The sequence below is a fragment of the Streptomyces sp. NEAU-W12 genome (genome assembly GCF_026242095.1).
Classification (GTDB): Bacteria; Actinomycetota; Actinomycetes; order Streptomycetales; family Streptomycetaceae; genus Streptomyces.
This window is the reverse complement of sequence record NZ_JAPJDM010000026.1, coordinates 34,693-90,627: the sequence shown is the minus strand read 5'-3', so window position 1 is coordinate 90,627 and position 55,935 is coordinate 34,693. Positions and strand designations below refer to the sequence as shown.

Annotated in this window: 52 protein-coding genes and 5 pseudogenes (1 of these 57 only partly in view); 28 read left to right on the top strand and 29 right to left on the bottom strand. The window is 72.5% G+C overall.

Annotated elements, in window-relative coordinates; all coding sequences use genetic code 11:
• Positions 1–61, top strand: partial view of a hypothetical protein gene (locus tag ORI94_RS28315; RefSeq protein WP_266080890.1) — the 3' end only. It extends 887 nt beyond the left edge of the window; only the last 61 of its 948 coding nucleotides appear in the window; its start codon lies beyond the left edge, outside the window; the stop codon is at positions 59–61.
• Between the two features lie 11 nt (positions 62–72).
• Here the strand turns inward: ORI94_RS28315 and ORI94_RS28310 are convergent, their stop codons facing one another.
• Positions 73–2,076, bottom strand: a complete 2,004-nt coding sequence (locus ORI94_RS28310) for an AMP-dependent synthetase/ligase (RefSeq protein WP_416237913.1) — start codon at positions 2,074–2,076, stop codon at positions 73–75.
• A 246-nt stretch (positions 2,077–2,322) separates the two neighbouring features.
• On the bottom strand, positions 2,323–3,609 hold the full coding sequence (locus tag ORI94_RS28305) for an acetyl-CoA C-acetyltransferase (protein ID WP_266080888.1): 1,287 nt from the start codon (positions 3,607–3,609) through the stop codon (positions 2,323–2,325).
• A 107-nt stretch (positions 3,610–3,716) separates the two neighbouring features.
• Here ORI94_RS28305 and ORI94_RS28300 point away from each other — a divergent pair, with 107 nt between their 5' ends.
• Both ORI94_RS28300 and ORI94_RS28295 read left to right on the top strand, forming a co-directional pair.
• Positions 3,717–5,051, top strand: coding sequence for a 3-oxoacyl-ACP reductase (locus ORI94_RS28300; RefSeq protein ID WP_266080886.1), 1,335 nt, complete (start codon positions 3,717–3,719; stop codon positions 5,049–5,051).
• A gap of 5 nt (positions 5,052–5,056) precedes the next feature.
• Positions 5,057–5,953 (top strand): MaoC family dehydratase, encoded by an 897-nt coding sequence (locus ORI94_RS28295; RefSeq protein WP_266080970.1) that lies wholly within the window; start codon positions 5,057–5,059, stop codon positions 5,951–5,953.
• Here the strand turns inward: ORI94_RS28295 and ORI94_RS28290 are convergent.
• From ORI94_RS28290 to ORI94_RS28265, 6 genes are all read right to left on the bottom strand, one after another.
• A complete protein-coding gene (locus tag ORI94_RS28290; protein ID WP_266080884.1) occupies positions 5,923–6,708 on the bottom strand; it encodes a TetR/AcrR family transcriptional regulator in 786 nt (261 codons plus the stop codon). The genes ORI94_RS28295 and ORI94_RS28290 overlap by 31 nt on opposite strands.
• Positions 6,709–6,976: 268 nt before the next feature.
• A complete protein-coding gene (locus ORI94_RS28285) occupies positions 6,977–7,303 on the bottom strand; it encodes a DUF4229 domain-containing protein (RefSeq protein WP_266080882.1) in 327 nt (108 codons plus the stop codon).
• A 123-nt stretch (positions 7,304–7,426) separates the two neighbouring features.
• Complete coding sequence (locus ORI94_RS28280; protein WP_266080880.1) at positions 7,427–7,972, bottom strand: GNAT family N-acetyltransferase; 546 nt, start codon at positions 7,970–7,972, stop codon at positions 7,427–7,429.
• Positions 7,973–8,052: 80 nt separating this feature from the next.
• The gene (gene mqnE / locus ORI94_RS28275; RefSeq protein ID WP_042176532.1) at positions 8,053–9,216 is read right to left on the bottom strand and encodes an aminofutalosine synthase MqnE; all 1,164 of its coding nucleotides are present in this window, start codon (positions 9,214–9,216) and stop codon (positions 8,053–8,055) included.
• Positions 9,217–9,264: 48 nt separating this feature from the next.
• The gene (locus ORI94_RS28270; RefSeq protein ID WP_266080876.1) at positions 9,265–9,723 is read right to left on the bottom strand and encodes an Lrp/AsnC family transcriptional regulator; all 459 of its coding nucleotides are present in this window, start codon (positions 9,721–9,723) and stop codon (positions 9,265–9,267) included.
• 106 nt (positions 9,724–9,829) lie between these two features.
• Positions 9,830–10,522 (bottom strand): UbiX family flavin prenyltransferase, encoded by a 693-nt coding sequence (locus tag ORI94_RS28265; RefSeq protein ID WP_266080874.1) that lies wholly within the window; start codon positions 10,520–10,522, stop codon positions 9,830–9,832.
• Positions 10,523–10,731: 209 nt separating this feature from the next.
• Here ORI94_RS28265 and ORI94_RS28260 point away from each other — a divergent pair, with 209 nt between their 5' ends.
• Positions 10,732–11,277 (top strand): rhomboid family intramembrane serine protease, encoded by a 546-nt coding sequence (locus ORI94_RS28260; RefSeq protein ID WP_416237917.1) that lies wholly within the window; start codon positions 10,732–10,734, stop codon positions 11,275–11,277.
• Between the two features lie 86 nt (positions 11,278–11,363).
• On the opposite strand, the gene ORI94_RS28255 is transcribed toward ORI94_RS28260, so the two are convergent.
• From ORI94_RS28255 to ORI94_RS28250, 3 genes and pseudogenes are all read right to left on the bottom strand, one after another.
• A complete protein-coding gene (locus ORI94_RS28255) occupies positions 11,364–11,798 on the bottom strand; it encodes a DUF2690 domain-containing protein (protein WP_266080870.1) in 435 nt (144 codons plus the stop codon).
• Between the two features lie 390 nt (positions 11,799–12,188).
• Positions 12,189–12,383, bottom strand: a pseudogene (locus tag ORI94_RS35630) (helix-turn-helix domain-containing protein); the annotation flags it as partial.
• A complete protein-coding gene (locus ORI94_RS28250; protein WP_266080868.1) occupies positions 12,380–13,168 on the bottom strand; it encodes a helix-turn-helix domain-containing protein in 789 nt (262 codons plus the stop codon). The pseudogene ORI94_RS35630 and the gene ORI94_RS28250, both read right to left, overlap by 4 nt.
• A gap of 283 nt (positions 13,169–13,451) precedes the next feature.
• Here ORI94_RS28250 and ORI94_RS28245 point away from each other — a divergent pair, with 283 nt between their 5' ends.
• Positions 13,452–13,856, top strand: a complete 405-nt coding sequence (locus tag ORI94_RS28245; protein WP_266080866.1) for a peptidoglycan-binding domain-containing protein — start codon at positions 13,452–13,454, stop codon at positions 13,854–13,856.
• A 73-nt stretch (positions 13,857–13,929) separates the two neighbouring features.
• Here the strand turns inward: ORI94_RS28245 and mqnP are convergent, their stop codons facing one another.
• From mqnP to ORI94_RS28230, 3 genes are read right to left on the bottom strand one after another with little or no spacing between them, the layout of a single operon-like run.
• Positions 13,930–14,853, bottom strand: a complete 924-nt coding sequence (mqnP, locus tag ORI94_RS28240) for a menaquinone biosynthesis prenyltransferase MqnP (RefSeq protein WP_266080865.1) — start codon at positions 14,851–14,853, stop codon at positions 13,930–13,932.
• Positions 14,850–15,362 carry a hypothetical protein gene (locus tag ORI94_RS28235; RefSeq protein ID WP_266080864.1) on the bottom strand — a complete coding sequence of 171 codons (513 nt, stop codon included), beginning with the start codon at positions 15,360–15,362 and terminating at the stop codon, positions 14,850–14,852. Before ORI94_RS28235 ends, mqnP begins: the two co-directional genes overlap by 4 nt.
• A complete protein-coding gene (locus tag ORI94_RS28230; protein WP_266080863.1) occupies positions 15,359–16,810 on the bottom strand; it encodes a menaquinone biosynthesis decarboxylase in 1,452 nt (483 codons plus the stop codon). Before ORI94_RS28230 ends, ORI94_RS28235 begins: the two co-directional genes overlap by 4 nt.
• Positions 16,811–16,903: 93 nt before the next feature.
• On the opposite strand from ORI94_RS28230, the gene ORI94_RS28225 reads away from it, so the two are divergent.
• On the top strand, positions 16,904–17,281 hold the full coding sequence (locus tag ORI94_RS28225) for a PLD nuclease N-terminal domain-containing protein (RefSeq protein WP_266080861.1): 378 nt from the start codon (positions 16,904–16,906) through the stop codon (positions 17,279–17,281).
• A 147-nt stretch (positions 17,282–17,428) separates the two neighbouring features.
• Here the strand turns inward: ORI94_RS28225 and ORI94_RS28220 are convergent, their stop codons facing one another.
• From ORI94_RS28220 to hemL, 8 genes are all read right to left on the bottom strand, one after another.
• Positions 17,429–17,692, bottom strand: coding sequence for a hypothetical protein (locus ORI94_RS28220; RefSeq protein ID WP_266080859.1), 264 nt, complete (start codon positions 17,690–17,692; stop codon positions 17,429–17,431).
• A gap of 311 nt (positions 17,693–18,003) precedes the next feature.
• Positions 18,004–19,155, bottom strand: a complete 1,152-nt coding sequence (gene ccsB, locus ORI94_RS28210) for a c-type cytochrome biogenesis protein CcsB (RefSeq protein ID WP_266080857.1) — start codon at positions 19,153–19,155, stop codon at positions 18,004–18,006.
• Positions 19,152–20,966 (bottom strand): cytochrome c biogenesis protein ResB, encoded by a 1,815-nt coding sequence (gene resB / locus ORI94_RS28205; RefSeq protein ID WP_266080855.1) that lies wholly within the window; start codon positions 20,964–20,966, stop codon positions 19,152–19,154. Before resB ends, ccsB begins: the two co-directional genes overlap by 4 nt.
• Before the next feature lie 5 nt (positions 20,967–20,971).
• Entirely contained in the window at positions 20,972–21,787 is an 816-nt protein-coding gene (locus ORI94_RS28200) for a cytochrome c biogenesis CcdA family protein (protein WP_416237912.1), read from the bottom strand.
• 1 nt (position 21,788) lies between these two features.
• Complete coding sequence (locus tag ORI94_RS28195; protein ID WP_266080853.1) at positions 21,789–22,478, bottom strand: TlpA family protein disulfide reductase; 690 nt, start codon at positions 22,476–22,478, stop codon at positions 21,789–21,791.
• 66 nt (positions 22,479–22,544) lie between these two features.
• Complete coding sequence (locus tag ORI94_RS28190; RefSeq protein ID WP_266080851.1) at positions 22,545–23,975, bottom strand: hypothetical protein; 1,431 nt, start codon at positions 23,973–23,975, stop codon at positions 22,545–22,547.
• Between the two features lie 529 nt (positions 23,976–24,504).
• The gene (locus ORI94_RS28185; protein WP_266080849.1) at positions 24,505–25,224 is read right to left on the bottom strand and encodes a histidine phosphatase family protein; all 720 of its coding nucleotides are present in this window, start codon (positions 25,222–25,224) and stop codon (positions 24,505–24,507) included.
• Positions 25,221–26,537, bottom strand: a complete 1,317-nt coding sequence (gene hemL / locus ORI94_RS28180; RefSeq protein ID WP_266080847.1) for a glutamate-1-semialdehyde 2,1-aminomutase — start codon at positions 26,535–26,537, stop codon at positions 25,221–25,223. The genes ORI94_RS28185 and hemL overlap by 4 nt, the downstream gene beginning before the upstream one ends.
• A 635-nt stretch (positions 26,538–27,172) precedes the next feature.
• Between hemL and ORI94_RS28175 the strand changes: the two genes are divergently transcribed.
• Positions 27,173–27,610, top strand: a complete 438-nt coding sequence (locus ORI94_RS28175; RefSeq protein ID WP_003992141.1) for a hypothetical protein — start codon at positions 27,173–27,175, stop codon at positions 27,608–27,610.
• Positions 27,611–27,677: 67 nt separating this feature from the next.
• On the opposite strand, the pseudogene ORI94_RS28170 reads toward ORI94_RS28175, so the two are convergent.
• Positions 27,678–28,061, bottom strand: a pseudogene (locus ORI94_RS28170) (site-specific integrase); the annotation flags it as partial.
• Positions 28,062–28,188: 127 nt separating this feature from the next.
• On the opposite strand from ORI94_RS28170, the pseudogene ORI94_RS28165 reads away from it, so the two are divergent.
• From ORI94_RS28165 to ORI94_RS28090, 16 genes and pseudogenes are all read left to right on the top strand, one after another.
• Positions 28,189–28,602 (top strand): annotated as a pseudogene (locus ORI94_RS28165) (DUF2637 domain-containing protein); the annotation flags it as partial.
• A 418-nt stretch (positions 28,603–29,020) separates the two neighbouring features.
• The gene (locus ORI94_RS28160) at positions 29,021–29,683 is read left to right on the top strand and encodes an urease subunit gamma (RefSeq protein ID WP_266080840.1); all 663 of its coding nucleotides are present in this window, start codon (positions 29,021–29,023) and stop codon (positions 29,681–29,683) included.
• A complete protein-coding gene (locus ORI94_RS28155; RefSeq protein ID WP_266080838.1) occupies positions 29,667–31,505 on the top strand; it encodes an urease subunit alpha in 1,839 nt (612 codons plus the stop codon). Before ORI94_RS28160 ends, ORI94_RS28155 begins: the two co-directional genes overlap by 17 nt.
• 75 nt (positions 31,506–31,580) lie before the next feature.
• Complete coding sequence (locus ORI94_RS28150; RefSeq protein WP_266080836.1) at positions 31,581–32,255, top strand: urease accessory protein UreF; 675 nt, start codon at positions 31,581–31,583, stop codon at positions 32,253–32,255.
• 30 nt (positions 32,256–32,285) lie between these two features.
• The gene (ureG, locus tag ORI94_RS28145; protein WP_266080834.1) at positions 32,286–32,984 is read left to right on the top strand and encodes an urease accessory protein UreG; all 699 of its coding nucleotides are present in this window, start codon (positions 32,286–32,288) and stop codon (positions 32,982–32,984) included.
• Between the two features lie 29 nt (positions 32,985–33,013).
• Positions 33,014–33,889 carry an urease accessory protein UreD gene (locus tag ORI94_RS28140; RefSeq protein WP_416237916.1) on the top strand — a complete coding sequence of 292 codons (876 nt, stop codon included), beginning with the start codon at positions 33,014–33,016 and terminating at the stop codon, positions 33,887–33,889.
• Between the two features lie 40 nt (positions 33,890–33,929).
• Positions 33,930–34,574 (top strand): annotated as a pseudogene (locus ORI94_RS28135) (isochorismatase family protein).
• A gap of 431 nt (positions 34,575–35,005) precedes the next feature.
• Positions 35,006–35,989 carry a Rieske (2Fe-2S) protein gene (locus ORI94_RS28130; protein WP_266080830.1) on the top strand — a complete coding sequence of 328 codons (984 nt, stop codon included), beginning with the start codon at positions 35,006–35,008 and terminating at the stop codon, positions 35,987–35,989.
• Between the two features lie 146 nt (positions 35,990–36,135).
• Positions 36,136–36,396 (top strand): annotated as a pseudogene (locus tag ORI94_RS28125) (DUF1360 domain-containing protein); the annotation flags it as partial.
• A gap of 128 nt (positions 36,397–36,524) precedes the next feature.
• Positions 36,525–36,785: a hypothetical protein gene (locus ORI94_RS28120; RefSeq protein WP_266080828.1), complete on the top strand. Its 261-nt coding sequence runs from the start codon at positions 36,525–36,527 to the stop codon at positions 36,783–36,785.
• Positions 36,786–36,862: 77 nt separating this feature from the next.
• The gene (locus ORI94_RS28115) at positions 36,863–37,531 is read left to right on the top strand and encodes a phosphodiesterase (protein WP_266080827.1); all 669 of its coding nucleotides are present in this window, start codon (positions 36,863–36,865) and stop codon (positions 37,529–37,531) included.
• Positions 37,532–38,003: 472 nt separating this feature from the next.
• A complete protein-coding gene (locus ORI94_RS28110; RefSeq protein ID WP_266080825.1) occupies positions 38,004–39,203 on the top strand; it encodes a hypothetical protein in 1,200 nt (399 codons plus the stop codon).
• Between the two features lie 12 nt (positions 39,204–39,215).
• Positions 39,216–39,806 carry a hemerythrin domain-containing protein gene (locus ORI94_RS28105; protein WP_266080823.1) on the top strand — a complete coding sequence of 197 codons (591 nt, stop codon included), beginning with the start codon at positions 39,216–39,218 and terminating at the stop codon, positions 39,804–39,806.
• A gap of 275 nt (positions 39,807–40,081) precedes the next feature.
• Positions 40,082–40,474, top strand: a complete 393-nt coding sequence (locus tag ORI94_RS28100; RefSeq protein WP_416237915.1) for a DUF2243 domain-containing protein — start codon at positions 40,082–40,084, stop codon at positions 40,472–40,474.
• The gene (locus ORI94_RS28095) at positions 40,471–41,298 is read left to right on the top strand and encodes a cytochrome c oxidase assembly protein (RefSeq protein ID WP_266080819.1); all 828 of its coding nucleotides are present in this window, start codon (positions 40,471–40,473) and stop codon (positions 41,296–41,298) included. Before ORI94_RS28100 ends, ORI94_RS28095 begins: the two co-directional genes overlap by 4 nt.
• Before the next feature lie 511 nt (positions 41,299–41,809).
• On the top strand, positions 41,810–42,907 hold the full coding sequence (locus ORI94_RS28090) for a carboxylate-amine ligase (RefSeq protein ID WP_266080817.1): 1,098 nt from the start codon (positions 41,810–41,812) through the stop codon (positions 42,905–42,907).
• Positions 42,908–42,940: 33 nt separating this feature from the next.
• On the opposite strand, the gene ORI94_RS28085 is transcribed toward ORI94_RS28090, so the two are convergent.
• From ORI94_RS28085 to ORI94_RS28065, 5 genes are all read right to left on the bottom strand, one after another.
• Positions 42,941–44,677 carry a sigma-70 family RNA polymerase sigma factor gene (locus ORI94_RS28085; protein WP_266080966.1) on the bottom strand — a complete coding sequence of 579 codons (1,737 nt, stop codon included), beginning with the start codon at positions 44,675–44,677 and terminating at the stop codon, positions 42,941–42,943.
• A 294-nt stretch (positions 44,678–44,971) separates the two neighbouring features.
• Complete coding sequence (locus ORI94_RS28080) at positions 44,972–46,411, bottom strand: HAMP domain-containing sensor histidine kinase (protein WP_266080964.1); 1,440 nt, start codon at positions 46,409–46,411, stop codon at positions 44,972–44,974.
• Between the two features lie 63 nt (positions 46,412–46,474).
• Positions 46,475–47,278 carry a response regulator transcription factor gene (locus tag ORI94_RS28075; protein WP_266080789.1) on the bottom strand — a complete coding sequence of 268 codons (804 nt, stop codon included), beginning with the start codon at positions 47,276–47,278 and terminating at the stop codon, positions 46,475–46,477.
• Between the two features lie 139 nt (positions 47,279–47,417).
• Positions 47,418–48,092 (bottom strand): CE1759 family FMN reductase, encoded by a 675-nt coding sequence (locus tag ORI94_RS28070; protein ID WP_266080786.1) that lies wholly within the window; start codon positions 48,090–48,092, stop codon positions 47,418–47,420.
• Entirely contained in the window at positions 48,089–49,174 is a 1,086-nt protein-coding gene (locus ORI94_RS28065) for an LLM class flavin-dependent oxidoreductase (protein ID WP_266080784.1), read from the bottom strand. Before ORI94_RS28065 ends, ORI94_RS28070 begins: the two co-directional genes overlap by 4 nt.
• 95 nt (positions 49,175–49,269) lie before the next feature.
• Here ORI94_RS28065 and ORI94_RS28060 point away from each other — a divergent pair, with 95 nt between their 5' ends.
• Together ORI94_RS28060 and ORI94_RS28055 are read left to right on the top strand one after the other, a co-directional pair.
• Positions 49,270–49,605, top strand: a complete 336-nt coding sequence (locus tag ORI94_RS28060; RefSeq protein WP_266080782.1) for a YnfA family protein — start codon at positions 49,270–49,272, stop codon at positions 49,603–49,605.
• Between the two features lie 443 nt (positions 49,606–50,048).
• Positions 50,049–50,825, top strand: coding sequence for an SDR family NAD(P)-dependent oxidoreductase (locus ORI94_RS28055; RefSeq protein ID WP_266080780.1), 777 nt, complete (start codon positions 50,049–50,051; stop codon positions 50,823–50,825).
• A gap of 33 nt (positions 50,826–50,858) precedes the next feature.
• On the opposite strand, the gene ORI94_RS28050 is transcribed toward ORI94_RS28055, so the two are convergent.
• Positions 50,859–52,052, bottom strand: a complete 1,194-nt coding sequence (locus tag ORI94_RS28050) for an RtcB family protein (protein ID WP_266080778.1) — start codon at positions 52,050–52,052, stop codon at positions 50,859–50,861.
• 214 nt (positions 52,053–52,266) lie between these two features.
• Between ORI94_RS28050 and ORI94_RS28045 the strand changes: the two genes are divergently transcribed.
• The 3 genes from ORI94_RS28045 to ORI94_RS28035 all read left to right on the top strand — a co-directional run bounded on the left by ORI94_RS28045 (position 52,267) and on the right by ORI94_RS28035 (position 55,843).
• Positions 52,267–53,205, top strand: a complete 939-nt coding sequence (locus ORI94_RS28045; RefSeq protein WP_266080776.1) for a DUF3558 domain-containing protein — start codon at positions 52,267–52,269, stop codon at positions 53,203–53,205.
• A gap of 119 nt (positions 53,206–53,324) precedes the next feature.
• The gene (locus ORI94_RS28040; RefSeq protein WP_266080774.1) at positions 53,325–54,185 is read left to right on the top strand and encodes a DUF3558 family protein; all 861 of its coding nucleotides are present in this window, start codon (positions 53,325–53,327) and stop codon (positions 54,183–54,185) included.
• Between the two features lie 128 nt (positions 54,186–54,313).
• Positions 54,314–55,843, top strand: coding sequence for a DUF2637 domain-containing protein (locus ORI94_RS28035; protein ID WP_266080772.1), 1,530 nt, complete (start codon positions 54,314–54,316; stop codon positions 55,841–55,843).
• The last annotated feature ends 92 nt before the right edge of the window (positions 55,844–55,935 follow it).

The following is a 55,935-nucleotide window of genomic DNA, read 5'->3' as shown; positions in this document are numbered from 1 at the left end:
ACAGCTGCGCGCCATGAAACGCCGGGCCGTGACAAAGACGCATGCGAAGACGGCCGGCTGAAGCAGCCTGCCCTACTCGTACAGCCCCTCCACCTCCTCCGCGAAGTCGCGCAGGATCGCGTCGCGGCGCAGCTTCATGGACGGGGTCAGGTGGCCCGTGTCCTCCCTGAAGCCGAAGGGGAGGACGGTGAAGCGGCGGATGGACTCGGGGCGGGAGAGCATCTTGTTGGCCTCGTCGATCGCGCGTTGCAGGACCGCGCGCAGTTCCTCGTCGTCGACCAGGAGTTCGGCCGGGACCGGGTGTCTGCCGTTCATCCGGCGCCAGTGGGTGATGCCGTCGGGGTCGAGGGTGATCAGGGCGGAGACGTAGGGGCGGCGGTCGCCCAGGATCATGCACTGGGAGATCAGGGGGTGCGAGCGGAGCCAGTTCTCCAACGGGGCGGGGGCGACGCTCTTGCCGCCCGCCGTGATCAGCATCTCCTTCTTGCGGCCGGTGATGGTCAGGTAGCCCTCGTCGTCCAGTTCGCCGATGTCGCCGGTCGCGAGCCAGCCGTCGCGTGCCGCGGGGACGACCCCGCCGGCCCGGGGGTCCCAGTAGCCGCGCAGGACGTGCTCGCCCGCGACGAGGATCTCGCCGTCCGCCGCGATACGGATCCTGGTGCCGGGCAGCGGCCAGCCCACCGTGCCGAGCCGGGGCCTGAGCGGGGGCGTCACCGTCGACGCGGCGGTGGTCTCGGTGAGGCCGTAGCCCTCGAAGATCTCGATGCCCACGCCGGTGTAGAACGCGCTCAGGTCGCGGCCGAGCGGGGAACCGCCGCAGATGGCGTAGCGGACCCTGCCGCCCATGGCGTTGCGGATACGGCGGTAGACCAGGGGGTCGTAGAAGGCGCGGGCGACCTTCTGGGACCCGCTCGGGCCGGGGCCCGTACCGGTGTGGCGGGCGTCGACGGCCTCGCCGTAGCGGCGGGCCACCGAGGCCGCGCGGTCGAAGGCGGCCGCCCGTCCGCCCGACTCCGCCCTGGCGCGGGCGGTGTTGTAGATCTTCTCCAGCATGTACGGGATGGCCAGCAGGCAGGTGGGCCGGAAGCCCGCCAGGTCCGGGAGCAGTTCCTCGGGTTTCAGGCTCGGCGCGTGGCCGAGCCGCACCCGGGCCCGGACGCAGGCGACGGCGACCATGCGGCCGAAGACGTGCGACATGGGCAGGAAGAGGAGGACGGAGGCCTCCTCGCTGGTCCGGGCCTTGAAGATCGGATAGAGCAGTTCGACGGCGTTGTCCACCTCGGCGAAGAAGTTGCCGTGGGTGAGGGCACAGCCCTTGGGGCGGCCGGTGGTGCCGGACGTGTAGACGAGGGTGGCGAGGGTGTCCGGGCCGAGGACGCCGCGGCGTACCTCCACCTCCTGGTCCGGGAGGCGGGTGCCGGCCTCCGCGAGCCGTTCCACGTGGCCCTTCTCGACGACCCAGACGTGCCGGAGGTCGGGGAGGTGCGCCAGTTCGGGGCCGAGGGCGGCGGCCTGGGCGACCGTTTCCGTGACGAGGGCGACCGCGCCCGAGTCCTGCAGGATCCAGCGGGCCTGGTAGACGGAGGAGGTCGGGTAGACGGGGACGGTGACCAGTCCGGCCGCCCAGGCGGCGAAGTCGAGGACCGTCCACTCGTAGACGGTGCGGGCCATGACGGCGATCCGGTCGCCCGGGGTCAGGCCCTCGGCGATGAGGCCCTTCGCCACGGCCAGCACCTGGGCGGCGAACTCGGCGGCCGTCACATCCGTCCAACCGCCGCTCCCGCGGTCCCTGCCGCTCCCGCCGCCTCCGGGACGGCGGCTCAGGACCACCGTGTGCGGGGCCGCGTTCGCGTTGTCGAAGGGCAGGTCGGCGAGCGATCCGTGCCGCACCGGCTTCGCGAGCGGCGGGACGGCCGCCTCCCGTACGACCCCGTCCAGCCGCCGTGTCTCGGGTTCGACCAGGGCCGGCTCGGCGAAGGCGTCACCCCTGGCGGTGGTGGAGTGGACGGCGGACGGGGCGAAAGGGCCGGAGGGGACGGACGAGGGCGGGACGGCTGAGGGCGGGACGGCGGACACGGGCGGCTCCTGGGGCGTGCAGCGGACCTGCTTGCTGCGATGACGTACGTACCTCGCACGCCGTGGCGCTCACCGGCGCCCTCCGCCGTTCTCCGGCGCCCTCCGGCGTCACGGGAAGGGCGGGAGTCACGGAGTCGCCGCCGGTTCGGTCTCGGGATCGTACGGGTCCGACGTGGTGGGTTCGTGCGGGTTCGGGGAGGATCCGGGGCCGGGGATGTGCAGCGTCGGGGATTGCCCGGGGGCGCTTCACGTTCGCTCCAGAACGGCCGTCACGCCCTGCCCGCCCGCCGTGCAGACGGAGATCAGGCCGCGGGCGGGGGCGTCCCGTTCGGCCAGGAGTTTCGCGAGGGTCGCCACGATGCGGGCGCCGGTGGCGGCGAAGGGGTGACCGGTCGCCAGGGAGGAGCCGGCCACGTTCATCCGGGTGCGGTCGACCGGGCTCAGGCCCTGCTCCTCCCAGGCGGCCAGGGTGGCCAGCACCTGGGAGGCGAAGGCCTCGTGGACCTCGATCAGGTCGAAGTCCGCGATGTCCAGACCGGCGCGTTCCAGCATGCGCGGGACCGCGTACGCGGGGGCCATCAGCAGGCCGTCCTCACCGTCCGCCACATCGCCGTGCGCGAAGTCCACGGCGGCCGTCTCGTACGCGGCCAGGTAGGCCAGCGGCTCCAGGCCCCGCGCCCGGGCCCACTCCTCGCTCGCCAACAGGACCACCGCCGCACCGTCGGTGAGCGGGGTCGAATTGCCCGCGGTCATCGTCGGGTCGGGTCCTTCGGTGCCGAACACTGGCTTCAGCGTGGCGAGTCCGCCGACGGTCGAGCCCGGCCGGAGGTTCTGGTCACGGGCCAGCCCGCGGTGGGGCACCACCAGGTCCTGGAAGAAGCCGCGTTCGTACGCCGCCGCCAGCCGCTGGTGGCTGGTCGCCGCCAGTTCGTCCTGGGCCTCGCGGGTGATGCCCCGGGCGCGGGCGGTGACCGCGGCGTGTTCGCCCATGGACAGGCCGGTGCGCGGTTCGGCGTTGCGCGGGATGTCGGGGACCAGGTGTCCGGGGCGCACCTTCGACAACGCCCTGAGGCGGGCACCGAGCGACTTCGCCCGCCGTGCCTCCAACAGCACTTGTCGCAGGCCGTCGTTGACGCCGAGGGGCACGTCGCTCGCCGTGTCGGCGCCGCCCGCGATCGCGGACTCCGTCTGGCCGAGGGCGATCTTGTTGGCGGCGGCGATGACGGCCTGGAGGCCGGTGCCGCAGGCCTGCTGGATGTCGTAGGCGGGGGTACGGGCGTCCAGCGCGGAGCCGAGGACGGTCTCGCGGGCGAGGTTGAAGTCACGGCTGTGCTTGAGCACCGCACCGGCGACGAACTCCCCGACCGCGCCCGGCGCCTGGAGCCCGTACCGCTCGACGAGGCCGTCCAGGGCGGTGGTCAGCATCTCCTGGTTGGAGGCGGTGGCGTAGGGGCCGTCGGAGCGGGCGAACGGGATCCGGGTGCCGCCGATGACCGCGACGCGCCGGACGACAACCGGTTTCAGGGGGCTCATTTCGACCTGCTCCTCACCGCGACATAGGCTTACCTCCGGTAACCTTACTCTAGAGTAAGCACAGTGTTCGTAGTGAGTGAGCACGCACACCCCGCTGGGAGTCGCACATGGCCGACCGCTATCTGAGCTTCACCGGTACCACACCGGGCCGCTTCCTGAGCCGCCGGCTGGGGCTCCCCCGACCCGTGGCGCTGAAGCGCTGGTCACCGGCGCGGCCGGACCTGGAAGGCGGCCTGCTCCACCTCACCGCGGGCACGTCCGGTCTCGCCCCGGCGCCCGTCCTCGCCCGCGCCGGGCTGGGCGCGGACGACACCGGCCGGCCCGCAGCCGTCGTCCTGGACGCCACCGGGGTGCGGGACGTGGAGAGCCTCGCCGAGGTGCACGCGGCCCTGCATCCCGTCGTACGGTCGGTCGCCGCGAACAGCAGGATCGTCCTGCTCGGCGCCCCGCTCGACACCGCCGACCACCACCAGGCCGCCGCCCAGCAGGCGTTGGAGGGCTTCACCCGCTCCCTGGGCAAGGAGATCGGCCGGGGCAGCACGGTGAACCTGGTCCGCCTCACCGACGCGGACGCCGCCGAGTCCACCCTGCGCTTCCTGCTCTCGCCCAGGTCGGCGTACGTCAGCGGCCAGGTGATCGAGGTCGGCGCCGACGCCACCGCCACCACGGCCGCCGGTGCCGGGGGGACACCCACCGCCGGCCAGGAGGCCCTCCCCCTCGCCGGACGCACCGCCCTGGTCACCGGCGGTGCCCGCGGAATCGGCGAGGCGGTCGCCAGAACGCTGGCGCGGGACGGCGCCAAGGTCGTGGTGCTCGACGTGCCGCAGGCCGAGGGGGACGCCCGGCGCGTCGCCGAACGGCTCGGCGGCCTCGCCCTCCCCCTCGACATCACGGCCGCCGACGCGGGCGCCCGGATCGCCGAGGCACTGCCCGACGGCCTGGACGTCCTCGTCCACAACGCGGGCATCACCCGTGACCGGCGGCTGGCCAACATGCCCGCCGAGCGCTGGGCCCCGGTGCTGGAGGTGAACCTGGCGAGCGTGCTGCGCACCACCGACGCCCTGCTCGGCGCCGGCGCCCTGAAGCGGGGCGGGCGGATCGTGGCGACGGCATCCATCGCCGGGATCGCCGGCAACACGGGCCAGACGAACTACGGGGCCTCCAAGGCCGGCGTCATCGGCCTGGTCCGCGCCCTCGCCCCGCGCGCGGCGGCCGAGCACGGGGTGACGGTGAACGCGGTCGCCCCCGGGTTCATCGAGACGCAGATGACGGCGGCGGTCCCGCTGTTCCTCCGCGAGGCGGGCCGGCGCATGAACTCCCTGTCCCAGGGCGGCCTTCCCGTCGACGTCGCCGAGACCACCGCCTGGCTCGCCCACCCGGCCTCGGGCGCGGTCAACGGGCAGGTCGTACGGGTCTGCGGCCAGAGCCTGCTGGGGGCGTGACCACGATGGCCTCCGCACCTCCGCCTCCCTCCGTACCTCCCACCGCGTCTCCGGCCCCGGTGACCCTCGCCCGCGCCCCCGCCCTCGCACCCCTGCTGGCACGCGGCGCGCTGCTGTCGCCGTTCAAACGGCCCCGCCCCGACGCCGCGTTCCCCCGCACCCGGCTGGTGCTGCCCGGACTGCGGGTGGATCTCGCGCGGTTGGCGGCGTACGAAAAGGTCTGCGGCTTCCCGACCGGGGAGGACGCGCTGCCGCTGACCTATCCCCATGTGCTGGGCTTCCCGGCGGCCATGCGGCTGATGAGCGGCCGGGACTTCCCGCTGCCGCTGCCGGGGCTCGTCCACACGTCGGTCGAGATCACCCGGAGCCGGACCGTGTCCGCCACCGGAACACACGAACTGAGCGTGCACATCGAGGGGTTGGCGCCGCACCGGCGCGGCACGGAGGCCTTTGTGGTCACCGGGCTGCGGACGCCCGGCGGTGACCTCGTATGGGAGTCCCGGAGCACCTACCTGGCCCGGCACCGCACCTTCGGGCACACCGCCCCGCCCGGGGAGAGGACGTCGGGGACCACCCGGCCCCTGCCCGTCGTCGACGCGTGGCTGCTGGCCGGGGACACGGGGCGGCGGTACGGCGCCGCGTCCGGCGACCGCAACCCGATCCATCTGCACCCGCTCACCGCGCGGCTCTTCGGTTTTCCGCGCGCCGTCGCGCACGGCATGTGGACCGCGGCCCGGTGTCTCGCCGCGCACGGCGTCCCGGAAGCGGTGACGGTCCGGGCCGACTTCAGAGCACCGGTCCTGCTGCCGGCCACGGTGACGTACGGGGCGCGGGACGGGCGCTTCGAGCTGCGCGGCCCCGGTGACCGCCTTCACCTCACCGGGGACGTCCGCCCGGCGTGACCGACCGCACCGGCTCCGGCGTCTTCGGCATCCGCGTCCGCATCGGCATCGGCATCGGCATCGGCATCGGCATCGGCATGGACATCGGCATGGACATCGGCGTCCGGGGCCTCGTCCTCGGGCGGTGACCAGGGGCGGCCCGCCATCAGGTCGCCCAGCCCCGCCCAGGCGAAGTTCATCAGGGTGGCCGACGCCTGCCGGGCGGTGACGCCCGGGGTGCTGTTGGCCCAGTCCGCGAGGGCCTCGGCGGCACCGACCAGGGCCTCCGCGAGCCCGGCGACCTCGCCGCCGGGAAGGTGGGGGTCACGGTGCGCCTCGCGGGCGGCGGCGAGGATCAGCCCGGCCACGAACGCCACGATGTCCGCGCGCATCGCGGCGACCTCGGCGGCGAAGACCTCCCCGTGCGTGCGGGCCTGGAGGTGCAGGACGGCCCAGCCGTCCGGGTGCCGCGCGGTGTGGGTGAAGAACGCCGTCAGGCCCGACCAGAGCTGGCGGTCCGCGGGCAGTACGGGCCGGGCGCCGGCGCGCACCGCCTCGACGAGAGCCTTCGCCTCGCGGCGGATGCACGCGAGGAAGAGGTCTTCCTTGGAGTTCAGGTACAGGTAGACCAACGGCTTGGAAACACCCGCCAGTTCGGCGATCTCGTCCATCGACGCGGCCATGTACCCGCGCTGGCCGAAGGTCCGCACGGCGGCGTCCAGCATCTGCTGTTCGCGGACCGCACGCGGCATCCGCTTGCTCTTCACGGCACCCATACGGATCAGCCTACGGGGCGGGGGCACCCCGCCCGCCCGCGCACGGCGAAGCCACCCCGTCCGGGCCGGACGGGGGCGGCCCGGGGCCCTCGGGCGTGTTTCGAAAGGAGCGTCGTCTGCCCGAAGCACAGGCCCGGCGGCGTCTGGTGCGTGCGGTCCCGACAACGCGGCGAGCGTGCGTGCCGGGCGTTGCCGGGCAGACGGGACTTTCGCAACACGCCCTAGCTTGACTCTGTCGGGGATCTTGAGGATCCCCGACAGAGTCAAGCTAGGAGGCCTGCGCCTGTTCCTGCCCCTGCACCTTCCCCTGCGTGCCGCGGGCGGCGTCGTCGGCGCCGTCCTCCTGGTTGCGGTTGGCCTCCAGGTGGGCCTTCGCCCGGTCGACGCGGCGCACGATGGTCTCGGAGGCCGCGTCCCGCTGCTTGCGCAGGACGACGAAGCTGATCGGTGCCGAGAACACCAGGGCGAGCAGGACGATCCACAGCCCGTTGGAGTCGCCCAGGCCGCGCGGGGCGAGGCCGGAGGAGACCAGGCCCCAGACGACCAGGAGACAGCCCACGAAGATCCCGAAGCGCATCAACGTGTAGCGGAGCATCTTCTTCCACTCTCCCGGACGAACGGCCAGAACATATCCCAAGGGGTTCCCAATGGGACACCCTCCAGTGAAGCACGCCCGCACCCGGACGACCGCAGCGGGGTCGCGGGCGGGTGCGTACGGTCAGGTCAGCGGCAGCAGCATGACGACGTCGTCCCGCTCGTCGCCCGGGGCCACCCGGATCGCGCCGGGGACCCGGCCGACCTCCTTGTAGCCGCAGGAGCCGTAGAAGCGCTCCAGACCGAGGCCGCCACGGCAGGTGAGCCGGATCGCCTCGATGCCGGGAAGGGTGCGGGCGGCCCGTTCGGCGGCGGCGAGCAGGGCACGGCCGTGCCCCCTGCCGTGGTGGCGGGGGTGGACCATCACCGTGTACAGCCAGATCCAGTGCGTCATCAGGCGGTGGGTGTTGAGGGTGAGCAACGCCGTCGCGGCGACCCTCCCCTCCTCGTCGAACCCCACGAGCAGCCGGGACCGTCGCTCCTCCATCGCCACGAACTGCCGTACCAGCTCAGGGCGGACGTCCTCCCGCGTCACCGGCGGTACGAAGCCGACGGCTCCGCCCGCGTTGGTGACGTCCACCCACAACTCCAGGATGCCGTCGCGGAGTCCGGGAGTGACGGGCGGATCCAGCGTGAAGGCGAGCGGCGTGGAGCGGGGATCGTCCGGCACGGGACGGGGACTCTCCGGCACGGGACGGGGACTCTCCGGCATGGAACGGGGGCTCTCCGGCATGGAGCGGGGACTCCTCCTCAGACCCGCATCGGCTGCGGGGACTCGCGGCGGGCGGGGTCGGCGGCGTCGTACTCGCGGATGATCTCGTACCGCGTGTTGCGCTCCACCGGGCGGAAACCGGCGTCGCGGATCAGGTCCAGCAGGTCCTCGCGGGTGAGCTTGGCCGGCGTGCCGAAGTCGTCCGCGTCATGCGTGATCTTGTACTCGACGACCGAGCCGTCCATGTCGTCCGCGCCGTGCTGGAGGGCGAGCTGGGCGGTGTTGACGCCGTGCATCACCCAGAAGACCTTGACGTGCGGGACGTTGTCGAAGAGGAGACGGGAGACGGCGAACGTCTTCAGCGCCTCGGCGCCGGTCGCCATCTGCGTCCGGGCCTGGAGGCGGTTGCGCACCTTCCCGTCCTTCATGTCCACGAAGTCGTGCTGGTAGCGCAGCGGGATGAAGACCTGGAAGCCGCCGGTCTCGTCCTGGAGCTCACGCAGCCGCAGCACGTGGTCGACACGGTGGCGCGGCTCCTCGATGTGGCCGTAGAGCATGGTGCAGGGGGTCTTCAGCCCCTTCTCGTGGGCCAGCCGGTGGATCCGCGACCAGTCCTCCCAGTGGGTGCGGTGGTCGACGATGTGCTGCCGGACCTCCCAGTCGAAGATCTCCGCGCCGCCGCCGGTGAGGGACTCGAGCCCGGCGTCGATCAGCTCGTCGAGGATCTCGGACGCGGACATCCCGGAGATGGTCTCGAAGTGGTGGATCTCGGTGGCGGTGAACGCCTTCAGCGACACCTCCGGCAGCGCGGCCTTCAGCTCGCGCAGGGAGCGCGGGTAGTAGCGCCAGGGCAGGTTGGGGTGGAGCCCGTTGACGATGTGCAGCTCGGTGAGGTTCTCCCCCTCCATCGCCTTCGCGAGCTTCACCGCCTCCTCGATCCGCATCGTGTACGCGTCCTTCTCCCCCGGCTTGCGCTGGAAGGAGCAGTACGCGCAGGAGGCGGTGCACACGTTCGTCATGTTGAGGTGGCGGTTGACGTTGAAGTGGACGACGTCGCCGTTCTTCCGCGTCCGCACCTCGTGCGCCAGCCCGCCCAGCCAGGCCAGGTCGTCCGACTCGTACAGCGCGATGCCGTCCTCGCGGGACAGCCGCTCACCGGAGCGGACCTTCTCCTCCAGCTCGCGCTTGAGCCCGACGTCCATGCGGATACCCCTTTTCTGAGAAAGACTCCGTCAACCGTAACGCCCCGGCTACAGGACCTCTTCGGGCAGCTCACCGACGCGGTTCTCCCACTTCGTGGAGAGCACGATGGTGGTGCGCGTCCGGGAGACGCCCTTGGTGCCGGACAGCCGGCGGATCATCCGCTCCAGCCCGTCCACGTCGGCCGCCCGCACCTTGAGCATGAAGGAGTCGTCGCCGGCGATGAACCAGCAGTCCTCGATCTCCCGCAGGTCCTTCAGCCGCTGCGCCACGTCCTCGTGGTCGGCGGCGTCGGAGAGCGAGATGCCGACCAGGGCGGTCACCCCGAGGCCGAGCGAGGCGGCGTCCACGGTGGCACGGTAGCCGGTGATGACACCGGCCGCCTCCAGCCGGTTGATCCGGTCGGTGACGCTGGGTCCCGACAGGCCGACGAGGCGCCCCAGCTCGGCGTAGGAGGCCCGGCCGTTCTCTCTCAGAGCCTGGATGAGCTGTCTGTCCACCGCGTCCATGCGATCGAAGCCTTCCGCTGATGAGGTCTGAACGTGACTGAGAATCGGTGAGTGGTACTGCGGGGTGCGCCGGTGCGCCCGGGGAGCGCACCGGCGCGGGTGCCGCTCAGGCGGTACGGGACGGTGGTGATCCACCCCCGAGTTCGCCCTTCCAGCGGCGGTACAGCCGGTGCTCGACGCCCGCCGCGTCGAGCACGCGTCCGGCGACGAAGTCCACCAGGTCCTGGATGTGCGTCGCTCCCGCGTAGAACGCCGGTGAGGCGGGCACCACGGTGGCGCCCGCGTCGTCGAGGGAGACCAGGTGCCGCAGGGTCTGGCCGTTCAGCGGGGTCTCTCGTACGGCCACGGCCAGGGTGCGCCCCTCCTTGAGGGTCACGCTCGCCGCCCGTTGCAGCAGGTCCTTGGACAGTCCGAGCGCCACCCCGGCCACACAGGCCGTGGAGGCGGGCACGATCAGCATGCCCTTGCTCGGATACGAACCGGAGGAGGGGCCCGCGGCGAGGTCGCCGGCGGCCCAGTACCGCACGCCGTCGAGGTCCACGGTGAAGGTGTCCGGCTTGCCGTCCGCTCCACGGGACAGCCATTGCCGCAGGTCGTCCTGCCAGTGGGCGTCCCGGAAGGAGATGCCGGTCTCGTCCAGCAGGGTGAGCCGCGAGGCACGGCTGACGACGAGGTCGACGCTCTCCCCCGCGTGGAGGAGCGCACGGAGGACGGCTGCCGCATATGGCGTGCCGGAAGCGCCGGAGACCCCCAGGATCCAAGGCGTTCGCGTCGTCTCTCCTGGCTTGAGATGGTTCACGACACCGAGCCTATCCGGCATCGTGAAAGGGGAACCCGCCAAGGGGTCCGGTCCGTTTCCCCAGCGGACGGTCGGTCCGCCTCCCGGGCGGACGCCGGGCAGACGGTCGGCCCGTTTCCCGGGGGACGGTCAAGGCGAGGGGGTGTGCCGTGTCCGGTACCGATACGCGGTGGTCGGGGCGTGGGCGGGCGAAGACCGCGGCCGTGGTGATGGTGGCCTGGGTGGCGCTGCTGTGGCTGCTGGAAGTGGCCGACACGGCCTCGGGCCACGCGCTGGACGACTTCGGCGTCGTGCCGCGCACGACCTCGGAACTGGTCGACGTCGTCCCCTCCGCCTTCGTCCACTTCGGCTTCGCCCATGTCGCGGCGAACAGTGTGCCGCTGCTGGTGCTCGGTTTCCTCGCAGCCCTCGGCGGGCTGCGCCGGTTCGCCGCCGTGTGCGCGCTGGTCATCGTCTGCGACGGCCTGGGGGTGTGGCTCGTAGCCCCGGCGCACACCAACACGGCGGGCGCCTCCGGCCTGGTCTTCGGTCTGTTCGGCTTCCTGCTGTGCAGCGGCTTCGTGGAGCGCCGGCCGACGGGCGTCGTGGTCGCCGTGCTGGTCGGCGCGGTCTGGGGCGGATCGATCCTCGCGGGCGTCGCGCCCGGTCAGGCCGGCGTGAGCTGGCAGGGCCACCTCATCGGCCTGCTGGCCGGCGTGGCCTCGGCCTTCCTGTTCCGGCGCCGGCCGGGCCGCCGGGGCGCGCCGGCCTTCTGAGGCCGCGCCCGGCACGGGAGGAGGTGCGAAGGGCGCGCGGAGGACCGTGCGGACCGCGCGCAGGACCGTGCGGACCGCGCGGGGGGTCAGAGGCCGAAGCACTGCTCCGGGCGGCCGTCCGCGGGCAGGAGGCAGGCTTCGGCGTTCGCCGGGTCGCCGCCCGTCATGGGGGTGTAGACGTACCCTTCGGCGTCGTACCGGTCCCGTACGGTGGCCTGCCGGGTCAGCCGGCCCGGCACCCTCAGCTCGATCCGGTCACCGCTCCGGGTCAGCCATGCCCGTGCCCAGAGAGCCCCGCAGTGGTCACTGTGCCGGATGTCCATGCGGGCACCGCCGGGGAACGCCGCCTCCGCCACGATGCCGAACTCGGAACCCGGTGCGGTGCAGCCCATGGACTCGGGATCCTCACCGTCGCACTCCCTGCCGCGGCAGCCCGGAGGGGTCGGCTCCGGTTCGGCGGACGCCATGATGTGCGGGGTCGTGCAGAAGGCGGTCACGGACAGCAGGACGGAGACCCCCACGGGCCACCACCGGCCCGCGGCCCGACGCCAGGTCCGGCGCGGTCCCGCAGCCGGTGCTCCCCGGTCCGCACCCGCGCCCCCCGCCTTCGCCCCCGTGCCCGTACCCGCGCCCGTGTCCGTTCCGGGTTCCGGAACCGGTGCGCCCCGCATCGGCGGCCCAGCGGGAACCGGGTCCGTGCCACCCGCGCCGTCCTCGTCACCCGCGCCACCACCCGCGTCGCTCGCGCCCTCCGCGCGATCACCCGCGGTCCGGCGGGCAACGCCGGGGCTTCGTGCGCCTCCGGCGGGTCTCGGCGCTCCGCCGCCCTGTCGCTGCCGGCGCTCCTGCCTGTCGCCACCGTTCACCTCCACGGCCCTGGCGGCCTCCCACAGGGCCAGCGTGCGTCCTGGTAACACGTTGGTGAGGGAGCAGAACTCGACGACCGCTTCCCTGGGCGGCAGGTTGTTCCCCGTGAGGTAGCGGTGCCAGGTCGACTTGCTGATGGAGCTCCGGCCGGCCAGAGCCTCCAGGCTCAGCCCGGACCGTTCCCTCAGTACCGCCAGCTCCTCGGCAAGTCGGTGCAGTTCCGTGCTCTGCCCCTTCATCGCCGCAGAGCCTCCCAGGTGTGCTCGCCGATCACGCCGTCGACGACCAGGTGGTCGCGGTCCTCCTGGAAGCGCTTGACGGCCCGCTCGGTCATCATGTCGTAGGCGCCGTCCACGACGGCCACCGGATAACCGTGGTACTCCAGCAGGCACTGGGCCTCCACCACGTCCCAGCTGATCACCAACTGGTGCAGATAGGCACGCCGGGTGTCGCTGTGGCCGGCGGTGAGGGAGGCCCCCTCCCGCTCGACCGGGCAGTCGTAGGTGGTGCCGGGACGGAACTCGAAGCCGTCCGCCCCCTGCCCGGACGCGCCGCCCGCCTTCTGAGAGGTCGCGGCGATGGTGACGGCCGTGCCGGCCAGGATCAGCAGGGACACCAGGTACGGAGCCCGGCGCCGCACCCATGAGGCCCGCGCCGCCGCCGCTCCCCCGGACCGGTACGTTCCACCGCCCGGCGCCCCGGCGCCCTCCGTGTCCGGGCCGGAGACATCCGGCTGCTCCGCCACCGGCCGGGCGGCGCCGTTCCAGTCGTCGCCGGCCAGCTCGCGGAGCGCGACCCACTGGCCGGCGTCCTCGCCCGCCAGCCGGGCCAGATCGACGATCGCCTCGGGCGGTGGCAGGTTCTTGCCGTTGAGATAGCGCTCCCACGAGGAACGGCTGTACGCGGTACGCCTCTCCAGCGCGGACAGGCTCAGGCCGGTGCGGTCCTTCAGTTCACGCAGACCGGTCACCAGGCGTCGGGCGTACGGGCCGAGTCCTTCGGGCAGAGGCCTCCACCGTGCCATGGCAGGCGATCCTTTCCTTCGGGGCGTGGCCCCAGGGTCGTCTTCCTCTTGGTACCGGGTCCTGTGCCGAGCTCGTCCCTGCGAAGCGTCCCAGGACGTGCCCCGGAACGTCCCTGCGGGCCACATCCCCGCAGGCCAGCGACGGAGATGTCCCGGAGACTCCCGGGACATCCTGGATCATAGCGCCACCGGGAAATCGACGGGCAGGCTGAAAGCGGAATCGCGCCGCACCGGCGTTCCGACCGGACGGCCCGTCAACTACGTTCCCCCGGAGGGGAGAAGAATGAACGTCCGCCAGAAGGTGGCTCTGCTCACCGCGTCCACGGCCCTGCTCGGCGGCGTGGCCATGACCGCCGCACCGGCCACCGCCGCAGCGCCGCCAGCCGCCGCGTCCGACACCTGCTACACGCAGAGCACGATCGGCCTCACCTGTCACTACCACTACGGCAACAAGTGGGCCGAGCGCGGCAGCTACGGCGCGCACGTCGCCGAGATCCAGGCGCTGATCAACGGGACGACGAACTACCGCGACACCTCGGGTGGTTCCCGGCTCACCGTGGACGGCGACTTCGGGCCGGCCACCGAGCGGGCCGTGCGCTGGTTCCAGCGCACGTACATCGGCGCCTCGGCGGTCGACGGCATCGTCGGCCCCAACACCTGGCACGCACTGCGCGGCTACCGGAACTGAGCTGTCCGGTGCGAGGCCCTGTCGCGCGTGGGGACGACAGGGCCTCGCGCCGGCGGTCTGCGGACCGCGCCGGTCAGACCGTCAGCCCCCGCACCAGGAGGTCCAGCAGCGCGCAGACGAACAGCGCGATGCCGATGAAGCCGTTGACGCTGAAGAAGGCGCGGTTCAGGCGGGTCAGGTCGTCGGGGCGGACGATGGTGTGCTCGTAGACGAAGGCCGCCGCGACGATCAGGAGACCGAGCCAGAAGAACGCGCCGGCGCCGGTGAGGACCGCGTACCAGACGAACAGGGCCGTCGTCACGGCGTGGCAGGCGCGGGCGCCCCATACGGCGGCCGGGATGCCGAAGCGGGCCGGGACCGACTTCACGCCGACCTCGCGGTCGGTCTCCACGTCCTGGCAGGCGTAGATGAGGTCGAAGCCGCCGATCCAGACGCCGACCGCGAGGCCGAGGACGACCGCGTCCCAGGACCAGGAACCGGTGACGGCCAGCCATCCGCCGACCGGGCCCATGGCCTGGGCGAGTCCGAGGACGGCCTGCGGGAAGTCGGTGAACCGCTTGCCGTACGGATAGACCACCATCGGGATCACCGCGACCGGCGCGAGGGCCAGGCAGAGCGGGTTGAGCAGGGCGGCCGCGCCCAGGAACACCACCAGGGCGATGATCGCGCCGGTCCACGCGTGCCGGACCGACATCGCGCCGGTGACCAGTTCGCGGTGGGCGGTGCGCGGGTTACGGGCGTCGATCTCGCGGTCGATGATCCGGTTGGCGGCCATCGCGAAGGTGCGCAGGCCGACCATGGCGATCGTGACCAGGAGCAGCCGGCCCCAGTGGATGTTCCGGTCCCACTCGTACATCGCGGTGAGAGCGGCGATGTAGGCGAAGGGCAGCGCGAACACGGAGTGCTCGATCATCACCAGGCGCAGGAAGGCCTTCACCCTGCCGGCCTGCTGCGGTGCCGCGCCCGGGTTCACGATCCCGTCGGCGGTGGTCATCATGCGAGGCTCCCGAGGAACGCGTCGAGGTCGGCCAGCAGTGCGGCGACGGGCAGCGGGCCCGTCTCCACGGTCAGCGGCGTCGCGGCGTCGTCGCCGGACGGGTCCTCGGGCGGGGTGACGTGCGCGGTGAAGACGTACGCGTCCGTGCCGGTGCTCCCGCCCGCGCCCGGGACGGCCGGGCGGGCGTCCAGGCGCAGCAGCGAGCCGCCGTCGACCGTGAACGGCCCGCCCGCCGCGGCGGTGAGCCCGGCGCGCAGCCGTTCGGCGAAGTCGGCGGGTTCCGCGTCGCGCACCCCGGGCAGCTCGAAGCCGCCGCCCTCGCCGTCGTGCTCGACCAGGACCGCCCAGGTGTCACCGGCGCCGGCGAACTCCTCCGGCGTGACGCCCGCCTGCTCGGCGGCCTGCCGGACGCCGGGGTCGGCCGGGTCCAGCTCGGGGCGTACGAGGGCCACGTAGTCGGTGTCGGTGCCGACGAAGAGGGCCGGGCCCCCCACGGGGACGGGGCTCACAGTCCGTACTCCTTCCAGCGGCGGTCGACCAGCGCGGCCGTGTCCGGGTCGGACTCGACCATGTCGGGCCAGCCGCCGTCGCGCGTGTACCCCTCCTCGGGCCACTTCTTGGTCGCGTCGATGCCCGCCTTGCCGCCCCAGAACTGCTGGTAGGACGAGTGGTCGAGATGGTCGACCGGGCCTTCGACGACGCTGAGGTCACGGGCGTAGTCGGTGTTGCCGAGGGCCCGCCAGGCGACCTCGTGCAGGTCGTGGACGTCGCAGTCGGAGTCGACGACCACGATCAGCTTGGTCAGCGACATCATGTGGGCGCCCCAGACGGCGTGCATCACCTTCTGCGCGTGCTTGGGGTACTTCTTGTCGATCGAGATGATCGCGCAGTTGTGGAAGCCGCCGGCCTCGGGGAGGTGGTAGTCCACGATGTCCGGGATGATGATCTTGAGGAGGGGGAGGAAGAAACGCTCGGTGGCGCGGCCCAGCGGCCCGTCCTCGGTCGGCGGGCGGCCGACGACGATCGACTGGAGCAGCGGGCGCCTGCGCATCGTGACGCAGTCGATCGTCAGGGCGGGGAACGGTTCCTGCGGGGTGTAGAACCCGGTGTGGTCGCCGAACGGGCCCTCGGGAAGCGTCTCGCCCGGCTCCAGCCAGCCCTCGACGACGACCTCGGCGTGCGCCGGGACCTGGAGCGGGACCGTCCTGCAGTCGACCATCTCGATCCGCTTGCCCTGCAGGAACCCGGCGAAGAGGTACTCGTCGATGTCTCCGGGGAGCGGCGCGGTGGAGGCGTACGTCACGGCGGGCGGGCAGCCGAAGGCGATGGCGACCGGGAGCCGCTCACCGCGGCGGGCCGCCACCTGGTAGTGGTTCCGGCTGTCCTTGTGGATCTGCCAGTGCATGCCGATGGTGCGCTTGTCGTGGCGCTGGAGCCGGTACAGGCCGAGGTTGCGGATGCCCGTTTCGGGGTCCTTGGTGTGGGTGAGGCCCAGGTTGAAGAAGGAGCCGCCGTCCTTGGGCCAGGTGAACAGGGCGGGCAGCAGGTCGAGGTCCACGTCGTCGCCCTGCAGGACGACCTCCTGCACCGGGGCGTCCTTCACCTTCTTCGGCGGTACGTGGGTCATCGCGCCGAGCTTGCCGAACGCCTCGCGCACGCCCACGAAGCCGTTGGGCAGCTCGGGCTTGAGGAGGCCGCCGATCTTCTCGCTGATCTCGGCGTACGACTTCAGGCCGAGCGCCTTCAGCAGGCGGCGGTCGGTGCCGTACACGTTCATCGCGAGGGGCATGGCCGAGCCGCGCACGTTCTCGAAGAGCAGCGCGGGGCCGCCGGCCTTCTGCACCCGGTCGACGATCTCACCGACCTCGAGGTGCGGGTCGACCTCGGCCTTGACACGCTTGAGGTCTCCCTCGCGGTCCAGGGCCCTCAGCAGGGAGCGAAGATCGTCGTAAGCCATGGGGCCAAGTATCCCCGAGCGGCTACCCTTGCCGGGTACCTGGGGGCTGTGGCTGTGCCGACGTCCCCGACGCCCCCTTCCCTGGAGAGGCCCATGCTCAGGGTGCTGATGTTCCTCGTCCCCCTCGCCCTGAGCGTCTACGCGTTCATCGACTGCATCGGCACGAAGGACGAGGACATTCGTCACATGCCCAAGCCGCTGTGGGCGATCCTGGTGCTGGTGTTCCCGCTCGTCGGTTCGATCTCGTGGATCATCGCCGGCAAGAAGCGGCGGCCCGCGGGCGGCGGCGCCGGTTCCGCGTGGAGCCGGGGCGGCAGCCGGCAGCAGTGGGTGGCGCCGGACGACAACCCCGACTTCCTGAGGTCCCTCGGCGAGGACCGGGACGGGCCCGGGGAGAAGAACACCGACCCGGACCCGGGCAGGGGCAAGGGCAAGGGCAAGGAGCGCGACGAGAAGCCCGAGACCGACTGAGGGACCGCGCGGGGCGGGTCCCGCCGGTTCGGGGCGTCCTCGTCCGGCCGCGCGCACACCGCACCGGCCGCTGCCCGCCCGGTCCCCTGCCGGCCGGACGATCGCGCGGCGCGGGGGCGGGCCGGTTCCCACCCCGAAGGGCTCGGATCACTCGCCCGCGAAGGTCTCCTCCGCCTCGGACACAGCGAGGGCCCGGGTGAGCCAGGCACGGAGAACCTCGTGGCCGGGGCAGCTCGTCCCGCGCGTGCGCACGGCGTCGGAGACCTCGAGACCGCGCTGTTCGAGAACGAGCAGGACGTCCTCGGCACGGTCCTGTGCACGGCCTTTCTCGAGCCCCTGCTCACGCTCCCGCTCACGCCCTTCGTCCCTGACTCCTTCGGAGAGGGAGGACCTGCGGGGGGAGAGGTCCACGGCCACCAGATTCCTCGGGCCTCGACGGCCGGCGGGAACGCGCCCTGCGCCTCGGTCTCGAGCCGCAGCAGGGTGTCCACCCCGCGTTCGACGGGACCGGCCTCGGTGCGGCGGGCACGACTGGCCGACCGGACGCGGCGTACGGATCACGCTGTTGGACGGTCCCGGGTGCACCGCGATGATGCGGGAGTTCGTCGTACGGTGCCCGGAGGTGTGGAACGGGGACACCGGGGCGTGACGAAGGCCGGCTCCCGTGCCCGGCGGACGGGTGACGGAGGCCGGCCTTCGCGGGTGGTGCCCCGGGACGCCGCTCAGAAGCCGATGGCGGTGAGGGCGCCCAGGCCGACGTCGGCGTAGGAGTGCTTGCCGGAGACGAAGATGTTCACGCCGTAGTAGTTGAAGAGCCAGCAACCGAAGGCGAGCAGGGCCAGGTAGGCGGCCTTGCGGCCCTTCCAGCCGGCGGTGGCGCGGGCGTGCAGGTAGCCGGCGTAGGCGACCCAGGTGATGAAGGACCAGGTCTCCTTGGGGTCCCAGCCCCAGTAGCGGCCCCAGGCGTCGCCGGCCCAGATGGCGCCCGCGATGATCGTGAACGTCCACAGCGGGAAGACGGCCGCGTTGACGCGGTAGGAGAACTTGTCGAGCGAGGCGGAGGCGGGCAGCCGCTCCATGACGGAGGTGGCGAAGCTGCCGGGCCTGCCGCCCCGCGCGAGCTTGCTCTCGTAGGAGTCCTTGAAGAGGTACAGGACCGTGCCGACCGCACCGACGTAGAAGACCGCGCCGCACAGGATCGCGGTGGAGACGTGGATGTAGAGCCAGTACGAGTCGAGCGCGGGGACCAGCTGGTCGCTCGCGGTGTACAGGACGGTGACGGCCAGGCCGAGGTCGAGGAGGACCGTCGTGGTCAGGAACAGGCCGAGCCAGCGCACGTTCTTCTTCAGCGCCAGCAGCAGGACGTACACGCCGACGGCGACCGTGGTGAAGGTGATGTTGAACTCGTACATGTTGCCCCACGGCGCCCGCTGCACGGACAGCGCCCGGGCGAGCACACCGCCGAACTCGACCAGGAAGGCGAGCACGGTGAGGGAGACGGCGATCCGCCCGTAGAGGTCGCCCTGCGCGTCCCCGCCGTGCGCCCCCGGCCCGTCGGGCACGTCCCGCGCGCCGGCCGCGGCCCGCACGACGACCTTGGGCCGCTCCAGTACGGCGGTGCCGCCCTCCTGCTTCACGGTGACGGCGGGGGCGGTCTTCTTCGCCGCCTGCGCGCGGGGGGTGAGCGCGGCGGCGGTGCGGGCGACCTTGCTGCGACTGCCGAAGATCCATTCGGCGATGTACGCGAAGAAGGCCAGGGTGTAGACCGCCATCGCGGAGTAGATCAGGAGGTTGCTGATCTCCGCGAGGTTCTCGTTCTTCGCGGCGGCCAGGCTCGTGGCGGTGACCAGATCGGTTGCGGCGGCGAGAGTCACGGCTTCTCAGCCCCTTCGGCAGGTACGGCTTGAGGGTCGGGGGTGTCGGGCGAGTCAGGTGCGTCAGGTGCGTCAGGTGATTCGGCGGACGGCTGCGGGTCGCGGGCACCCGGGGCCTGGTCGTAGAGGATTCCGGCGAGGTCGCCGAGTTCCTCGGGCACGGTGGCGGACTCGCTGCGGCCGAGCCCGGCCATCTCGACGACGGTGACGCCGTCGGGGCCCTCGACCGCGCGCACCCACACCCGGCGCCGCTGGATGAACAGGGAGCCGGCCAGACCGGCGATCGCGACGAGGGCACCGCCGAGGGCCCAGCCGCCGCCCGGCTCCTGGACCATCTGGAAGCCGGCCCATTCCCTGATGTCGTTCTCGAAGGTGACCGTGCCCGCACCGTCCGGGAGGGTCATGGTCTCGCCGGGCGTCAGCATCTTCTTGAACAGTTCGCCGTCGGAGTCCTTGAACTCCTTCATCTTGCTCTTGTCCATCTGGTACACGCTCTGCGGAATGCCGGAATCGGCCTTCAGATCGCCGTGGTAGGCGGACAGCGCGAGCACCGGATAGTCGAGGGCCGGGAACTGGGAGAGCATCGTGCCGCTCCGGGAACCGCCGAAGGTGGGCACGAAGAAGGCGTTGAAACCGAGCTGCTCCTTCTTCCCCTCGGCGTTGCGGTAGCCGTCGAGGACCTTGACCACCCCGGAGGAGGTGACGTTGGAGTCGAGCGGCAGCAGGGGCACCGCGTCCTTGAAGACGACCTTGCCCTCGCCGTCGCGGACGGTGACCACGGGCGCGTAGCCGTGGCTGACGAGGTAGACCTTGGAGTCGCCGATCCGCAGCGGCTCGTTGACCCTGACGGTGGTCGTCCTCTCCTCGCCGTAGGCGCCCTCGCTGTAGACGAGCTCGGTCTCGTAGGTGCGCGGCGTTCCCTTGTTGGGGCCGCTGCGCTCGTAGGTTCCGGTGAAGGACTTCACGTCGAAGCTGAACGGCTCCAGGTCGGCGACGTCGAAGAGGTTGCCGGACCTGAAGTCGTCGTACTGCGAGAGCGTGTTGGCGAAGCCGTTGCCCTCGACGATCAGCTTGTTGCCCTCGGACTTGAACAACTGACCCCAGGCGAAGGCGATCAGCATCACGATCAGGGCGAGGTGGAAGGCGAGGTTGCCGGCCTCCCGCAGATAGCCCTTCTCGGCGGCGACGGCGTCACCGGCGAGGTGGGCGCGGAAGCGGCGCTTGCGCAGCAGGGCGAGCGCGGCCTCGCGGACCTGCCCGGGGCCGGCCTCGGTGCGCCAGGTGGTGTACGCGGGCAGCCGGGTCAGGCGCTTGGGCGCGCCCGGCGGGCGGCCGCGCAGCTGGCCCACGAACTGCCAGGTGCGGGGCACGATGCAGCCGATGAGGGAGACGAACAGCAGGATGTAGATCGCCGAGAACCACACCGAGCTGTAGACGTTGAACAGGCCGACCTTGTCGTAGACCTGCGCGAGGAACTCGTGCCGCTCGCGGAAGTCGGCGACCCGGGTCTCGTCGACACCGGTCTGCGGGACGAGCGAGCCGGGGATCGCGGCGAGCGACAGCAGCAGGAGCAGCAGCAGCGCCACCCGCATGGAGGTGAGCTGCCGCCAGAACCAGCGGGCCCAGCCGATGACGCCCAGCGCGGGCAGGTTCGGCAGGTCCTCCCTGGGCGCGGTGGACAGCTGGGAGCCGGCCTCGCCGAGATCCTGGTCCTGGTCGCGGGCGGCCCGGTCCCGGGCCGCGGCGTCGGCCGCGGCGCCCCCGGGGTCGCCCGGGGTGTGTTCCCGCCCGGTCTTGGAAGTCGTGCTCATCGCCGTCAGATCCCCACAGTGAAGCCGTTGGACCAGGTCTGCATCTCCACCACGAGGCTGTCCCACACGCCGGTGAGCAGCAGCACTCCGGTGAGGATCATCATCGTGCCGCCGGCCCGCATGACCCAGACGTAGTGCCGCTTGACCCATCCGAAGGCGCCGAGCGCCCTGCGGAAGGCCACGGCCGCCAGGACGAAGGGCAGGCCCAGTCCCAGACAGTACGCGACGGTCAGTACGGCGCCGCGTCCGGCGCTCTCCTGCTGTGCGGAGAGCGTCAGGACGGAGGCGAGGGTGGGGCCGATGCAGGGCGTCCAGCCGATGCCGAACAGGGCGCCGAGGACGGGCGCGCCGGCCAGCCCGGCCGCCGGCCGCTGGTGGAAGCGGAACTCGCGCTGGGTCAGCCAGGGCATCATCCCCATGAAGAAGACGCCCATGAGGATCATGAGGACGCCGAGCACCTTGGTGAGGACGTCCGACTGTTCCTGCAGCGTCTGCCCGAAGAAGCCGAAGAAGGCGCCGCCCGAGACGAACACGACGGTGAAGCCGAGGACGAACAGCGAGGCGCCGGCGACCATCCGGCCGCGCCGGGCCTCGGCCAGGTCGGTGCCGGACACGCCGGTGACGTAGGAGAGGTAGCCGGGGACCAGCGGCAGGACGCAGGGCGAGAAGAAGGAGACGAGCCCGCCGAGCAGGGCGATGGGCAGCGCCACCAGCAGGGCGCCGTTGAGCACCGTGCCGTTGTAGCCCGTCTCGGCGGCGAGGTGCCCCGTCCCGGCGGCGAGGGAGCCCGCGTCGGCCGCGAGCGTGGTGAGGACGGTCACGTCACTTCTCCGCGACGACCGGCTCGAGCATCTTCAGCAGCCGTTCCTCGCTGAGCGCGGTGAGCGATCGGGCGGCCACCTTCCCGTCCCGGTCCAGGATCAGGGTGGAGGGGATCGCCTGCGGGTTGAGGGTGCCCTTCTCGAAGCGGAGCATCAGCTTGCCCGTGGGGTCGTACAGGCTCGGGTAGGTGATGCCGAAGTCCTTCTCGAAGGCGCGCGCCGACCCGGTGCTGGTGTCGCGGGTGTTGATGCCGACGAACTGCACGTCCTGGTCGGCGTAGTCCTCGGAGACCTTGGCGAAGTACTTGGCCTCCGCGCGGCACGGGTTGCACCAGGAGCCCCACACGTTGAGGACGACGACCTTGCCCTGGAAGTCGGCGACGTCGAGGTGCTCTCCCTCGATCGTCCTGCCGGACAGGTCGGGCGCGGCGACGCGCTCACTCCTGGCGACGGTGGAGATGCCGTCGGTGCCGGTGACGAAGTTGGTGTTGCCGCCCCCGCCGGAGGTTCCGCCGGAACCGCACGCGGAGAGCAGCAGGGCCGTCACCACGGCTCCGGTGGCCAGGACGGCACGGCGGCGCGCACGGACGCGCGGGGCGCGCGGGGCGCGCACGTGGGCGGCGTGAACTCGGGTGGCACGGACACCGGTGGCGCGGTCCGAGCGCTGGGGGGCGCGGCTGGCGGCACTCATGTGAAAAGTTTCGCATGCCCGTCCCGGGGCTCTCGGGCACCCCCCTTGCGGACGGAAACCCGCATATCAGGCACCGCTCGCGGCCCCCTCCCCCGAGCCCGTCCCAGCACCCGGCCCCGCGGCGGCACCCGGTCCGCCGGAGCCTCCCGAGCCTCCGGAACCACCCGACCCGCCCGAGCCTCCCGAACCACCTGATCCGCCCGACCCGCCCGAGCCTCCCGGGCCTCCGGAGCCGCCCGGGCCTCCGGAACCGCCCAGGAAGCCCTTCCAGCCACCGGTCGGCTCCTGTCCGACCTCCAGCGTGCGTAACCGCTCCAGCACCTCGGGCTTCTGCACGTCCAGCCAGTCGGTGAACTGCCGGAAGGAGACCATGCGGACGTCGCCGCCCTTGTCCTTCTCCCGTGCGATGTGCTCGATGACACCCTCGACGGCGTCCATGTAGATGCCGCCGTTCCACTGCTCGAAGTGGTTGCCCACGAAGAAGGGTGCCCGGTTCGTCTCGTACGCCCGCTTGAATCCCGATATGTACGCCCGGGTCGCCTGTTCCCGCCAGGCGGGGTGGTTGCTCGCGGGCGCGTTGGTGGAGTTGACGGACTGGTTGGCGAGGATGTTGTAGTCCATCGACAGGACCTCGAAGGACCGGCCGGGGAACGGAATCTGCTGCAGGGGCAGGTCCCACATCCCCCGGCGCTTCGACGGCCAGACCTGGAGGCCGCCGGGCGAGGATGCGTCGTAGCGCCAGCCCAGGTCGCGGGCGGTGGTGAGCAGGTTGTCCCGGCCGAGCAGGCAGGGCGTACGGCCGCCGACGAGTTCCTTGTCGTAGTCGAACGGCAGGGACGGCAGGTCCGTCCAGCCGGAGTTGGTCCGCCACTCCTTGACGAAGGACTTCGCCTGGTCGATCTCACTGCGCCACTGCTGCGGGGTCCAGGTGCCGACGCTGCCGGAGCCGGCGCAGAAGTGGCCGTTGAAGTGGGTTCCGATCTCGTGGCCCTCGAGCCAGGCGCGGCGGACGTTCTTCAGCGTGTCCTTGATGTGGTCGTCGGTCAGGTAGCCGATGTCGGAGGCGCCGCGCGGATTGTTGGGCGGGTCGTACAGCCGCTTCTTCGACTCGGGCAGCAGATAGATGCCGGAGAGGAAGAACGTCATGTGGGCCTCGTGCCGCTCGGCGAGGTCCAGGAAGCGCGGGAAGAGCCCGTTGCCGACCTCGCCGGCCCCGTCCCAGGAGAAGACGACGAACTGCGGCGGCGCCTGACCCGGCTCCAGCGGCACCGGCCGGGAGGGCTGGTGGGGCTGCTTTCCGGTGAAGGCGGTGGAGCCGTCGCCGATCGGCCGGGCGGTCTTCGTCGGCCTGGGCTTCCCCGGACGGCCGCCGTCCTTCGGTCCGCCCGTACGGCTCGAGCCGCCCGAGCCCGTGCCGCTGCCGCAGCCGGTCAGCGAGACCGCCGCGGCGGCTCCTGCCCCGAGTCCGAGCATCCCCCTGCGGGTGAGCGCGCGCATGACATCCCCGATCGTCGCGTCCTCTGGTGGTCACTCACTCAGAGGACGCGACGGGAACAGAAGTTCCCCGCCCCGTGCGAAGGTTCGGCAACGAACGTCACGAGGGTGTGCCGGGCCGCCGGACGCGCCGCACACCACAGCGGGCCGGGCACTCCGCGTCGCGCGGATCGGGACGGCCCGCACGGCGAACCGGGACAGCCCGCCCAGCAGACCGAAACGGAACCGCCCGGCGGAACGGGACGGAACCGACGGGCGGCATCCGTCCGGCCGGGTCGAGCGGGAGTCGGCCCGGTCTAGCGGGAGCCGGCCCGGTCGGCCGCAGGGCGGGGGAGGGCGTCGGTGTGACGAGGCCCCGTGTGCAGGGCCCCTCTCGTGGAGGGTCTCCCGTACGCGAGGGATTCGCTCGGACGGAGCCGGGAACCGGGGCCGATCCCGCCGGGGCGCCCCCTGTCCGAAGAACCCGGGCAGGGGGCGTCGGCCCCGCCCCTTCGGCCCGCCCCGCCCCTTCGGCCTGCTCCGCCGGTCGGGCCTACGCGCCGAAGGCCTTGCCCTGCGGGGTGCCGTCCTTCCCCTTCACCGGTTTGGCACCGGCGAGGAGATGGGCGGGGACCAGATCGCGGGCCGGCTCGCTGTAGCCGACGGAAACGATCCTGTCCCCCATGTAGGTGAAGGTGGTCAGCGAGGCGAGCGTGCACTGCCGCTTGCGCGGGTCGTGCCACAGCCGCCGCTTCTCGATGTGGGAGCGCACGATCCAGATCGGCAGCTGATGGCTGACCAGCACCGCCTCGTGACCGCGCGCCGCGTCCCTGGCCGCGTCGAGCGCGTCCCTCATGCGGACGACCTGCGCGGCGTACGGTTCGCCCCAGGAGGGCTTGAACGGGTTGACGAGGTGCTTCCAGTTCCCGGGCCGTCGCAGGGCGCCGTCGCCGACGCCGAAGGTCTTGCCCTGGAAGACGTTCTCGGCCTCGAGGAGCCGGTCGTCGGTGGCGACGTCCAGGCCGTGCGCCTTGGCGATCGGCTGTGCCGTCTCCTGGGCCCGCTCCAGCGGGGAGGCGCCGACGTGGACGATGTCGCGGGAGGCGAGGTGCTCGCCGACCCGGTCGGCCATGCGTCGGCCCAGTTCGGAGAGCTGGTAGCCGGGGAGCCGACCGTAGAGGACACCCTCCGGGTTGTGGACCTCGCCGTGCCGCATGAGATGGACGACGGTGACGTCCCCGCTCTTCCTCCCCGCGCCCGTGCCGTCGCTCATGCCGTCGCCTCCGCTGCCGCCCGGGCCGCCGCGGGGAGGGCGTCGGCGATCCGCTGGAGGGCCCGGTCGTCGTGCGCGGTGGACACGAACCAGGACTCGAAGGAGGAGGGCGGCAGATAGACGCCGTCCCCGAGGAGGGAGTGGAAGAAGGCGGTGAAGCGGAACGACTCCTGCGCCTTGGCGTCCTCGTAGTTCTCGACCGGCCGGTCGGTGAAGAAGACGGAGAACATGTTGGAGGCGTTCTGCAGCGTGTGCGCGACGCCCTCCTTGGTCAGCGCCTCGGTGACGAGGGACTGGATCCGCGCGGAGACGGCGTCCACCGTGTCGTACGCGGCGTCGTCGAGCAGCCGCAGCTGGGCGAGCCCGGCGGCGGTGGCGACGGGGTTCCCGGAGAGGGTGCCGGCCTGGTAGACGGGCCCGGCGGGGGCGAGGTGCGCCATGACGTCGGCCCGCCCGCCGAAGGCCGCGGCCGGGAAGCCGCCGCCCATCACCTTGCCGAAGGTCATCAGGTCGGGCCGCACGCCGTCGACGCCGTACCACCCGGCGCGGCTGGTACGGAACCCCGTCATGACCTCGTCGGAGATGTACAGCGCGCCGTTCGCGGCGCAGGCGTCCTTGAGCCCCTGGTTGAACCCGGGCAGCGGCGGCACGACACCCATGTTGCCCGGGGACGCCTCGGTGATCACGCAGGCGATCTCACCGGGGTGCGCGGCGAAGGCCGCGCGCACGGCCTCGAGGTCGTTGTAGGGCAGGACGATCGTGTCGCCGGCCTGCGCGCCGGTGACACCGGGGGTGTCCGGCAGGGCGAAGGTGGCGACGCCCGACCCGGCGGCGGCGAGCAGCGCGTCGACGTGCCCGTGGTAGCAGCCGGCGAACTTGACCACCTTGGCGCGCCGCGTGAAGCCGCGGGCGAGCCGGATGGCCGACATGGTGGCCTCGGTGCCGCTGGACACGAGCCGGACCTGCTCCAGCGGCTCGATCCGGGCGACCATCTCCTCGGCGAGCGCGACCTCGCCCTCACCGGGCGTCCCGAAGGAGGTACCGCGCGCGACGGCGTCCTGCACGGCGGCGATCACCTCGGGGTGCGCGTGCCCGAGGATCATCGGCCCCCAGGAGCAGACGAGGTCGACGTACTCCCGCCCGTCGGCGTCGGTCAGGTACGGGCCGGTGCCGGACACCATGAACCGGGGCGTGCCGCCGACGGCCCGGAAGGCACGCACCGGCGAATTCACGCCACCGGGGGTGACGGCCGCGGCACGGTCGAACAGCGCCTGCGAGGCTTGGGCTTCGTATGGGTATGGCAGTTCGCTCATGACCTGCGACTTCTCCGACCTCTCCGACATCTCGGACTCGGGCTGCGAGTGACCTGTTCAGGGTAGGCCAGGCGCGGGCGGGGCACCGGGGGCCGGGGCCCACCGGGGTCCGCCGAGGTCCGCCGGGGCCCCGGTGAGTAATCCGGCCCCGCCTGCCCGTACCACCTGTCCGTACGGCCCTCTCGCACGCCTGCTCAGCACGGTCGCCCCGCGCGGCCGTTCACGGGCTCGGATATCCGGCCACCCGCAGCGGCATCCGGTCCCGAATCGCCCGTGATCTGCGAAACTGGCGTCGGAGTGCACACAGCTCACCGGCCGGGGCGGCCGGACGCTGGGAAGGACCCGCGGGCAGATGCGACACCGTACGTTTCGGCGGACGGCCGTGGGGGAGGTCACTGACACGATGATCGGGTTGCGCGGCGGGGCCACGCGGCCTAGAAAAGCAGTCGGGTGGAGATATGCATCGCGGTGGCGGACTGGGCGAGGGCACTGACGGCCTCGGCCCTCGGCGTTCCCGGCGGGGAAAGCACCGGCGCGAGGCGGAAGAGGTGGACGAGGCCCGTCGGGCACACGGTGCTCCGGGCGAGGCCGAGTCGATCGACCCGTCGAGTGCGGGGAGCAGGAATGGTGGGCGAGTGGGGGTGACCTACAAGTATTTCGGCGCGCCGGACGGCGCCACCGCAGCCCGCGTCCCGATCTCGATGCGCCCCGAGGAACTCGGCGGCGACGAGCTCGGCATGAACGGCATGTTCACCAAGATCAAGCCGGAGACGATGGCCGCCATGGTCCTCACCGGCATCGAAGGTGTCCCCCTGCACAAGGTGCCGCCGCTGGAACTGGTCGTCCTGCACCCCGACTACGCGGTCGTGAAACTCCCGATGACCGTCGTCGACCCCCTCCGCGGCATAGGCGAGGAAGCGGTGGGCGCGGCCGCCTTCATCTGGTCCACGGTCCCGGACCGCGGCGGCCCCCGCGACGCCTTCAACGTCTACCAACTGCTGCACGAGTGGCAGGACTTCAGCCACCGGCTGCACGAGGCGGGGCATCAGGCGTACTGCCTGGTGTGGCCCTGAGCCGGGGTTTCGTGGAGGTCGGGCGAGGGCTTCGGGCCTCGCCCTTTTCCGTGCCGGAGAGGGGCCGTCAGGCGGCCAGGGCACATTGAGGGCACATCGGTTTTGCTGGGGGTGCTGATGTGTCCTTCCCCTCTCCCTCGCCTTGCGGCTCCGCGTCCGTGAAGGCGTCGTCGATCGCCTCGCGGGTGCGGGACTCGCTGGACGGCAGCAGGTGCGTGGACATCCGCGGCGTGAAGCCCGGGTCCGAGTGGCCGAGGTACTCGGAGAGCGCCTTGACGCTCTCCCCCGCGTCCAGGAGCACGGAGGCGTACGCGTGCCGGAGGGCGTGCACGCCCTCCTCCGGGGCCGCCCGGAGGGACCTCGCCCCGCGCTCGCGGGGAGGGATCACGCCGGCGGCGGCCAGAGCCCGCCTCCAGGCGCCCATGTTGAAGACGCTGCGGTTGTACGCCCGGCGGTGGTCGGGCCGGCGAAGAGGTGCGGCACGTCCCGCCTGCTGGACGTGATCACAAAGACGGCACACGATCCGCTGCTCTCCCGCTCGGAGGGCCCACTTGCCTGTACGCACCACCGCAACCCCGGTGCCGGTGAGGACCGCCGCGATCCGCACGGGGGCCGCTTCGGTCGGCACGACCGGCTTCGCCCTCTCTTGCGACGCCCTCCGGCAGATGGCCGTCCCCCTTCACGTCCGCGGAGTGTTGACCTACGCCTTCCCACTCGTGATCGACGGCTTCACAGCCCTCGGCGCCGCGGCCCTGCTCGTCCTGCGTGCCGCTCCATGGCGCTCTCGCCTGTACGTCTGGGCGCTCGTCGGCACCGCCACCATCACGAGCATCTGGGCGAACGCCCTGCACGCCGTGCGTCTCAGCCAGGAGAGCAACGCCACCGGGCTCCACCTCGACGACGTCACCGTCGGCGCGCCGTCAGCCATCGTCCCGCTCGCGCTCGCCGGAGCCGTCCACCTGGATCCCGTCGTCCGGCGCCACCCCACCCGACAGCATCCGTGTGCACCGGTCATCGCCCTGGTACACGAAGCCGTACCGGATCACGCCCGGCAAGTCCTCGACGACCAGGCTCGGGCCGCCCCGGCCACCACCCTCTCCGAGGCGCATGAGGCCGGGCACGACCCCGCCGCGCTCCTGAAACGAGCAGCCCACCGGCGGACAGCGAGGGACACCCGCTCCCCAGCACGCACTCCGACCTGGCGCATTCGACGGCTCGCCGAAAGCCCTGTACCCGGCAGTGGAGCACGACCCGCTCCGCGCGCGGGCACGCCACACGGTCCGCCCACGCGCCCCGCACGCACCCTGTGATTCCGGTTCATCCCATCAGGGTCGAACACACCGTTTTCTCCGCCTGTCGACCCCGCCCTCTCTCATGATCGGTCCCGACGACCAGGAGAGGGGGACCAGCATGCATCTGACTCCGCATGAGCAGGAGCGCTTGTTGATCCACGTGGCGGCCGACGTCGCCCAGCGACGCCGTGAACGCGGCCTGCTGTTGAACTACCCCGAAGTCATGGCGCTGTTGACGGCGCATGTCTTCGAGGAGGCGCGGGCCGGGGCGACGGTCGACGCGGTGATGGAGTCAGGGCGCCATGTGCTGCAGCGCAGCGAGGTCATGGACGGCGTGCCGGAGATGGTCGACAACGTCCAGGTCGAGGCGACGTTTCCGGACGGCACGAAGCTGGTGACCATCAGCAAGCCGTTCGACGAGGCGTCCACCAAGGTGGACGTCCATCCCGGCAAGCCGGAACTGCTGCCGGACGAGGACGAACACCGGGTGGCCTTCAACGAGGGCGCGACGCCCGTGCCGCTGGTTGTGCGCAACCCCAAGGACCGCCCGGTCCAGGTGGGGTCCCACTTCCACTTCGCCGAGGCCAACGAGGGACTCAAGTTCCGTCGCGAGGCGGCCCACGGAATGCGGCTGCACATCCCGTCCGGCACCTCCGAACGGTTCGAGCCCGGCGACAAGCGCACCGTGATGCTCGTGCCGATCGCCGGTGAGCGGATCGTCCACGGGCTCCAGGCCGACAAGAGCGAAGAGGAGAAGCACCTCGATGCCGGACAGGACTGAGAGGGACAAGCCCTGGGACCCGCTGCTGCGTTCCCGGTACGCCGACCTGTACGGGCCGACCGCCGGCGACCGGGTCCGGCTCGCCGACACCGATCTCGTCCTGCGCATCGACGCGGACTGGTGCGGTGGCCCGGGACGCAGCGGCGACGAGATGGTCTTCGGCGGCGGCAAGGTGATCCGTGAGTCGATGGGCCAGTCGCACATCCCCCGCGACGACCCCCACGAACCGGTGGACACCGTGATCACCGGTGCGCTGGTCCTGGATCACTGGGGCGTCGTCAAGGCCGACGTCGGGCTGCGCGACGGCCGCATCCGGGCCATCGGCAAGGCGTACAACCCGGAGACCATGACGCCCCGTCCCCACGACGACCCGCGCGCCTCGGACTTCGTCGTGGGCCCCGAGACGGAGGTGATCTCCGGCAAGGGCCGCATCCTGACCGCGGGCGGTGTCGACACCCACGTGCACTTCCTGTGCCCGGAGCAGATCCACGAGGCGGTGGCGTCGGGCGTGACGACGCTGATCGGCGGCGGCACCGGCCCGGCCGAGGGCAGCACGGCCACCACCGTGACGCCGGGCAAGTGGCACATCCAGCGGACCTTCGAGGCGCTGGACGCCTTCCCGGTGAACATCGGCCTGCTCGCCAAGGGCAGCACCGTCTCGAAGAAGGCACTGCACGACCAGGTCGCGGCCGGCGCCCTCGGCTTGAAGATCCACGAGGACTGGGGCGCCACCCCGGCGGTGATCGACGCCGCGCTGACGGTGTGCGAGGAGACCGGTGTCCAGGTCGCGCTGCACGCCGACTCGCTGAACGAGGCCGGCTTCGTACAGAGCACCTTCGCCGCGACCAGGAAGGACCGCAAGGCCAAGAAGGCCAAGTACCGCAGCCTGCACATCTTCCACATCGAGGGCGCCGGCGGTGGCCACGCCCCCGACATGATCAGTCTCGCCGGCAAACCCAACGTGCTCCCCGCGTCGACGAACCCGACCCGGCCCTTCACGGTCAACACCGTCAAGGAGCACGTCGACATGATGATCGTGTGCCATCACCTCAATCCGGAGGTCGAGGCGGACATGGCGTTCGCCGACTCCCGGATCCGGCCCTCCACCATGGCCGCGGAGGACCTGCTGCACGACATGGGCGCCATCTCAATGATGTCCTCCGACGCCCAGGCCATGGGCCGCATCGGCGAGATGATCATGCGGACCTGGCAGACGGCGCACGTCATGAAGTCCCGTTACGGCCACCTGCGCGAGGACGACGCGCACGCGGACAACTTCCGTGCCCGCCGCTACGTCGCCAAGTACACGATCAACCCGGCCATCACCCACGGCATCGACCACGAGGTCGGCTCCGTCGAGACCGGCAAACTCGCCGACCTGGTGCTGTGGGAGCCGAAGTTTTTCGGCGTCAAGCCGCACATGGTCATCAAGGGCGGCCAGATCTCCTACGCCCAGATCGGCGACGCCAACGCCTCCATCCCCACCCCACAGCCCTACCTCCCGCGCCCCGTCTGGGGCTTCCAGGGCCGAGCCCCGGCGGCGAACTCCCTCAACTTCGTGGCCGAGGCCGCCCTCGGCGGCGAACTCTCCCGGACCGGGCTGCTCAAGCCTCTGCGCGCGATCCGCTCCACCCGGGAGGTCACCAAGGCCGACATGATCCACAACAACGGCGTCCCGAAGATCGGCATCGACCCCGACACCTTCGACGTCACCATCGGCGGCGCCACCACCTCCGACGTCCGCACCACGGTCGACGGGCAGGACGTCGGACGGAACTACGCCACCGAGCTGCCCCTGGCACAGCGGTACTTCCTCTTCTGACCACCACGGCCGGCCCCGGTGACACCCGCGCGGCCGGCCCTGGCACCTCCTCGCGAAAGGCGGTCCCGCCACCCCATGAGCCGCACTGCCCTGCTCGTCCTGGCCGACGGCCGCTTCCCCGCCGGCGGGCACGCCCATTCCGGCGGAATGGAGGCCGCCGTCGCCTCCGGCCGGGTCCACGACACCGCGAGCCTGGAGGCGTTCTGCCGGGGGCGGCTGCACACCGCAGGACTGGTCGCGGCCGGCCTCGCCGCAGCCGCCGCCGACGGCTACGACGCCCTCGCCCTGGACGAAGCCGCCGACACCCGCACCCCCGTACCGGCGCTGCGCCACATCGCACGCCGCCTGGGCCGGCAGCTGATGCGCGCGGCCCGGGCCACCTGGCCCAGCGCCGGCCTCGACCACCTCGCCCGCCACCGGCCCCGGGGTGCCCACCAGCCGGTCGTGCTCGGCGTCACCGCCCGCGCCGCCGGACTCACTCCACTCGACGCCGCCCAAGCCGCCACCTACGAGAGCGTGGGCGGTCCGGCGACCGCCGCGGTGCGCCTGCTGAGCCTGGACCCGTTCGACGCCACCGCCGTCCTGGCGCGGCTCGCCGACGATCTCGACACCGTCGCCGACGCGGCGGCCGACGCGGCGGGGCGGGCGGCGACGGAGGGGGTCGCCGCCCTGCCCGCCGCGTCCGCTCCCCTGCTGGACATCACCGGTGAGCAGCACGCCGCCTGGACCGTCCGGCTCTTCGCCTCCTGACCAGCCCCGACCGTTGCCTGGAGCATCCCTGTGCATCTCGACCCCCCCGTGACCATGCCGCACCGCCACACCCACAGCGCCGAACCGCTGCTCGCCGACGGCAGCCGCCGCGCCCTGCGCATCGGCTTCGGCGGACCCGTCGGCTCGGGCAAGACCGCGACCGTGGCCGCACTGTGCCGCACCCTGCGCGACCGGCTCTCCATCGCCGTGGTCACCAACGACATCTACACCCAGGAGGACGCCGCCTTCCTGCGCCGCGAGGCCGTCCTGCCGCCCGAGCGGATCACCGCCGTGGAGACCGGAGCCTGCCCGCACACCGCCATCCGCGACGACATCTCCGCCAACCTCGAAGCGGTCGAGGAACTCGAGCAGACCCTGCACCCGCTCGACCTGATCCTCATCGAGTCCGGCGGAGACAACCTCACCGCGACCTTCTCCCGCGGACTCGTCGACACCCAGGTCTTCGTCATCGACGTGGCCAGCGGCGACGACATCCCCCGCAAGGGCGGCCCCGGCATCACCACCGCCGACCTCCTCGTCGTCAACAAGACCGACCTGGCCCCCTACGTCGGCGTCGACCTGGACACCATGAGGGCCGACACCCGCAAGCAGCGCAAGGACCTGCCGTACGCCTTCACCAGTCTCACCGCCCCCGACGGCGTCCAGCCGGTCGCCGACTGGGTCACCGGCTGCCTCGCCGCCTGGCACGCCGCCGGATCCGCCCGGTGAACGTCACCGCCGCGCAGACGCCGACCGCGATCCCGGCGCCGGCCGACGAGCCCTTCCGAGCCGCCGGTGGCCCACACGGCCGGCGCTCCGCCGGACCCGCCCCGGCGCACCCGTCCGGAGTCACCGCGACCGCCCGGATCCGGGCCACCCACAACGGCCGCACCACGACGGTCCCTCTCCTGCACAGCGACGGCCCCTTCCACCTGCGCCGGCTACGGGGCCGCGGAGAGCAGGCGCGTGTCTGCGTACTCGGCGCGATGAGCGCGCCGCTCGGCGGGGACCGGCTCGCCCTCGACATCACCGCCGAGACACGCGCCCGGCTGGAGGTGACCAGCGCAGCCGCCACCATCGCCCTGCGCGGCCCCACCACCGCCCCAGCCACGTACGGCGTACGGGTCAGGGTGGGCGACGACGCGTCCCTGCACTGGCTGCCCGAGCCCCTGATCAGTACCCGGGACAGCACCCTGCACCAAATGTTCGCCGTAGACCTCGCCCCCACCGCCCACCTGCTCATGCGGGAGGAACAGCTCCTGGGCCGCTCGGGCGAACCGCCGGGCCACCTCACCACCCGCCTGACCGTACGCCGCGGCGGACGACCGCTCCTCGACCAGCACACCGCCTACGGCTACCCGGCGCCGGCGTGGGACGGCCCCGCCGTCCTCGGGGCCCACCGGGCGACCGGGCAGCTCCTCCTGGTCGATCCAGGACTGGACACGCCCCAGAAGCCGCACGTCATCGGCGACGACCCGGCAGAGGGACACGCGGTACTGACCCCTCTCGCCGACCCCCAGGCCCTCGTCGCCACCGCCGTCGCCCCGACACCTGCCCGGCTGCGCCACCTCCTGGACACCGCCCTCACATACGTCCACGAGACGCCGCGGCCGGCTGCCGGAGGCGAGCAGTAGATCCGTGAACGACGTGGACGCCGAACCGGAGGACAGGAACATGGGACGAGCACTGACCGTGGTGGACGCGCAGAGCGACTTCTGCGAGGGCGGCGGTGTCGCTGTGGCAGGCGGAGTGGGAATCGCCGTAAAGGTGCGACCTGGTCGGACGCGCGGCGGAGGCCGGGTGCCGGCACGTCGTGGCCACCCGCGACCACCACATCGGCCCCGGGGACCGTTTCTCCGGGACCCCGACTTCACGGCCTCCTGACCGGTGCCCTGCGTGGCCGGCGCACAAGGCTCCGACTTCCACCGGGAGTTCCTCCCCGCCGTACGTGCCGGAGCCCTCGACGCCGTCTTCTGCAAGGGCGCCTACGAGGCTGCCTACAGCGGTTTCGAAGGCGCCGCCGAAGACGGGACGGGGATGACCGCGTGGCTGCGGGAGCGGGGCGTCACCGCCGTGGACGTCGTCGGTGCCGCAACCGGTCACCGCGTGGAGGCCGCCGCCCTGGACGCCGCCGTAGCGGGATCCACCACACGAGTCCTGCTGGACCCGACCGCCGGCGTGAACCACGACACGGTCCGGCAGGCCCGCGACGAACTCCGGCGAGCGGGGGGCGAACTGTCCGGCACGCCGGTGGTCGCGGAGGTTCGGCGCCCCCGCGAGGGCACGTCCAGGGCACACGAGCCTGGAAAGCCGCGTTGACCGGTGAGCGCTACGGAGACATGTTTCCGCAGGTCGTTTCGTTCTTCGTTGACGTTCCCCGGGTCAGCGCCCCGCCTCCTCCCCTCGCTCCACGAGGGGCCGGACCTCAGCCACCGGCTGCACGAGGCGGGGCGTCAGGCGTACTGCCTGGTGTGCTCCTGACCCGGGGTTTCACCGGGAGCGGGCGGGGTCTTCGGGCCTCGCCCTTCTCGGTGTCGGAGAGGGGCCGTCGGGCGGCCGGGGCGCAAGGACGCCGATGCCGTCGCGTTGCCGATGTCGCCGGCGGAGAAGGCCGCGACGCCTTCCGTCGCCTGGTGCGCCTGCCGGCCGTGCCCGCGACCGCCGAGACCATGGGCGGGGACTGGCTCCGCGACCGGGCAGGGGAACGGGAGCGGCTGTTTGTCCCTCGTCCGTGGGGGGACCCTGCGCCTATGGACAAAAAGCCAGGTCGCCGCCGTACGGGGCAGAACCGGATGCTGTGGCTGCTGGACGCCCTGGAGCGTGATCCCAGGGCGGATGCGGTGATCGACGTGCTGACCAGGAGAGTGCGGGCCCTGCCGCTCGGCCGCGCCCGGGACGGGCTGCACGGCAGGTGGCTCGGCCATCCCGTGCATCCCTTGATGGTCCAGGTGCCGGTCGGCACCTGGACGTCCGCCGCGGTACTCGACCTGCGGCCCGGCCGTTCCCGGGAGGCCGGCCTCCTGGTAGGCGTCGGACTGGCGGCGGCCGGTCCCGCCTTGTTGACGGGCGCGGTCGACTGGTCCGAGCTGCATCGTCAGCAGAGGCGGGTGGGGCTGGTGCACGCCGTGGCCAACGCGGCGGCCGTGGGTCTGTACGGCGCCTCCCTCCTCTGCCGCCTCACCGGGCATGCCAAAGCGGGCCGGGCGTACGGCTTCCTCGGGCTGACCGCGGTCGGGGTGGGAGGCATGCTGGGCGGCCACATGGCCTACCGGCAGGCTTCCGGTGCCAACCACGCCGAGGAGGTCCCGCACGTCGTCAGGGAGGGCTGGCACCGGATCGGTACCGTGGACGAGTTCCCCGCCGGCCGGCCCGTGCGGCGCACCGTGGACGACGTGCCGATCCTGGTGGTGCGCGAACCCGGCGGAACCCTCCACGCGCTGGCCGAGCGGTGCAGTCATCTGGCGGGGCCGCTGTCCGAGGGCACGGTCGCCGACGGGTGCGTCCGGTGTCCCTGGCACGGCAGCGTCTTCCGGCTCTCGGACGGCTGGAACGTCCGCGGCCCCGCGACCGCGCCCCAGCCCGCCTTCGACACCCGGGTCGTCGACGGGCACGTGGAGGTCGGCCTGCGCCGGGAGGCCGGGACGGAGAGGCCGGCCGGCCGCGGAGCGGACGGGACGTCGACGGGGACGGGGGCGGGGGCAGGAGAGGACAGGGGCCATGGGCACAGCAGCTGACGGTCGCTTCGCAGCCCGTCCGGGGCGGCGGCTGCGACGTACCGAACGCGTCCACGCCGCGAGGGGAAGAGCGTCCGCTGCGCGGCTGTCCGGCGGCCAGGGCGGCTTTCGGCGCGTGCACGGCAGCCTGGGGGACGGTGGTGAGGATGCGCGGGCGTCCGCTGCAGGACCGGCCCGTGCCCTGGGACGTGGCTCTGACCGCGGTGGCGGCGTCCCGGCTGAGCAGGCGGCTGAGCAAGGCGTCGGTGGCCAGTCCGCTGGGAGTTCCCTTCACTGCGTTCCACGGCCCACAAGGGCCGGCCGCACTGCACGAGGAAGCGCGGTCCGAGGGTGGCAGGGCCACGGTCGGCGAGCTGGGGACCTGCCCGTACCGCATGAGCGTCTGGGTGGCCTCGGCCCCCGCCGCCGGGCAGCTGCTCCGGCCGCGCGCCACCCGCACCACCACGGGGGCGCCCTCCGCTCCGGCCGGAGCGGAGGGCGTTTTACGAAGAAGCTGTGGTGGACGGTCCCGGTCGTCGCGGCCGGGGCAGTGGCCGTGCGACGGTCCCGGCCGGGGAACCGGGCCGACGACCGGGCGGGTGATCGCTGGCTCACCGTGCGCGGCGCCCAGACGCACGGGCAGCGCTCCATCCCGATGCTCCCGGAGCGGATGGCCGCAGGCGAGATCGAGGCGGCCCACCTCGCGCCCCCCTCGCTCCCGCCCGACCGGGCGCCCACGGCGTACGACCTGTGCAGGCACAGGGCCGGCCGCTGCGTCCGTGCCGTCATCCGCCCGGAGTCCCGAGGCGCCGCATGACCGTCAGCCGGGCCGCTCACCGAGTGGCCGCCCGTCTGGCCCGGTGGCGCTCGGCACCGGCCCTCCACCCTCACGGGGTGCTGTGCTCGGGAACGCTGGCCGTGCCCGGCCGCGCGGACGCCGGATGGGGTGTGCCGTGGCTGGACCGGCCCGGCTCCTACCGGGTGACGGTGCGCTGGTCCCGTGCGCTCGGCCTGCCCCGACGGCTGCCGGACGGCCTGGGCCTGGCCGTCCGGGTCGAGGATGCCGACGGCCCGGGCAACGTCCTCGACATGCTGTTCACGTCCAGCCGTTCCGGCCGGCTCGGCCGCCATCTGCCCCTTCTGCGCCCTGACGCCCTGGCCGGGCCGTACTCCACCCTGCTGTCCTACCGGGTGGGTGGTCGCGAACGGGTACTGGCGGCCTTCCCCGTCCCCGGCCCGGGCGGCACCATGCCGGCACTGTGGCAGGAGGTCGCCCGCCGGCCCGTCCGCTTCGACCTGCGCGCGGCCGCCCCCGACGAACCCTGGCGCACGTTCGCCTCACTGTCCCTGGAAGCGGTGCGCACCGCTCCGGCCACCAGCACCGTGTCCTACGACCCCTACGCCCACAGCCTGCCCGGACTGCGTCCCACCGGACGACTGCGCCGGCTCCGCGACGCCGCGTACGCCGGCTCCCGCCACGGACGAACCGCCGGTGAGCGCGACGGGCGGCCGGCGGGTCCCCCGGCGGCGGACGCGGGCCGGTCCCGTCCCAGCTCGACGTAGGTGTGCTCGGGGGGGCCACGCCCGGGGTTCGCCCCCGGCTGCACCACTGGCCGCCGTCAGGGCGCCCTGGGCTCGGGAGCCCGCGGCGGACACCTGTCCCGAGGGCGCGTTCAGGACAACATGAGCCCGGAGAACGGTGTAGACCAGTGAGCGTCACGGAGGAAAGCTCTCCCCGGTCAGCACAGGTCCGCCGAGAAACCCAAGGTCAGCGAGATGCCGCCGCCAGCCGCTCCACGACACGAGTGGCGGGACTTCGGTCACCGTCCGTGCGGGGCGGGGACACGCTACGCCGACGAGTACGGCATCCGCCTGCTTGGTTGACCCGTCAGGAGGAACCACCCGGCCTGCGGGTGTGAGCGGTGGCCCGAAAGCGCCCGTGGTGAACAGACTGGGGAGCAGGTCCGCGCCGGTCGCCCGAAGCGGGGTACCCCGACGACGCGCGACTCCCCCCTCGCCCCCAGGAGGCACCCCCATGACGTTCAATCCGCTGGAGCAGCGGGGTATCCCGCTCGACCGCCAACTGCGCAGTTGGCGTGAGTTGGACGTGGAGCCGATCGATCCGGACCACTGCGACCCGTACACCCGCTGCCGGATCATCACGATGAACGGCATCGAGGTGGAGGCGATCATGTTCAGCCACCACCTCGCCCGCCACACGGTCGACCCGGAGATCAAGCGGCAGCTGGCGCGGGTGCGCTACGTCGAGGCGCAGCAGCAGCGGGTGGTGAACTGGCTCCTTCCGGGCGTCTCGTCGGTGCTGGAGACGACGATCGCCTACGAGCAGGTCGCGGTGGACCTGACGGCGTGGGTGGCGCGGATGGAGCCGGATCCGTATCTGAAGCAGGCGTACCAGTTCGGTGTGCTGGAGGACTTCGACCACCTGTACCGGTACGCGAACCTGTACGAGATGATCGAGCACCGCAAGGCGGAGTCGATCGTCGACGGCCTGACCGAGGTCATGCCCGGCCGGCCCACCAGGTTCCAGCACCGCGACCCGGTCGACAACGTCCGCGACCCGTACGCCAAGGACCGGACGGACCCGCTGTCGAAGCTGCACGCGCTGACGATCATGTCGACGGAGCAGCAGACCATGAACTTCTACATGAACACCGGCCCCACCTACATGGAGCCGATCGCCCGCCAGCTGTACCAGGAGATCGGGCTGATCGAGGAGGAGCACGTCACCCACTACGAGTCTCTCGTGGACCCCGGTGAGACGTGGTGGGAGCAGCTCGTCAACCACGAGTACAACGAGTGCTACCTGTACTACTCCTTCATGGAGCAGGAGAGCGACCCGAAGGTGAAGGCCATCTGGGAGCTGCATCTGAACATGGAGCTGGAGCACCTGCACGCCGCCTGTGACCTGATGCGCCGGCACGACGGCCGTGACCCCGCCTCGGTGCTGGCCCCGGAGCTGCCCAACGTGCTGACCTTCGAGCCGAACAAGGACTACGTGCGGGAGCTGCTGGCCACCCAGATCGACCTGACCACGCTCGGGGCCGGCTACGTGCGCGAGGCGCACGAGCGGTTCGAGCGGATGCAGGAGCAGATCCACGGCGGGGAGGCGCCGCCGAGCGACCGGGTCGTCACGGAGCACGGTGAGATGTTCGGCCGCGAGTACCGGGTCCAGTCCGAGGGCGAGCACCCCGACCCCGCGCAGCGCGAGAAGTAGGGGGGAGCCGAGATGCCCGAGCTGCACACCCCGCACGCGGGGGACGACAGGGCCGAGGACGACGACGTGGTCGCGTTGCTGATGCGTCAGCACGGCGACATCCGCAACCTCTTCGACGAGGTCGAGGCCACCACCGGTGAGGAACGCCGCGACGCCTTCCGCCGCCTGGTGCGCCTGCTGGCCGTGCACGAGACCGCCGAGGAGGAGGTCGTCCACCCCTTCGCCCGGCGCGGCTTCCCCGGCGGCGAGCAGGTCGTCGAGGACCGCCTCGCCGAGGAACAGGCGGCCAAGGAGACCCTCGCGACGCTCGACGGGATGGACACCGACGACCCCACGTTCATGCCCCGGCTCCTGTCGCTGCGCCAGGACGTCCAGGAACACGCGCGGGCCGAGGAACGTTACGAGTTCACCCACATCCGCCGCAGCACCGACACCGCCGGCCTCGCCTCGATGGCCAAGGCCATCAAGGCCGCCGAGGCCATGGCACCCACCCGGCCCCACCCGGGCGTCGAATCAGGCGCTGCCAACCTGGCCCTCGGGCCCGTCGCCGCCCTCATGGACCGCACCAAGGACGCCGTGCGCAAAGCCATGGACAAGGACTGAACCCACGGGACCCCGTCCCGTGTGCGGGCCGGCCGTCGCCGGCACGGGGCGAGGGCACCGGGCGACGACGTCCCGTTCCCGGAGTCAGGCCGCCGGCCCTCGTGCGGGCCGGCGCCCGGCACTCCGCGGGGGTGGACGGCGAGCGGCGGCCGCCCCGTTCGGAAAGGCGGACGCACACCGTGAGGACCCGTGACCACCGGGCGGACGCAGGAAGCACGGGACGGCCCGAGCCCCGGCGATCGCTGCTCGTGTGCGCGCTGATCGGCGCGGCCGTCATGGCGGCCGTGGACGAGATCGTCTTCCATCAGATCCTGCACTGGCATCACTTCTACGACCGCTCCACCTCCGGCGTGGGGCTGGTCTCCGACGGTCTGCTGCACACCGCGGAGTTGCTGGCGCTGGTCGCCGGCTTCTTCCTCTTCGCGGACCTGCGGCGCCGCCGGGCCCTGTCGCCCGCACACGCCCGGGGCGGGTTCTTCCTGGGACTCGGTGCCTTCCAGGTCTTCGACGGCGTCGTCGACCACAAACTGCTGCGCCTGCACCAGATCCGTTACGGCGTCGACCTCACCCCGTACGACTGGGCGTGGAACCTGGCGGGCCTCGCCCTGCTCCTGGTCGGCCTGGGTGTCGTCGTCCGTGCCGGGCGGCGGGGACGCCGGTCGTCGTGACGGCCGGTCCGCTTCCGGCCGTCGTGACGGTGGCCGTCCTCGTGTGCGGCCCGGTCTGCGCGGGGTACGTCCTGGCCGCCGTCGCGCTGAGGCGTCGTGGCGACGCCTGGCCGTGGCGACGGGACTGCGCCTTCGTCGCCGGGGGCGTGGCGCTGGTCTGGGGGCTGTGCGGGTGGCTCCCGGGCGGGCCGTTCACCGCCCACGCGGCCCGTCACCTGCTGGTGGCCATGGCGGGCCCCGTCCTGTTCGTGGTCGCACGCCCCCTCACCCTCGCCCTGCGCGTGCTGCCGCCGGGCGGCCTCCGCCGAGGGCTGGTGCGCGCGGCGCACTCGGCCTTCGCCACGTGGTTGCTGTTTCCTCCGGTGGCCGCGGCCGTCGACATCGGCGGGCTGTGGGTGCTCCACCGCACCGATCTGCTGTCCGCCGCGCACCACCGCCCCGACCTGAGCGGCGTCCTCGATCTGCACACGCTGGTCGCGGGCCTGCTCTTCTCCTTCGCCGTCTGCCAGCGCGACCCCGTCCGCCGTCGGTGGAGCCTGTCGCTGCGGGCGACGACGCTGCTCTTGGCGGGGACGGCCCACGCCGTCCTCGCCAAGAGTCTCCATGCCACCGGACCGCCGGGCACCTCCTTCGAGACGCACGACCTGCGCCTCGGCGCACAGGTCATGTACTACGGCGGGGACGCGGTCGAAGTCGTCCTCGCGCTGGCCCTCGCCACCGAGTGGTACGCGGCCACCGGCCGCCGCCGGGCCCGGCGTGCGGCCCGGTCCGGGCTCGGCCGTGTGCCGACCGGAAGCGCCGGGCGGGCGGGGCCGGCTTCCTGACCCGCCGGCGCCCGCACACGGTGTTCACCGCACCCGGGACCGGGGCCGGGGCCGGGGCCGAACCCGAGGCCGAGGCCAAGTCCGGGGCCAAACCCGAGACCGGGGCCGAACCCGAGACCGGGGCCGAACCCGAGGCCGAGGCCGAACCCGAACCCGAACCCGAGCCCGAGCCCGAGGCCGAACCCAGGGGCCGAGGCCAAGTCCGAGGCCAAACCCGAGACCGGGGCCGAACCCGAGGCCGAGGCCGAACCCGAACCCGAGCCCGAGCCCGAGCCCGAGGCCAAGCCCGGGGGCCGAGGCCGGGGCCGAACCCGAGCCCGAGCCCGGGGCCGAGCCCGGGGCGCCGGTGGCGGGCGCGGTCCGGTCGCACCAGGTTTGAACAGGCCCGCCAGTGGCATTTCACGAGCATCGCTGGGCAGACGGCGATAGGTCCGGGTGCGAGCGGTGACGTTCGGTCCGGAACGCGTCCACGACCGTGGAGGCGCCGCGCGGCAGTGACGAAAGGCCGGTCATGACCACAACCATCGGTGTGGAAGAGGAGTACATGCTGGTGGAGCCGGTCACCGGCCGGCCGGCGCCACGCGCGGAGAAGGTGCGGGCCGCGGCCGGCGTGAAGCCGTTCGTCACCGCTCGGGAGATCCAGTCGGAGCTGCTGCAGGCGCAGATCGAAGTGGCCACCCCGGTGTGCAGCACGCTGGAGGAGGTCGGCGGGCATCTGCTGCGTCTGCGGCACGCCGTGGCCGGGGCCGCGGAGGCGCACGGCTGCCGGATCGTGGCGAGCGGCACGCCACCGCTGCGCGAGGCGCTGTCGGTCCCTGTCACCGACCAGGCCCGCTACCGGGCCCTCCAGCAGCAGGCCCCGCAGCTGGTGGCCGAGCAACTGGTCAACGGCATGCACGTCCACGTCGGCGTTCCCGACCGGCACGTCGGCGTCCAGGTACTGAACCGGATCCGCGTCTGGCTGCCGCTCCTGACCGCCATGTCGGCGAACTCCCCCCTGTGGGAGGGCGACGACACCGGCTTCGCCAGCTGGCGCACCGTGGTCTTCGGCCGCTGGCCGGTCAGTGGCATCCCGCCGCGCTTCGCCGACGACACGGATTACGACACGCGGATACGCCGTCTGCTGGCGGCGGGAGTGATCGGCGACACCGGTCAGCTGTACTGGCAGGCACGTCTGTCCGAGGACTACCCCACCGTCGAGATCCGCTGCCTCGACGTCCAGCTGCGCACGGACGAGGCGGTGATGTTCGCCGGGCTGCTGCGTGCCCTGGTCGACACCGCCCTGCGCGAGACGGCCGACGGCGTCGAGGAGCCGGATCTCGCTCCGGAACTGGTGGACGCGGCGATGTGGCAGGCCGCACGCCACGGGCTGAGCGGTGAGCTGGTCGATCCGCGCGGCCGGCGCCGGCGGGCGGGGGACGCCGTGTACGGACTTCTGGAGCATGTCGGCCCCGCCCTGGAGGAGACCGGCGACAGCCGTGAGGTGACCTCACTGGTCCACCGGCTGCTGCAGCAGGGCACGGGAGCGGACCGCCAGCGCCAGACGCTGGCCGAGAGCGGCCCCGAGGCCCTCACGGCCATGATCATCGAGGCCAGCGGCATGCCCTGACCGCCGGCCGCGCCGGGGCGGCCGGGGAGCCGGTCAGCGGCCGAAGACCTGGGTCCACGTCCAGTCGCTCGTGACCACGCCCACGCCCATCGTCTTCAGCGAGCAGTTGAGGATGTTCGCGCGGTGGCCCTCGGAGTTCATCCACGACTCCATGACGCTCTCGGCGGAGCTCTGACCGCGGGCGATGTTCTCGGCGCCCGGGCTCGGGTGGCCCTGCGCGGTGACCCGGTCGGCGAAACTGCTGCCGTTCTGCCCGGTGTGGGAGAAGTAGCCGTTGGCGGACATGTCCTCGCTGTGCAGCTGGGCCGCCTTGTTCAGGCGGTCGTCGAGCGTCACCGGTGAGCACCCTGCTTGGGACCGCTCGGCGTTGGTGAGGGACAGGACCTCGGCGGCGTTGCCGCCTCCCGGAGCGGCCGCGGGCGCGGACCCGGTGGTCGGTGCCGCCTGGGGGCGCGTCGTCGTCTTCTCGGGCTGTGCGGGGGCCGGGGCGGCGGACTTCGTACGGGACGTGTCGGCGCTCGGCGTGGGTGAGGACTTCGGCTCCCGCGACGCGTCCGGTGAGGCGGAGGCCGAGGACGGGGCGGAAGCGGAGGGCGAGGCCGAGGCCGAGGTGGAGGTGGAGGGTGTCGGCGACGAGGGATCCGGTGCCGTGGCTTTCGGGGCTCCCTCCGAGGCCGACTGCACCTTGTCCGCCCCACCGTCCGGCGTCAGGAGGGCCCACCCGGATATCGCACCGCCGGTGACCAGCAGCGCCGCGACCGCAGCCGTGATGTTCCGGCTCCGCCGCCTGCGTGCGCGGCTCTGCGCGCGGCTGCCCGCGGGGCCGCCGGTCCGGCGGTCCGCGCCGCGTCCCGCACGGCGTCGGCCCGCCTCCACCGTCCCGAAGGGCTCGGCCGGGGAGCCGGCGGACGCCGGGCCGCCCGTGTCCCCGTACGACTCCGCCGCCGCGTCCCCGTACGTCCCCGGTGTCTCCCCCGGCCCCGCCGCCGCGTGGCCCGCGAAGGACATCGGCGCCGCCTCCGCCGTCCCGGCGCCGAGAGCGGCGACCAGGCCCGCCGCAACCGGCACCAGCCCCAGCCCGACCAGCAGGCCCTCCGCCGGGACCAGCCCCGACTGGAAGCCCGCGCAGACCGTGCAGTCCCGGGCGTGCCGTGCGATGCGCTTGCGCCACAGGGCCGAGGGGACGCCGTCCCAGGCCGCGGTGATGTCGTCCAGCAGGACGCAGCGCGGCCGCGCGGACAGTGCCCGTACCACCAGCCGGGCCGTCTCCAGCTGCGCCTTCATCCGCTGCACGCGTACCGCGGTGTGCTGCGGCGGCAGCTCCAGCGCGGCGGCGACCTCCGCCCGGGACAGCTCGCCCGCCGCCTCCAGCCACCACAGCGACAGCAGCGCCTGGTCGTCGGGGTCCAGCCAGCGGGTGGCCTCGGCGGCCTCGCGCCGCTGGCCCTCCAGGCCGAGCCGCAGGATCGTCAGGTCCACGAAGTCGGCACCGGGGTCGGCGACGTCGTGCGCGTCGTGCAGGCCCGACCGGACCGGCCCCGACCGGCTGTCGTTCTCGCTGCGCCAGTGGTGGCGTATCTGGTTCATGGTGATGGCGACCAGCCAGGACCGGAAGCGCCCGGGGTCCTTCAGCGAGCCGAGGGAGCCGAGGGCGCGGAGCATGGTCTCCTGCACCACGTCCTCGACGTCGGGGTGCCCGTTCAGGGCCCGGCCCACGATGTTGTAGACCAACGGGAGGTAGGCGGAGACGAGTTCGTCCTGGGCCCGCATGTCGCCGCGCCGTGCCGCCTCGACCGTCTCCCCGCCGGGTTCGCTGCTCGATGACACGCTCGTCCACGCTCCTTCTCGGTCCTGGCCCGTACTGCCCTGTCACAGGAGGAGAGCCCTCGCCGGGGGCCGGATAACACAAAGCGCGGGAGTCGTTCCCGTCCGCGCGAGCCCTCACGTGCGGACGCGCGTTCGGTCGCCGCGGGGCGAGTGTGGCACAGGACCCCGCGCGTGACGATGAGCGCCGTCACCGTCCGCGGCGCGGGCACACGGGCACGGGCACCGGCGCGGGCACGGTCACCGGCCGGGTCCGCCGGCGTCGGGGCGCGGCAGCGGGCCGCCGCCCACGGTGAAGCCGATCACCGTGCCGCCGCCGGGCCGGCGGACGGCGTACGGGGCGCCCCCGTGGGCCAGGGCCACCTCGCGGACGATGGACAGGCCGAGACCCGAACCGGGGAGGGAGCGGGCGTCGGCGGCGCGGAAGAAGCGGTCGAAGACGCGGATCAGGTCGTCCGCGGCGATGCCGGGCCCCCGGTCGCGGACCTCCACCCGTACCGTGCCCGGCCGCGCGGGACCCGCGACCGTGATGTCGATGGGCGCCGTACCGTCCCGGTCGAACTTGACGGCGTTCTCGACCAGGTTGGACACTGCCCGCGTCAGCATCCCGGGCCGTCCGTCGGTCGTGGTGTCGCCGCTCGCGTGGACGGTGATCTCGCGTCCGCCCCGGCGCCGGGCCAGTTCGGCCACGCCCTGGGCGATGACGGCGAGGTCGACCCGGCACGGCGGCTCGGTGTCGGACTGGCCGGCGGCCAGCTCGACGAGTTCGTTGACCAGGTCGGTCAGCTCACGGGCCTCCTGGGCGAGGTCCGCGACGAGTTCCTCACGGGCGGCGGGCGCAAGCTCGTCGATACGGCGCAGCAGGGAGATGTTGGTCCGCAGCGAGGTGAGCGGCGTGCGCAGTTCGTGGCCCGCGTCCTGGACGAGCCGGCGCTGGTCGTCCTCGGACTGGGCGAGCCGGCCGAGCATCCGGTCGAAGGCGCGGCCGAGCCGCCCCACCTCGTCGTGACCGGCGACGGGCACCTGGATGCCTAGCCTGCGGGTGCGGGCGACATCCTCGGCGGCGGCGGTGAGGACGACCAGGCGGCGGGTGATCCGCCGGGCCAGCCACCAGCCGGACAGACCGGCCGCGACCACCACCGCCATCATCAGGACGAGCGTGCGCTGCTGGAGGGCCCGCAGCAGGTCCTCGATGTCGCTGAACTCCTGTGCGACCTGCACCGCGCCCCGGCCGTCGCCCAGCGCGACGGTCGCGACGCGGTAGACGTCGTCGCCGACGTCGACGTCCGCGTGCACGGCCACCCGCCCGGCGACGGCGGCGCCCGCGACCGCGCGGTCCGCGGCGACCACCGGCAGCCCCGGGTCACCCGGGTCGACGATCCGGCCGTCCGGCCCGAGGACCTGGACGTCCGTCCGGGCGGGCCGCACCAGGTCGTGGCCGGGGGCGGCGGAGGAGAAGTCGACCGGCGCCATCCGGTTCGCCCGGACCGCGCCCCGCAGGTCCTCCACGACCTCGTCGAACACCACCTGCTGGTCCACCCGCAGCAGCCGGGCGGCGGCGTTGTACGACAGGAGGCCGACCAGGACGGTGATCGTGGCCGTCACCGCGGCGAACGCCACCGCGAACTTGGTGCCCAGTGACAGCAGCCGCAGCCGGCGCCGCCCGGCCGGGGCAGCCACCGCGGTGCGCGAGGTACCCGAAGTGCGCGAGGTACCCGGGGCGTCGAAGGTGCCGCGGGCCACTCAGTCCTCCCGCAGCACGTAACCCACCCCGCGCACCGTGTGGATCAGCTGCGGCGCGCCGGGCTCGTCGAGTTTGCGGCGCAGGTAGCCCACGTAGACGGCGAGGTTCTTGGAACCGGGGCCGAAGTCGTAACCCCAGATGCGGTCGTAGAGGGTGGAGTGGTCGAGGACGACGCCCGCGTTGCGCAGCAGCAGCTCCAGCAGCTCGAACTCGGTGCGGGTCAGCTCCAGCTCCCGCCGGCCCCGCCAGGCCCGGCGCGCCCGCGGGTCCATGCGCAGCCCCGCCGCCTCGACGAAGCGCCCCGCCGCGGGGGCGCCCGGCGGCCTGGCCGGGACCTCGGGTGCCCCCGGCGGCGTCCCGGAGGGCCGCGCCTCCTCGGCCGACGGCCCGGCGGGAACGGACGGTACGGGCGGTACGGGCGGCACCCTGCGCAGCAGGGCGCGCAGCCGGGCGAATACCTCCTCGACGTCGAACGGCTTGACGACGTAGTCGTCGGCGCCCGCGTCCAGCCCTTCGATCCGGTCGGCGGTCTCCACCAGCGCCGTCAGTATCAGTACGGGGGTGCGGTCGCCCTCGGCGCGCAGCACCCGGCACACCTGGAGTCCGTCGATGCCGGGCATCATCACGTCGAGCACGAGGACGTCGGGCCGGCTGCGGTGGACCTGCGCCAGCGCCTCGACTCCGTCGGCGACCGCGGTGACCCGGTAACCCTCCAGGGTCAGGGCGCGTTCGAGGGCGTTGCGGATGGCACGGTCGTCCTCGGCGAGCAGCACGCTGGGGGTGTGGGGCGCGGTAGGGGGCACGGGGCCAGTCTGCCAAGCGCCGCCGCGCCCCGGCGAACGACCGGTGGCCCGCAGGCCGCCTCCCGCTTCGTGTCGCGGCCCGGCTTCCCGCCGCGGTCCGCGGAAGACCGCCGGGAGTTCCGTGCCCGGCGCGCCGCGCTCAGCCCGCCGACCGCAGCGCGGCCAGCTGCTCCTCGAACGGCACCACGTTGCGCGCGTCGAACCGGTCGTCGGCCACGCCGCCGCGCGTGACGCCGCCCGTACCGCTGTCCGTACCGCTGTCCACGCCACCGTCCGTACCGCCGGAGGCGGCCGGCAGCGCGCCCATCAGTGCGGCCAGCTCACCTCCCGCCCGCTCGATCCGGGCGTCCAGGCCCCTGTCGCCCCAGTCCTGGGCTGCGGCGTACACCCCGGTGGGGACGACAACCGCGCGCAGGTGGGCGAAGAGGGGCCGCAGGGCGTGCTCCAGCACCAGCGAGTGCCGGGGCGTGCCCCCGGTCGCGGCGATCAGCACCGGCTTCCCGGCCAGCGCCCGGCGGTCCCGTACGCCGAGCACGTCGAAGAACGACTTGAACAGTCCGCTGTACGACGCCGAGAACACCGGCGTGACCACGATCAGCCCGTCCGCCCCGGTCACCGCGTCCATCGCGTCGGCGAGCGCCGGCGCCGGGAAGCCACTGGTGAAGTTGTGGGCGATGTCGACCGCGAGGTCCCGCAGCTCAATCACCCGCGCGTCCTTCGGGGCCTGCCCGGTGGCCGCGGCGGCCAGCCGCTCCCCGAGCAGCCGGGTGGACGACGGCACGCTCAGCCCTGCCGACACGACGACGACGCTCATGCCCTGCTCACCTTCCGGCCGGCCAGCAGCGTGGAGTGGGTCGGCGCGTCGGGCACGTCGGCCGGACGGTCCTTCGCGAACTCCTCGCGCAGCACCGGCACCACTTCCTCGCCGAGCAGGTCGAGCTGCTCGAGGACGGTCTTCAGCGGCAGCCCCGCGTGGTCCATCAGGAACAGCTGGCGCTGGTAGTCGCCCGCGTAGTCACGGAAGGACAGCGTCTTCTCGATGACCTGCTGCGGGGAGCCCACGGTCAGCGGCGTCTGCTCGGTGAACTCCTCCAGGGAGGGCCCGTGCCCGTACACCGGCGCGACGTCGAAGTACGGCCGGAACTCGCGCACCGCGTCCTGGCTGTTCTTCCGCATGAACACCTGGCCGCCGAGGCCGACGACGGCCTGCTCGGGCGTGCCGTGCCCGTAGTGCGCGTACCGGGCGCGGTACAGCTCGATCATCCGCCGGGTGTGGTCGGCGGGCCAGAAGATGTTGTTGTGGAAGAAGCCGTCGCCGTAGTAGGCCGCCTGCTCGGCGATCTCGGGCGAGCGGATCGACCCGTGCCAGACGAACGGCGGTACGTCGTCCAGCGGGCGGGGCGTGGAGGTGAAGCCCTGCAGCGGGGTGCGGAACTTGCCCTCCCAGTCGACGACGTCCTCGCGCCACAGGCGGCGCAGCAGGGCGTAGTTCTCGATGGCGAGGTTGATGCCCTCACGGATGTCCTGGCCGAACCAGGGGTAGACCGGCCCGGTGTTGCCGCGCCCCGTCATCACGTCCACCCGGCCGTCGGCCAGGTGCTGGAGCATGGCGAAGTCCTCGGCGATCTTCACCGGGTCGTTCGTGGTGATCAGGGTGGTCGAGGTGGACAGGATCAGCCGCTCGGTGCGGGCCGCGATGTAGCCGAGCATCGTGGTCGGTGAGGACGGCACGAACGGCGGGTTGTGGTGCTCGCCGGTGGCGAACACGTCCAGGCCCACCTCCTCGGCCTTCAGCGCGATGGCGACCATGGCCTTGATCCGCTCACGCTCGGTGGGGGTACGACCCGTCGTGGGGTCGGGCGTGACGTCGCCGACGCTGAAGATCCCGAACTGCATGACCGCTCACCCTCCAAGTTGTTTACGCTTCAACCATACCGGTGAACGGGCCACCTGCCCCCGTTATTCCGAAACCCGCGTGCGAGGCTGCCCGCATGCTGATCGCCCGCTCCGCCGCACTGTTCGTCCTCGCCGCGATCCTGGAGATCGGGGGCGCCTGGCTGGTCTGGCAGGGCGTACGGGACAACCGCGGCTGGATGTGGGCGGCCGGTGGCGTCCTCGCCCTCGGCGCCTACGGGTTCGTCGCGACCTTCCAGCCCGACGCGCACTTCGGACGCGTCCTCGCCGCGTACGGGGGGATCTTCGTCGCCGGTTCGCTCCTGTGGGGCGCGGTCGCAGACGGCTACCGCCCGGACCGCTGGGACATCACGGGCGCGCTGATCTGCCTGGCCGGGATGGCCGTGATCATGTGGGCCCCGCGCAACGGCTGACCGCCCGGACGGACGAAAGGCCCGACCCGCCCCGACCGGGGCCGGACGGCCCGGGCGGGGCGGGTGGGGCGGGTGGGGCGGGTGGGGCGGGGCGGGGCCGGTCGGCTTGGACGAGGCGGTCGAGGCCAGTCGGCCCGGGCGGCCCGGACGGCCCGGACGGGGCCAGTCGGGGCCGGTCGACCCGGTCGAGGCGCTCGGGGCCGGTCAAGGCCAGTCGGGGCCGGTCGACCCGGCCGGGGCGCTCGGGGCCGGTCGACCCGGCCGGGGTGCTCGGGGCCGGTCAAGGCCAGTCGGGGCCCGTCGGCTTGGGCGAGGCGGTCGAAGCCAGTCGACCCGGGCGGGGCCGGGCGGGGCCGGGCGGGCCCGGGCGGGTGAAAGGGCGTGGGTGCCCCCGCATATCCTGGCCGGGCCCGGTACCGCAGTCGCCCGCACGGAGGAACCACATGGCCGCCGCACCACCGTCCGCAGCGTCGCGCATCGCCGTCGTCACCGGCGCGAGCAGCGGGATCGGGGCCGCCACGGCACGCGGGCTCGCCGAGGCCGGTTACCGCGTCGTCCTCACCGCCCGCCGCAAGGACCGGATCGAGGCACTCGCCGAGGAGCTGAACGCGGCGGGCCACGCGGCGACCGCGTACCCGCTCGACGTCACCGACCGCGCGGCCGTCGACGAGTTCGCCACCGCCTTCAAGAGCATCGGCGTCCTGGTCAACAACGCCGGCGGCGCGCTGGGCGCCGACCCGGTCGCGACCGGTGACCCCGAGGACTGGCGCCGGATGTACGAGACGAACGTCATCGGCACCCTGCACCTCACCCAGGCCCTGCTGCCCAAGCTGGAGGCGAGCGGCGACGGCACGGTCGTCGTCGTGTCCTCGACGGCCGGGCACGCCACCTACGAGGGCGGCGCCGGCTACGCCGCCGCCAAGCACGGCGCCCACGTCCTCGCCGAGACCCTGCGCCTCGAGATCGTCGGCCGGCCCGTCCGCGTCGTCGAGATCGCACCCGGCATGGTGAGGACCGACGAGTTCGCCCTCACCCGCTTCGGCGGTGACGAGGCGAAGGCCGCCAAGGTGTACGAGGGCGTCGCCGAGCCCCTCACCGCGGCGGACGTCGCCGACACCGTCACCTGGGCGGTGACCCGCCCGAGCCACGTCAACATCGACCTGCTGGTCGTCCGCCCCCGCGCCCAGGCGTCGAACAGCAAGGTCCACCGGGAACACTGACGGGCGGGTCCGGCCGGAGCCGCCCGAACCCGCTCAACCCTTCACGCAGACGACCTGCTTCAGCTTCGCGACGACCTCCACGAGGTCCCGCTGCTGGTCGATGACCTGCTCGATCGGCTTGTACGCGCCCGGGATCTCGTCCACGACACCGGAGTCCTTGCGGCACTCCACGCCCCGCGTCTGCTCCTCCAGGTCCTTGGTCGAGAAGCGCCGCTTCGCCGCGTTGCGGCTCATGCGGCGGCCGGCGCCGTGGGACGCCGAGTTGAAGGAGGCGGCGTTCCCGAGGCCCCTGACGATGTACGAACCCGTGCCCATGGAGCCCGGGATGATCCCGAACTCGCCGGAGCCCGCGCGGATCGCCCCCTTGCGGGTGACGAGCAGGTCCATGCCGTCGTAGCGCTCCTCGGCCACGTAGTTGTGGTGCGCGCTGATCTCCGTCTCGAAGGCCGGCTTCGCCTTCTTGAACTCCTTGCGGACGACGTCCTTCAGCAGCGCCATCATGATCGAACGGTTCCGCTTCGCGTACTCCTGCGCCCAGAACAGGTCGTTGCGGTACGCCGCCATCTGCGGGGTGTCCGCCACGAAGACGGCGAGGTCGCGGTCGACCAGGCCCTGGTTGTGCGGGAGCTTCTGGGCCACGCCGATGTGGTGTTCGGCGAGTTCCTTGCCGATGTTCCGGGAACCGGAGTGCAGCATCAGCCAGACCGAACCGGCCGTGTCCGTGCAGATTTCGACGAAATGATTACCTCCACCGAGCGTTCCCATCTGCTTTCCGGCCCTCTCCTGGCGGAACTTGACCGCTTCCGCCACGCCGTCGAAGCGCCCCCAGAAGTCGTCCCAGCCGCCGGTCGCGAAACCGTGCAGGCGGCCGGGGTCCACGGGGGTGTCGTGCATCCCGCGCCCGACCGGGATCACCTGCTCGACCTTCGAGCGCAGCCGGGACAGGTCGCCCGGCAGGTCGTTCGCCGTCAGGGAGGTCTTCACCGCCGACATCCCGCAGCCGATGTCGACCCCCACCGCCGCCGGGCACACCGCGCCCCGCATCGCGATGACCGAGCCGACCGTCGCCCCCTTGCCGTAGTGCACGTCCGGCATCACGGCGAGGCCCTTGATCCAGGGCAGGGTCGCCACGTTCCGCAGCTGCTGGAGGGCGACCTCCTCCACCGACGCCGGATCCGTCCACATCCGGATCGGCACCTTCGCACCCGGCATTTCCACGTACGACATGTTTTCCCCATTCCCCCGAAAAGCAACAGAAGTGTGAAAGCGCAAAAACCGGCGCCAGGATCAACGAAAGGGACTTCGGACCGGCGTTCACGGCGGTACGTGCGATACACATTGTCTGCCGGGGGTGCCCCCGTGCCGCAAACGATTAACCAGCGGGGACACTGGTAGACCCGGCGGGCCGAGGCCCGCGCCCACCGTCGAGAGGAGCCCGGCCGTGCAGCGGAGGGCCTACGTACCCGGCGTCGCCGCGCTCCTCGCGGCCCTGCTGGCCGGATGCACCGGCAGTTCGGGCGACGGGAGCCAGTCGGACAACTCCAACCCGGGCAGCGCCGGTACGGCGACGCAGGCGGCCCAGCCCGGCAGGTACGCCACGCTTCCGGAGCCCTGCGGCGCGGTCGGCACCGAGACGCTCGACCGACTCCTGCCCGGCATCGGGGAGATGACCGACGAGACCCGGCGGACGAAGGCGTACGAGGGCGAGCCGACGCTCACGTACGACACCGACCGCAAGGTGGGCTGCGGCTGGAAGGTGGAGTCGGTCGAGGCGACCAACCGCCTGGTGATCGACTTCGAGCGGGTCGTCTCCTACGACAACACCGTCAGCGACGACAGCCAGGCCGGGGAGCTCTTCGCGACGAAGCAGGACGCGGCCGACCTTCCGGAGCCGACGGCCACCGAGTCCGTGTCCGCGGGCACGGACGACGCCGACGGCGCCGACGAGGAGGAGGGCGGTAGCACGTCCGCCGCTCCGGACGCGTCCGAGTCCCCATCGAGCGACGTCTCCGACGCTTCCGTCACGTCCGACTCCCCTGATTCCTCCGGTTCTTCCGGTTCCTCCGGTTCCGGCTCCCCGTCGCCCACCGGGACGTCCGGGACCTCCGGCTCCGCGTCGCCGTCCGTCCCGCCCGCCGACCTCCAGCCCCGCCTCCTGGACGGATTCGGCGACGAGGCCTTCATCGACGACGAGCTGAGCAGCTCCGGATCGACCGTCAAGCAGCGCACGGTGACTGTGGCGTTCCGCACGTCCAACGTGATCGTGACGATCGAGTACGCGGAGCAGCCGGCGACCGTCGGCGCCGTCCCGGACAGCAAGGAAATGCAGGACAGGGCGCGGAATCTGGCCTCCCTGCTGGCCGATTCGCTGGGCGGCTGAGCCTCGTACACGCCTCCTTCACGGCCCCGCGCGAAGCGTCCGAAGGAGGACCGCACGGAGGACCCACCGCGTACCGTGACACCTCGGCCCCCGTTCTGACCGCAGGGAACACAAGCGTCATGAGTGAAGGAACCATGCAGCGACGAGACCAGCGAGACGTGGGGGTACCTCCCACGCCCTTCAGGCAGTGGGGGAGGACGAAGCGCCTCCACCGCGTCCTTGTGGGCGCGGCGGCCGTTCCGGCGATGCTGATCGTCGCGGGCTGCTCCTCGGACTCCGGCTCCGACGGCGGCGAGGACAAGGCCGCCGGCAGTTCGGCTTCGGCGTCCGCGAGCCCGTCCCCGACGGTGCGCGCGGCGGTGTACAAGGACCTGCCGGACGCGTGCGACGTCCTGTCCGGGAAGACCCTGGACGACCTCGTCCCGAAGGCGAAGTCGGGCAAGGAGAGCCAGTCCGACGACATCTCGACGCGGGCCGGATGCTCCTGGGACAGCCTCGCCAACAACGGTGTGGACGGCTCGCAGTTCCGCTGGCTGAGCGTGTCGCTGCTGCGCTTCGAGTCGGACACCACGCGTGGCGCGGGCGACGAACTGGCCAAGGAGCACTACGACAAGCAGGTCGAGGACGTCCAGGCCGCCGAGGACGCCAAGGGCACGAAGGCGGAGCCGGTCACGGGTACCGGCGACGAGGCGACGGCCGTGCGCTACGACCTGAAGAAGAAGGAAGGCACCTTCAAGCAGCAGACGGTCGTGGCCCGCGTCGAGAACGTGGTCATCACCCTCGACTACAACGGGGCGGGTCTCGCCGGCGACAAGACGCCGAGCGCCGACGACCTGATGAAGGACGCGAAGAAGGCCGCGAAGGAAGCGGTGACGAGCGTGACCGGGTCCAAGGGCGGCAAGGACGACGGCGGGTCCGGGTCCGGCGAGAGCGCTTCGCCGTCGAAGTCGGCGTCCTCCTCGGCGCCGTCCGAGGACTGAGGCCGGGCGGCCACGGCGACGTGCACGAAGGCGCGTGGTGAGGCTCCGATACGGAACCGGCCACTCGTTCTCCGCACACATGTGCCACTCTGTTGCGCGCAACAACACGCTTGAGGAGGGGAGTACGGGTGGCAGCGCCCATTCAGCTGACACGGACGCACCGGATTCTCATCGGCGTGGTCGTCGCCGGAGCCGTGGTCATCGCCGGCATCGGCTTCGCGGGGTCGTACGCGGCCGTCCGTGAACTGGCCCTGCAGAAGGGCTTCGGCAACTTCAGCTACGTGTTCCCGATCGGTATCGACGCGGGCATCTGCGTCCTGCTGGCCCTGGATCTGCTGCTGACCTGGATCCGTATCCCCTTCCCGCTGCTGCGTCAGACGGCGTGGCTGCTGACGGCGGCGACGATCGCCTTCAACGGCGCGGCGGCCTGGCCGGATCCGCTCGGCGTGGGCATGCACAGTGTGATCCCCGTCCTGTTCGTGGTGTCCGTGGAGGCGGCCCGGCACGCGGTCGGCCGGATCGCCGACATCACCGCGGACAAGCACATGGAGGGCGTCCGCCTCACCCGGTGGCTGCTCTCGCCGATCCCCACGTTCCTGCTGTGGCGGCGGATGAAGCTGTGGGAGCTGCGCTCCTACGACCAGGTCATCAAGCTGGAGCAGGAACGTCTCGTCTACCAGGCCCGCATGCGCTCCCGCTTCGGCCGGAGCTGGCGCCGCAAGGCCCCGGTGGAGTCCCTGATGCCGCTGCGCCTGGCCAAGTTCGGCGTCCCCCTCGCCGAGACGGCCCCGGCGGGTCTGGCGGCCGCCGGCATCGAGCCGGCGCTGATCCCGCCGGCCCCCGAGCAGCAGGCCGGTGTGGACGGTCCGGCCACCGGAGCACCGGCGTTCTCCCTGCGGAAGGCGGCCCCGCCCGCCGAGCAGCGCCCCGAGCTGACGGGCGGCCCCGGCGACCGCGGCCACCACGGCGCCTTCGGTGACGAGGACGACGGCGGCGGCGGCGACCACGACGGCGCGTACGACGAGGACCACCGCGACGGCGACCACCGCGACGCGCGGGACACCGGGGACCTCCAGGCCTTCCGCGACGCCCACCGGGCCCGCGACGGCCGCGGCCTCCGCGACGTCCCGGACGCGGAGCCCCTGCCCCCGTACGGGCAGCAGGGCCCGAACGCGCCGTACGAACAGCAGCAGCCGCCCGACCCGGACCAGAGCCTGTGGCTGCACGCCCGGGACCCGCAGTCCGTCGAGTACCACGGCGGCTACGACCCCACCTACGACCCCGCCGAGGACCCGCAGTACGCCGCGTGGATGGCGGAGCAGGAGCGGGCCGACCAGTACCGCGGGCAGTTCGAGGAGGCGCCCCCGGTGCAGGAGCCGTCCCCGGAGGACACCGGCGCCTTCCCCATCCCGGTCGTCCCCGGCCGCACCCGTGAGCTGGGCGAGGGCGGCGGCACCCCGGATGCCGAACCGGACGAGGAAGCGTATTACCAGGTCTTCAAGAAGTCGATCAACGGCAGTTACCCGACGCCCCGGGAGTTCGGTGACAACGTCGAGGCCCAGTTCAGCCGGACCCTCCCCCCGGAGGAGACCAAACGCATGGTCAGCCGCTTCACGAACCGCCACACCGCGGAACTGACCGAGGACCACATCGCCTGAGACACGCACACACGGCGGTGGGGGGGGGGGGGGGGGGGGGGGGGGGGGCGCCCCCCCCCCCCCGCCGCCCCCCCCCCCCCCCCCACCACCAC

Excerpts from the sequence above, each read along its gene's own strand:
- ORI94_RS28305 (WP_266080888.1), bottom strand. The coding sequence starts at position 3,609 with ATGAGCCCCCTGAAACCGGTTGTCGTCCGGCGCGTCGCGGTCATCGGC.
- ORI94_RS28300 (WP_266080886.1), top strand. The coding sequence starts at position 3,717 with ATGGCCGACCGCTATCTGAGCTTCACCGGTACCACACCGGGCCGCTTC.
- ORI94_RS28295 (WP_266080970.1), top strand. The coding sequence starts at position 5,057 with ATGGCCTCCGCACCTCCGCCTCCCTCCGTACCTCCCACCGCGTCTCCG.
- ORI94_RS28290 (WP_266080884.1), bottom strand. The coding sequence starts at position 6,708 with ATGGGTGCCGTGAAGAGCAAGCGGATGCCGCGTGCGGTCCGCGAACAG.
- ORI94_RS28285 (WP_266080882.1), bottom strand. The coding sequence starts at position 7,303 with ATGCTCCGCTACACGTTGATGCGCTTCGGGATCTTCGTGGGCTGTCTC.
- mqnE (WP_042176532.1), bottom strand. The coding sequence starts at position 9,216 with ATGGACGTCGGGCTCAAGCGCGAGCTGGAGGAGAAGGTCCGCTCCGGT.
- ORI94_RS28270 (WP_266080876.1), bottom strand. The coding sequence starts at position 9,723 with ATGGACGCGGTGGACAGACAGCTCATCCAGGCTCTGAGAGAGAACGGC.
- ORI94_RS28260 (WP_416237917.1), top strand. The coding sequence starts at position 10,732 with ATGGTGGCCTGGGTGGCGCTGCTGTGGCTGCTGGAAGTGGCCGACACG.
- ORI94_RS28250 (WP_266080868.1), bottom strand. The coding sequence starts at position 13,168 with ATGGCACGGTGGAGGCCTCTGCCCGAAGGACTCGGCCCGTACGCCCGA.
- ORI94_RS28245 (WP_266080866.1), top strand. The coding sequence starts at position 13,452 with ATGAACGTCCGCCAGAAGGTGGCTCTGCTCACCGCGTCCACGGCCCTG.
- mqnP (WP_266080865.1), bottom strand. The coding sequence starts at position 14,853 with ATGATGACCACCGCCGACGGGATCGTGAACCCGGGCGCGGCACCGCAG.
- ORI94_RS28230 (WP_266080863.1), bottom strand. The coding sequence starts at position 16,810 with ATGGCTTACGACGATCTTCGCTCCCTGCTGAGGGCCCTGGACCGCGAG.
- ORI94_RS28225 (WP_266080861.1), top strand. The coding sequence starts at position 16,904 with ATGCTCAGGGTGCTGATGTTCCTCGTCCCCCTCGCCCTGAGCGTCTAC.
- resB (WP_266080855.1), bottom strand. The coding sequence starts at position 20,966 with ATGAGCACGACTTCCAAGACCGGGCGGGAACACACCCCGGGCGACCCC.
- ORI94_RS28195 (WP_266080853.1), bottom strand. The coding sequence starts at position 22,478 with ATGAGTGCCGCCAGCCGCGCCCCCCAGCGCTCGGACCGCGCCACCGGT.
- ORI94_RS28190 (WP_266080851.1), bottom strand. The coding sequence starts at position 23,975 with ATGCGCGCGCTCACCCGCAGGGGGATGCTCGGACTCGGGGCAGGAGCC.
- ORI94_RS28185 (WP_266080849.1), bottom strand. The coding sequence starts at position 25,224 with ATGAGCGACGGCACGGGCGCGGGGAGGAAGAGCGGGGACGTCACCGTC.
- hemL (WP_266080847.1), bottom strand. The coding sequence starts at position 26,537 with ATGAGCGAACTGCCATACCCATACGAAGCCCAAGCCTCGCAGGCGCTG.
- ORI94_RS28160 (WP_266080840.1), top strand. The coding sequence starts at position 29,021 with ATGCATCTGACTCCGCATGAGCAGGAGCGCTTGTTGATCCACGTGGCG.
- ORI94_RS28155 (WP_266080838.1), top strand. The coding sequence starts at position 29,667 with ATGCCGGACAGGACTGAGAGGGACAAGCCCTGGGACCCGCTGCTGCGT.
- ORI94_RS28150 (WP_266080836.1), top strand. The coding sequence starts at position 31,581 with ATGAGCCGCACTGCCCTGCTCGTCCTGGCCGACGGCCGCTTCCCCGCC.
- ORI94_RS28130 (WP_266080830.1), top strand. The coding sequence starts at position 35,006 with ATGGACAAAAAGCCAGGTCGCCGCCGTACGGGGCAGAACCGGATGCTG.
- ORI94_RS28110 (WP_266080825.1), top strand. The coding sequence starts at position 38,004 with ATGACGTTCAATCCGCTGGAGCAGCGGGGTATCCCGCTCGACCGCCAA.
- ORI94_RS28105 (WP_266080823.1), top strand. The coding sequence starts at position 39,216 with ATGCCCGAGCTGCACACCCCGCACGCGGGGGACGACAGGGCCGAGGAC.
- ORI94_RS28100 (WP_416237915.1), top strand. The coding sequence starts at position 40,082 with ATGGCGGCCGTGGACGAGATCGTCTTCCATCAGATCCTGCACTGGCAT.
- ORI94_RS28090 (WP_266080817.1), top strand. The coding sequence starts at position 41,810 with ATGACCACAACCATCGGTGTGGAAGAGGAGTACATGCTGGTGGAGCCG.
- ORI94_RS28085 (WP_266080966.1), bottom strand. The coding sequence starts at position 44,677 with ATGCGGGCCCAGGACGAACTCGTCTCCGCCTACCTCCCGTTGGTCTAC.
- ORI94_RS28070 (WP_266080786.1), bottom strand. The coding sequence starts at position 48,092 with ATGAGCGTCGTCGTCGTGTCGGCAGGGCTGAGCGTGCCGTCGTCCACC.
- ORI94_RS28065 (WP_266080784.1), bottom strand. The coding sequence starts at position 49,174 with ATGCAGTTCGGGATCTTCAGCGTCGGCGACGTCACGCCCGACCCCACG.
- ORI94_RS28060 (WP_266080782.1), top strand. The coding sequence starts at position 49,270 with ATGCTGATCGCCCGCTCCGCCGCACTGTTCGTCCTCGCCGCGATCCTG.
- ORI94_RS28055 (WP_266080780.1), top strand. The coding sequence starts at position 50,049 with ATGGCCGCCGCACCACCGTCCGCAGCGTCGCGCATCGCCGTCGTCACC.
- ORI94_RS28050 (WP_266080778.1), bottom strand. The coding sequence starts at position 52,052 with ATGTCGTACGTGGAAATGCCGGGTGCGAAGGTGCCGATCCGGATGTGG.
- ORI94_RS28040 (WP_266080774.1), top strand. The coding sequence starts at position 53,325 with ATGAGTGAAGGAACCATGCAGCGACGAGACCAGCGAGACGTGGGGGTA.